We start from the raw sequence: 57,137 nt of genomic DNA, 5'->3' as shown, positions 1-57,137 counted from the left end.
TCGGAACGAAGATGGCCGACGGATCCACGTGCAGCGCACTGGCCGCACGGGCAGTCGGGCCACCCCATGGGGTCATGTTCATCACGCCGCCGGCGAGGATGATCAGACCGGCCATGATCCGCGGGCTCATGCCGATGCGGCTGTAGAGCGGCAGCATGGCCGCCACGCAGATCATGTAAGTGGTCGCGCCGTCACCATCAAGGGAAACGACCAGGGCCAGCACGGCGGTGCCGACCGACACTTTCAACGGGTCACCCTTGACCATTTTCAGGATCTTGCGCACGGCCGGGTCGAACAGGCCGGAGTCGATCATCAGGGCGAAGTAGAGAATGGCGAACATCAGCATCACGCCGGTCGGCGCGAGCTTGGTGATGCCTTCGAGCATCATCGGGCCGATTTTCGGGCCGAAACCACCGAACAGGGCGAAGACGATCGGGATGATGATCAGGGCGATCAGCGCGGACAGGCGCTTGGTCATGATCAAGAACATGAAGGTGATGACCATGGCGAAGCCAAGGAAAGTCAGCATGGGAATACTCCAGGCGTAGCGCAGCTAGGGAATGGGCGGACCGGGTCGGATCAGCGCAAAACGGGAAGCACGAGACGTACGGGTGGAGTTGTGGCGAAGCGGCGGGTAAAGGACATCAGGATCACCATTGTTGTTGTTAAATGGACCTGGCGAGCAATCGAACACTCGCATTGGCCAACCGGTCTGTTGCCGGCAGTGAGGGCGATCCTAATCGGGGAAGCTTTCAGCCAGCTTTCGCCAATGAAAGCGTTGACCGGAAGTACAACCGGTCGTCGGACCAGGGGCAGGGAGGTGGACCGGGTCGAGCCCTTCGCGAGCAGGCTCGCTCCCACCTTGAAATGCATACCCCCTGTGGGAGCGAGCCTGCTCGCGAAGGCGTCAGAGAGAACACATCGGAGGAAAAGGCATGGCCAACATCCACACCGGCGGTTGCCATTGCGGACAACTGCGCTACCAGATCAGCGGGCCCTTGCACGACATCGCCCACTGCCATTGCTCGATTTGCCGACGGGTCAGTGGCGGCATTGTCACCACCTGGATCACCGTGTCCGCGTCAGCCTTTCAATGGCTGGTCGGGAAACCGACGCGCTACAACTCCTCATCGACCTGCGCGCGTTACTTCTGCGGCCACTGCGGGGCGCAACTGGCATTGGTGACACACTTGAGCCCTGAGAGCATCGACGTGACCATCGCAACCCTCGACCACCCCGAGCTGGCGCCGGCCGAGCGGCACATCTGGACTGATAGCCGCTTGCCGTGGCTGCACCTGGACGAGCATTTGCCCGGCGAGCCGGAAGAAACCTTATAAACTTAGATTAAGCCTGATCAAAAAATAGACAGATCCAGCGGGCGAATCGCCCCCATCCAGATCGCGTGCTCGCTGTGGTCCAGCAGATCGTCGCCGGTGTCCGGGTGCAAGAACACCACCAACCCCTTGCGGTTGAGCGCAAGCCACGGCAGCACGTCGCCGATCAACTCCGGTCCGAAGGCCAGTTGGCAACTCCAGTCTGGATGCGGGCCCACCGGGCGCTCGTGCACGCGACCCATTTTCAGTGGGAACAACCGCGCGGCTTGCTCGCACAAGGCTCGGGCCTGGTCGATGGTGCTGGCGTCGAAATATACGTGGGCGTGGTAGCCCTTGATCCGTTGCATGGGAATTCCTCTAGAGCCGAGTCGAACCCTCACCGTTTCCCGCAGGTCACACGCCATATACCCCCGCAGACATCGGAGACCGGCCATGAAAAATGCAGAAACCCCGGTAGTGAAAGTGGTGCTCTATGGTGCCATGAGTAGCCTGGGCAGTGCGCTGATGGCCGAGATGCTGCGACGCCAGCATGAAGTGATCGCCATTCTCGATGAAATGACAGCACTCGCACCGCGTCCGGGTCTGCGCACCAAAACCGGCGATCTGTTCGAAGCTGAACGGGTCAAGCAAAGCGTGGCTGGCAGTTCGGCGGTCATCTGTCTACTGGACGCACCCGGATTGCCGTTCAACAGTGAACACGTTGAAAAAAATATCGTGCCCGGGCCGGTCGAGCAGGTGTTGGCGGCGGACGCGTTGATCGATGGCATGCAGGCGGCGGGCATTTCCCGATTGTTTCTGGTGGGAGATTTCGAGGTACTGGACGACCCGGACACATTCGAGCCTCTGCAACGTCACGCCGCCGAGGAAATCCGCGAGGCTCTGCAAAGCAGCTCCCTGCGGTGGACGCTGGTGAATGCGCCGCGAGGCGTGCCCGGATTGACCCTCGAGCATTTCAGTCGGGCCAGCAGCCATGCAGAGCCAGGCCTGGCCGAACCGATCGAACGCCTGGCCCGGACGGCCGTGGGGATCGCCGATGAGTTACATCTGAACCTGCATATTGGCGAGCACGTCAGTTTCGTCGCGACTGATAGTTAAACGGCGATAGACGGAAATTTCAGGCCATTGAGCGATTGTGCACTGCTGGCCTGCTCGGCCATCAACCAATCGACAAACCGCTGAATCAACGCACCGCGCCGTTTACGCTGGGGCAGCACCACGTAATACCCGAGCCTGGACATTACGGTTTCGGCTATCGGGCGGCACAACAATCCTTGCGCCAGCAAGTTATCCACAAGGTGCCGCCAACCGATGGCCACCCCCTGACCACCAATCGCGGCCTGAATCAGCAAGGTGTAATTATCGAAGCGCAGCTGCCCCGGGGCGGGAGGCGAGGTAATCCCCAGCTCGCGGAAAACGCCACTCCAGTCAAACCAATTGCTGCTGTGCTCGCCACGCAAATGCAGCAGTGGAAGTTCCAGCAGCGCCTGGGCAGGCAAGGGCAGGGGACGCTCATTCAGTAGTTGCGGGCTGCATACCGGGAACACTTCTTCGCTGAACAACCAATGACTTTCACCCTGTTTGAAGCGGCCATCGCCGAACAACACCGCCACATCGATATCGGTGCGCAGCATGTTGTGGCTACGCTCGCTGGTCACGAGGCTGACATCCACTTGTGGATTGGCCGCGTGAAACCGGTGCAAGCGCGGCATCAACCAGTAGGCGGCAAAGGCGAAGTCGGTGGCGACCTGGAGCACTTCGTGCTGTTGCTGTGCGCTGATCGCGCTTAACCCAGCGTCGATTTGCTGCAAACCGAGCTGAACCTGCTCGAAAAGGATTATTCCGGCCTCGGTCAGCTCAATGCCGCGATAGATGCGATCAAACAAACGGGTCGCGAGCTGCTCCTCCAGCCGTTTGATCTGCTGACTGATGGCCGGTTGCGTGGTACCCAGCTCAACCGCTGCTGCAGTGAAGCTGCGTTGCCGAGCCGCGGATTCGAAGGCGCGCAGCAAATCCAGGGACAGGTCACCGAGAGCGTCATACATAAGCTGTACTTATCCTAGTCATTGCCGTGCATGGGCTTTACCACAAAGTGCACGGGTTTCATCCTCGATCCCAGCACTCTCGCATAATCATCCACTATGGAATGCCGCGATCACATGAAGCGCAAGAACATTCTTTTCATCATGGCCGATCAAATGGCCGCGCCAATGTTGCCGTTCTACGGCCCTTCGCCTATCAAACTGCCGAATTTGAGCCGCCTCGCCGCCGAAGGCGTGGTGTTCGACGCTGCCTATTGCAACAGTCCGCTGTGCGCGCCGTCGCGTTTTACCCTGGTCAGCGGCCAGTTGCCGAGCAAGATCGGCGCCTACGACAACGCCGCGGATTTCCCTGCCGATGTACCGACCTATGCCCACTACCTGCGTCGTCTCGGTTATCGCACCGCACTCTCGGGCAAGATGCATTTCTGCGGCCCGGACCAGCTGCACGGCTACGAAGAACGCCTGACCAGCGATATCTATCCCGCCGACTACGGCTGGGCGGTGAACTGGGATGAGCCAGACGTGCGCCCAACCTGGTATCACAACATGTCGTCGGTGCTGCAAGCGGGGCCTTGCGTGCGCACCAACCAACTGGATTTCGATGAAGAAGTGGTGTTCAAGGCGCAGCAATACCTGTTCGATCACATTCGCGAGGATGGCGACCAGCCGTTTTGCCTGACGGTCTCGATGACCCACCCGCACGACCCGTACACCATTCCCAAGGCTTTTTGGGACCTGTACGACGATGCCGACATCCCGTTGCCGACAACCCCGGATCAGGATGATCTCGACCCGCATTCCCAACGTCTGCTCAAGGTCTATGACCTGTGGGATAAGCCGCTGCCTGTGGATAAGATTCGCGACGCACGCCACGCCTATTTCGGAGCCTGCAGCTATATCGACAGCAACGTCGGCAAACTCCTGCAAACGCTCGAAGATACCGGGCTGATCGATGACACCATCATCGTATTCTCCGGCGACCATGGCGATATGCTAGGCGAGCGTGGCCTCTGGTACAAAATGCACTGGTACGAAATGGCCGCGCGGGTGCCCCTGTTGATAAGTGCACCGGGACAGTTCGGAGCCGGTCGGGTCAGCGCCTCGGTATCCACAGCCGACCTGCTGCCGACCTTTGTCGAACTGGCCGGCGGCTCACTGGAACCGGGCCTGCCGCTGGATGGACGCTCGCTGGTCCCGCATCTGCAAGGGCAGGGCGGTCATGACGAAGTGTTTGGCGAATACATGGCCGAAGGCACCATCGGCCCTTTGATGATGATTCGCCGTGGCAACTACAAATTTATCTACAGCGAAGGCGACCCTTGCCTGCTCTTCGATGTGCGCAATGATCCGCGCGAACTGGAAGAACTCAGCCACTCGTCGCAACATCGCCATATTTTCGACGATTTTCTGGCCGAAGCACGAGCCAAATGGGACATTCCGGCGATCCACCACCAGGTGCTCGCGAGCCAGCGGCGTCGGCGTTTCGTCGCCGAAGCCCTGACCATCGGCAAGCTGAAGAGCTGGGATCACCAGCCGCTGGTGGACGCCAGTCAGCAGTACATGCGCAACCACATCGACCTTGATGATCTGGAGCGTAAAGCACGTTATCCACAACCCTGCCAAAACCAATAATGTTAAGGGGAAGTCCATGCAAAGGTTATCCACAGTACTGACGGTCGGGCTATTGGCGCTGGGCAGTGCATCGGTGTATGCCGATCAAGGCTGCGAGACAGTGAAGATGGCTGACCCTGGCTGGAGCGACATCGCCGCCACCAACGCCATCACCGGGTTTCTGCTGGATGGCATGGGCTACAAGGCCAAGGTCGACACCCTCGCGGTGCCGATCACCTTTGGCGGCCTCAAGGACGGTCAGGTCGATGTGTTCCTGGGCAACTGGATGCCGGCGCAACAGGGCTTCTACGACAAGTTCGTGGCCACCGGCGATGTCACGCAACTGGCGAAAAACCTCGACGGCACCGAATTCACCCTCGCGGTACCGGACTATGTCTGGGACGCGGGTGTGCATAACTTTGCCGACCTGAACAAGTACGCGGACAAATTCGACCACAAGATCTACGGCATCGGCTCCGGCGCACCGGCCAACCTTTCCCTGCAAGAGATCATCAAGAAAAACGATTTCGACATGGGCCAATGGAAGCTGATCGAGTCCAGTGAACAGGCGATGCTGGCCGAAGTGTCTCGCGCGGTGAAGAAACAGAAATTCGTCACCTTCCTCGGCTGGACCCCGCACCCGATGAACGTGCAGCTGAAAATGCACTACCTCAAAGGCGGCGAGCAGTACTTCGGCGACACTGGCAGCGTTCATACCCTGACCCGCAAAGGCTATGCACAGGCCTGTCCGAACGTCGGCAAGCTGCTGACCAACCTGAGTTTCACTCAGGAGATGGAGAACAGCATCATGGCTGAGGTGGTCAACAAGAAAGTCAGCAATGCCGACGCGGCCAAGGCGTGGATCAAGGCCAACCCGGCGGTGCTGGATAAATGGCTTGATGGCGTGAAAACCGTGGATGGCAAGGATGCGTTGCCAGTAGTAAAAGCCAAGCTGTAAACCTGCTCCTTATGGGAGGACACATTGTGGCGAGGGGATTTATCCCCGTTGGACTGCGCAGCAGTCCCATTTTTTGGGGCCGCTTCGCAACCCAACGGGGATAAATCCCCTCGCCACAGGATGCTCGCTTATCATCATGACCGCGCCGTCCTGATATTTATTGTGCAAAACCCCGACCGAGAGGCTTCATGGCCCTTCCCAGCCGCCATTCACTCTTCCCCTTCCTCAGCTGGTTGCCCCGGCAAACCCGCGCCAGCGTCGGTCGTGACCTGATCGTCGGCCTCAGCGGCGCGATTCTCGCCTTGCCGCAATCCATCGCTTACGCCCTGATCGCCGGTCTCCCGCCGGAATACGGTTTATACGCGGCAATCATCCCGGTACTGATCGCTTGTCTCTGGGGTTCATCGTGGCATTTGATCTGCGGTCCTACAGCCGCGATCTCCATTGTCCTGTATGCCAGCGTCAGTCCTCTCGCCGTACCGGCGACACAGGACTACGTGACCTTGATCCTGCTGCTGACGCTTTTGGCCGGTATCTTCCAGTGGTTGCTCGGGTTGCTGCGATTTGGCGCACTGGTGAATTTCGTCTCCCACTCGGTGGTGCTCGGATTCACCCTCGGCGCGGCGGTGGTCATTGCCATCGGCCAGTTGCCCAACCTGCTGGGACTGGATTTGCCTAGCCAGGCCACCGCGCTGGACAGTTTCATCACCCTGTTCAAACACCTCGCCGAAGTCGATCAACCCTCGCTGGCACTGGGGCTGGCGACTGTAATAGTGGGAATCATCCTCAAGCTATGGTTGCCACGCTGGCCGACGCTATTGATAACCCTGGTGCTCGGCGCGCTGCTGGTCTGGCTCTGGCCCTCGATGTTCGGCCATGTCGAGTTGGTCAGTGCCTTCACCGGCAAGTTGCCGCCCTTCAGCCCTTTACCGCTGGACCTGGACTTGATCCTGCGCCTGCTGCCGAGCGCAGTGGCGGTGGGCATGCTTGGGCTGGTCACCAGCCTGTCGATTGCCCGCTCACTGTCCGCACGCTCGCAGCAGTTGCTCGACGCCAATCAGGAAGTCCGCGCCCAGGGTTTGTCCAATATCGTCGGTGCGTTTTTTTCCGGATCGCTATCGGCCGGTTCTTTCACTCGCTCGGGCCTGAGTTATGAAGCAGGGGCTTGCTCGCCGCTGGCGGGGATTTTTTCGGCATTGTGGGTGGCACTGTTCGCGATCTTCGGGGCGCAGTTGATTGCGCACATTCCGATTCCGGCCATGGCCGGCAGCATTTTATTGATCGCCTGGGGCTTGGTGGACCACCGCGGCATTCGCGCATTGCTGCGAGTCAGCCGCGCCGAATTCGTGGTCATGGCGCTGACCTGTGTCGCCACGTTGCTGCTGGAACTGCAAACGGCCATTTATGCCGGGGTGCTGGCGTCGCTGTTCTTTTACCTCAAGCGCACCTCGCAACCACGGGTACAACACGTACGCGACGGCGAAGAGGATATTTTGCGGGTGGGCGGTTCGATCTTTTTCGGTGCCAGCCACTATCTGCAGGTCCGCCTGCAACGGATGCACGGTGCTCGCGTGGTGATCGAGGCGCAGCAGATCAACTTCATCGACTATTCAGGGGTGGAAATGCTGCATCAGGAGGCGCGACGGCTATTGCGCCAGGATCGCAGCCTGACCCTGCGCCGGGCACGTCCGCAGGTGGTGGAAGAGCTGAGGAAGCTTGAAGGGGCGGAGAAATGTCCGATCAGGTTTGAGGATTGAAATACCGATCCCTGTAGGAGCGAGCTCGCTCGCGATGGTCGCGAACGATAACGCGTGAAACCAGATGCCCAGCGGCGCCCGTGGGTTCATCGCGAGCGAGCTCGCTCCTACAGGGGATTACAGGGCCAACTGCCGGCGAAGCTCGGCCAATACTGGTGCCGTATCCGGCCGCACCCCGCGCCACAGGAAGAACGCCTCCGCCGCCTGTTCGGCGAGCATCCCCAAACCGTCCATCGATACCGCTGCGCCATGCTCGCTCGCCCAGCGACAGAACGAGGTCGGCTCCTTGCCGTACATCATGTCGTAGCACACTGTTTTACCCGGTTCGATCAGGCTGGCGGCAATCGGCGGCACATCGCCGGACAAACTCGCGGATGTCGCATTGATGATCAGGTCCACCGATTCCTGCAACCAGTCGTAACCGCTGGCCGATACAGGTCCCAGATCGCAGAACAGCTCCGCCAGCAACTCGGCCTTGTCCACCGTACGGTTGGCAATGATCACCGACGCCGGCTGCTCGGCCAGCAACGGTTCCAGCGCGCCGCGCACCGCGCCGCCGGCACCGAGCAGCAGGATGCGCTTGCCCTTGAGGCTGAACCCGGCGTTGACCGTCAGGTCCCGCACCAGACCGGCGCCGTCGGTATTGTCACCCAGCAGGCTGCCGTCGTCCTGCTTGCTCAGGGTATTTACCGCACCCGCCCGCTGTGCCCGCGCGGTCAGGTTGTCCGCCAGGCGATAGGCTTCTTCCTTGAACGGAACCGTTACATTCGCTCCGCGACCTTCGAGGAAAAATGCCCGGGCGCAGCCGGAAAAATCGTCGAGGGGGGCCAGCAAAGTGCTGTAGTCGAGTTTCTGCGCGGTCTGTTCGGCGAACAGGCGATGAATCAGTGGCGACTTGCTGTGGCCAATCGGGTTACCGAAAACGACATAACGGTCCATCAATAATCCTCGTTCAGGCCTCGGCCAACCAGTCGCGGTCTTGCAGGAAGTACTCAGTCAGGCGCGCCTCTTCGCTGCCGGGCTCGACTTTCCAATCGTAACCCCAGCGTACCTGCGGGGGCAGGGACATGAGAATCGACTCGGTACGCCCGCCCGATTGCAGGCCGAACAGGGTGCCACGGTCATAAACCAGGTTGAACTCGACGTAGCGCCCACGGCGATACTCCTGGAACTCCCGCTGTTGGGCTGTGAAGGCATCGTGCTTGCGACGCTGCACGATCGGCAGATAAGCATCGATATACGCATCACCAATGGCACGCATGAAAGCGAAACTGGTGTCGAAGTCCCACTCGTTCAGATCATCGAAAAACAGCCCGCCAATGCCTCGTGGCTCATGGCGATGCTTGATGTGGAAATAGCTGTCGCACCAGGCTTTGTAACGCGGGTAGACGTCCGGGCCAAACGGCGCGCAGGCCTGCTCGGCAATCCGGTGCCAGTGCACACAGTCATCGATGTTGCCGTAGTACGGCGTCAGGTCGAAACCACCGCCGAACCACCAGACCGGCTCTTCGCCTTCTTTTTCAGCGATGAAAAAACGCACGTTGGCGTGGGACGTCGGTACGTGCGGGTTGTGCGGATGGATCACCAGCGACACGCCCAGGGCTTCGAAGCCACGCCCGGCCAGTTCCGGCCGATGAGCACTGGCGGACGGTGGTAGGCCACTGCCGAAGACATGGGAAAAGTTGACGCCGCCTTTTTCGATGACCGCACCGTTTTCGATCACCCGCGTCCGCCCGCCACCGCCGGCAGGCCGGGTCCAGGCATCTTCGACAAAGCGCGTGCCGCCGTCTTCGGCTTCCAGTGCAGCGCAAATGCGGTCTTGCAGGTCGAGCAGATAGGCTTTTACGGCCTCGGTGCGGGTAGTCATGGCATCACCTTGGATCGGGCAAAGGCACGCGGCGCTCTAAAAGGCCGGTGGCAAATTGCTGCGTAGGATAACACTGCACCTTGGTCTGTCGCAGTTGACGAAGATCAACCTTAGGAGTCCGATAGGGCGCTTGGTAAATGACCTCAGGAGAGTGCAGATGGCAAAGCGTATCCAGTTCCGTGCCCATGGCGGCCCCCAAGTGCTCGAGTATGTGGATTACCAACCCGCCGAGCCTGGTCCGCAGCAGGTTCGCGTGAGCAACAAGGCCATCGGCCTGAACTTCATCGACACCTATTACCGCAGCGGCCTCTATCCGCCACCGTCCCTGCCATCGGGCGTGGGCTCGGAAGGCGCAGGTGTGGTGGAAGCGATTGGCAGCGAAGTCACCCGGTTCAAGGTCGGTGATCGCGTGGCGTATGGCAGCGGTCCCTTGGGTGCCTACAGCGATGTGCACGTCTTGCCCGAGGCCAATCTGGTCCACCTCCCGGACGCCATCAGCTTCGAACAGGCAGCCGGAGTCATGCTCAAAGGCCTGACCGTGCAATACCTGCTGCGTCAGACTTATGAACTCAAGGGTGGCGAAACCATCCTGTTCCACGCTGCGGCCGGTGGCGTTGGCTCTTTGGCCTGCCAGTGGGCCAAGGCGTTGGGCGTCAAGTTGATCGGCACCGTGAGCTCGCCAGAAAAAGCCGCACTGGCCAAGGAAAACGGTGCCTGGGCGACCATCGACTACAGCCATGAGAACGTCGCGCAACGCGTATTGGAATTGACCGACGGCAAAAAAGTCCCGGTGGTATACGACGGCGTGGGCAAGGACACCTGGCTGACTTCACTCGACAGCGTCGCTCCACGGGGATTGGTGGTGAGCTTCGGCAACGCATCTGGCGCAGTGGATGGCGTAAACCTGGGGATTTTGGCGGCGAAAGGCTCGCTGTACGTGACCCGGCCAACGTTGGGCACCTACGCCAACAATGCTGAAAACCTGCAGCGCATGGCCGATGAGCTGTTCGAGATGATCATCAGCGGCAAGTTGAAGGTGGACATCAGCCAGCGTTATCCACTGGCTGAAGCGGCGAAGGCACAGACCGAGTTGTCGGCACGGCGCACGACGGGCTCGGTTGTGTTATTGCCTTAAGGACGCTTTCGCAAGCAGGCTCGCTCCCACATGGGTTATGTGTCGATCACAAGTACCCTGTGGGAGCGAGCCTGCTCGCGAATGGCAGCGACACGGTCTCAATCCGGGCGCACAACGTGACCCGTCGCCAGATCACGAATCACGCTTGGGTTCTTGCGCCCACCCAGCATCCCACCCAGCACCATATCCACCTGCCCGCGGAAATACTGCTCGACGCGAATCCGCGTGCGCGCCGCCGGCCGGCCCTGCGGGTTGGCGGACGTCGACACCAGAGGCCCGGTCAACGCGCACAAATCCCGCACCTGCGGGTGGTCGCTGACCCGCAAAGCCACCGTGTCATGCACACCGGTAATCCACTGCGGCAACAGGTTCTGATGCGGCACCAGCCAGGTGTTCGGCCCCGGCCAGGTGCTGGACATACGATCCATCCACAGCTCGGGAAAGTCTTCGAACAGGAAGTCGAACTGGCGAATGTTATCGGCAACCAGAATCAGGCCCTTATCCACCGACCGGCCCTTGATCAGCAGCAAACGATCCACTGCTTCTTCGTCCCACGGGTCGCAACCCAGACCCCAGACGGCTTCGGTTGGGTAGGCAATCACCGCCCCTGCGCGAACGGCTCGTGCGGCTTGTTGCACACGCCAACTGTTGACCATGAAAAACGCTCCAGAATAAGGCTCTGTGCAGTTTACCGATCTTCCTTATAAAACCTAGCTCACCCGCGCAAACCAGCGCCCGTTTTCGCAGACCGCACGGCCCTCCATTTCCAGTTCGGTCAGCGCCACCAGCACCTTGGGCAAGGCCCAGCCGCTAGCATCGGCCAACGCTTCACTGGAGTGGGGGGCGGCGCGCAACAACGCCAGCAAAGGGTGAGGCCCATCAATTGCCAGCGACCCTGTGGATAAAGGCAGCTGTTGCCAGCCCCGCAAGGCCTCGAGGATGTGCTCGACGGTTTCGACCAGCACCGCGCCGTCGCGGATCAACTGGTGGCACCCCTTGGCGCCGGGGTGGTGGATAGATCCCGGAATGGCATACACCTCGCGCCCTTGCTCCGCCGCCAGCCTGGCGGTGATCAACGACCCGCTGGCGACACTGGCCTCGACCACCAGCACGCCGAGGGACAGCCCGCTGATGATCCGGTTGCGCCGTGGAAAATTGCTGGCCGTCGGGCCGGCGTCCAGCGGAAACTCGGAAAGCACCGCGCTGCCCGAGGCAATCATCGCGTCGGCCAGCCGTCGATTGCGCTGTGGATAAAACTTTTCAAGTCCTGTGCCAAGCACGCCGACCGTTTGCCCGCCAACGTCCAATGCTGCCTGGTGCGCGGCGGCGTCGATGCCCAGGGCCAGACCACTGGTGATGACAAAACCGGCGCTCGCCAGGCTGCGGGAAAAGGCGGCAGCGGTGTCCATGCCCGGCCTGGAAGCACGACGGCTGCCAACCATCGCCAGTTGCGGTTTTTCCAGAATGCCGGGGTTGCCAGCCACGAATAACAAAGGCGGGGCATCGCTGATTTCCGCCAGCAGCGCAGGGTAGTCAGGTTGGTCCCACATCAGTAAATGCTGGGCCGGACGCTCCAACCAGGCCAGTGCATGGCTGGCACCATCGCGAATTTCCGCACAACGCCGAGCCTCCGCGCAGGCCAGCGGCAAGCCCAGCGCACGCCAGGCACTGGCCGGGGCACTGATGGCTTTGGACGCCGAACCGAAGGCCTCCAGCAGCTTCTTGAATCGTGCCGGACCGAGTTCCGGCAAACGGTGCAGGCGTAAACGGGCTTCCAGTTCCGCAGGAGAAACCGGTGCAACGGTAGATTGAGACATGGATCATCCTTGATCGTTATAAGCACCCGTCCAAGCGGGAATAACCTGTGGATAACTCTGTTGGTAACTTGTGAAGCACGCTTACGGATTTCGCACTTTGTCCATCACCGCCAGCGAGCGCGAAGCGCTGAGCACCAGTCCGTAGCTGAGCTTGTCGTAGGTGCGGAAAACCATCAGCAGACCGGCGCGCTCATCGGGAATTTTCAGCGGCTGACCGGTGATCCGGTCGCGCACGGTTTCACCGGTCTTCATCACTACCAACACGTTGCCTTCGACCAGGCCATCGCGCTGGCCCTTGTTCAGCGTCACCACGTCCAATGCACCGATCTGCGTGACCCCACGCGGCACATCGATGATCAGGCCGTTGATATCGGTACCGGGAGCGCTGGGCATGAACGTCGAGTTGATCGAGCGTTCCTCGCCGCTGAACAAGCGGTCGCCGAGGCGCACTTCCTGGGTTGTGCGTTGCAGCGCCAGCGTGGCGACGTCACCTTCGGTGGCAACGATTTCGCCACCGCCGATGTCATCGGCGTTGATCCCCAGAAACTCCTGAGTCTGCGGATCGGTGTAGACCTTGCCCTGGCGGAAGATACCGTAGACCGGTTGCGCCGGGTCGAAGTGGCCGCGGGCGAAGATACGGTCCCCCATGCCGCTGAGCACGCGTTCGGCATCACCGGCCACGATGTAGGGGGCCTTGTCGAAATCTTCGGCCTTGTCGACGATGCGGTTGCTCAACAGAAAACTGTTGATCGATTTCAGCGGAATGCTCGGAATCGCATCCGCCACCGGACTGCTGCGTACCCGCGGCGAAAGCTTGATGGTACCTCGTGAAGCACCGCGATTGAGGGTCAGGCGTGGCTGACCGTTGATGTAGACCAGTGAAAGCGTATCGCCGGGATAGATGAGGCTAGGGTTTTCGATCTGCGGATTGGCTTGCCACAGTTGCGGCCACTGCCAGGGCTCACGCAGGAACCTGCCTGAAATGTCCCAGAGCGTATCTCCCGATACGACGTTGTATTGCTGTGGAAAACCTTCCTTGAGTTGCACTTGCCCGTGCGCCAATCCGGCAGAGGCCAGAAGGAGCAGGGCGAGTAGTGATTTCCTCATGCGGTGAATCCCTTTATTATGTACGTTCGCGTGAAACGCCAGAGCCATCAGTGGCTCGCTCCCGGCTTGCTTATGAGTAGAAGGGAGCTACGTTTTACAACGGTAGCCTGCCTCTTCGGACTCGCCAGGCGCCGATCCGACCTTACTTCACACGTGCAGTCATCAAGCTTATGGCCATTTTGAACATCCTCGAATTCCCTGACTCGCGCCTGCGTACCATCGCCAAACCGGTGGCCGTAGTGGACGACGAAGTACGTCAGTTGGTCGACGACATGTTTGAAACAATGTATGAGGCACCGGGCATCGGCCTCGCCGCGACTCAGGTAAACGTGCACAAACGTATCGTCGTGATGGACCTTTCCGAAGACCGCACCGAGCCGCGTGTGTTCATCAACCCCGAGCTCGAACCCCTGACCGACGAAATGGGCCAGTATCAGGAAGGTTGCCTTTCGGTACCGGGCTTCTACGAAAACGTCGATCGCCCGCAACGGGTCAAGGTCAAGGCCCTGGATCGCGACGGCCAGCCTTACGAACTGATCGCCGAAGATTTGCTCGCCGTGTGCATCCAGCACGAATGCGACCACCTCAACGGCAAATTGTTCGTCGATTACCTGTCCACGCTCAAACGCGACCGCATCAAGAAGAAACTGGAAAAGCTTCATCGCCAGAACGCCTGATGCCCCTCTTCAAAGGCTTGCCGCGGCAAGCCTTTTTCTTTTCAAGAAGCTTTGCAATAGAGAGCCACCCATGACTGAGCCATTGCGCATTGTCTTTGCCGGCACCCCGGAATTCGCCGCCGAACACCTCAAGGCCCTGCTCGACAGCCCTTATGAGATCGTCGCGGTCTACACCCAACCGGACCGACCGGCAGGTCGTGGGCAAAAACTGATGCCGAGCCCGGTCAAGCAGCTTGCGCTGGAGCACAACATCCCGGTGCTGCAACCGCCGACACTGCGTAACGAAGATGCTCAGGCCGAGCTGGCCGCGCTGAAACCGGACTTGATGGTGGTAGTCGCTTACGGCCTGATCCTGCCGCAGGTGGTGCTGGATATTCCGCGTCTGGGCTGCATCAACAGCCATGCCTCCCTGCTGCCACGCTGGCGCGGTGCGGCACCGATCCAGCGCGCCGTCGAAGCGGGTGATCGCGAAAGTGGCGTGACCGTCATGCGCATGGAAGCAGGCCTGGACACCGGGCCCATGCTGCTGAAAGTCACCACACCGATCAGCGCCGAAGACACCGGCGGCAGTCTCCACGACCGACTGGCCGAAATGGGTCCGCCGGCCGTGGTGCAAGCGATCGCCGGCCTCGCTGCCGGAACGCTGGGGGGTGAAGTGCAGGACGACAGCCTCGCCACCTACGCCCACAAACTGAACAAGGACGAAGCCCGCATTGACTGGTCCCGTCCAGCGATTGAGCTCGAACGCTTGGTGCGCGCCTTCAACCCGTGGCCAATTACCCACAGCACGCTCAACGGCGAGGCCCTGAAGGTCCTGGCCGCGAATCTGGCTGAAGGCAAGGGTGCCCCGGGCGAAATCCTCGGCGCCAGCAAGGACGGCCTGATGGTCGCGTGCGGTCAACAGGCCCTGTGCCTGACCCGCCTGCAATTGCCCGGTGGCAAGGCGCTGAACTTCAGCGACTTGTTCAACAGCCGCCGTGAGAAATTCACCATCGGTACCGTACTGGGCCAAGCGGCGGACGCTCAATGAATCCTCGTCTGGCTGCCGCCAAGGCTCTGGCTGCTGTTCTTAACGGAAAAGCCTCGCTCAACAGCTCACTGCCGACGCAACTGGACAAAGTGGAGGACCGTGACCGCGGCTTCACCCAAGACCTGGCGTTCGGCACCGCCCGTTGGCAACCACGGTTGTCGGCGCTGGCGGCCAAGCTGCTGCAAAAGCCCTTCAAGGCCGCCGATGCCGATGTCGAAGCGCTGCTGCTGGTTGGTCTCTACCAATTGCTCTACACCCGCGTTCCAGCCCATGCCGCCATCGGTGAAACCGTCGGTTGCGCCGACAAATTGAAGAAGCCTTGGGCCAAAGCACTGCTCAATGCCGTGCTGCGTCGCGCCCAACGGGAAAGCGAGGCGTTGCTGGCCGAGCTGGAACACGACCCCGTGGTGCGCACTGCCCACCCGCGCTGGCTGCAAAAATCCCTGAAAGCCTTCTGGCCCGAACAATGGGAAGCCATTTGCACGGCGAACAACGCACATCCGCCGATGATTCTGCGGGTCAACCGTCGCCATCAAACACGTGATGCTTACCTGCAGCTGCTGAGTGAAGCCGGTATCGCCGCCAACCCATGCGTTTATAGCCGCGATGGCATCATCCTCGACTCAGCCACCGACGTCCGCAGCCTGCCGGGTTTTGCCGAAGGCTGGATCAGCGTGCAGGACGAAGCGGCGCAATTGGCCGCGGATCTGCTCGACCTTGCGCCGGGCCAGCGCGTACTGGATGCCTGCTGCGCACCGGGTGGCAAAACCTGTCACATCCTCGAAGCCGAGCCTGCATTGGCCGGCGTGGTGGCGGTGGACCTGGAAGCCAAGCGTCTGGTGCGGGTGCGGGAAAACCTCGAACGCCTGGGCCTGAGCGCCGAACTGATCGCCGCCGACGGCCGCGATACCCAAGTTTGGTGGGACGGCAAGCCATTCCAGCGCATCCTGCTGGACGCACCGTGCTCGGCCACCGGCGTGATTCGTCGTCATCCGGACATCAAGCTCACCCGCCAGGCGGACGACATTACCGCACTGGCAATACTGCAAGGCGAGCTGCTCGACGCCATGTGGAAAACCCTGGAGGTCGGCGGCATCCTGCTGTATGCCACCTGCTCCACATTGCCGACCGAGAACACCGAAGTCATCGAGGCGTTCCTCGCTCGCACGCCGGGAGCCCGAGAACTGGACCTGGCCACCGCGGCCGGCATCAAGCAGCCCCATGGTCGCCAGTTGCTAGCACAAGAAGGCGGCCATGACGGTTTCTATTACGCCAAGCTGATCAAGATCGCCGCCGCGCGCGGTTAAACGGATTCAATGGAGTGACTGGATGAAAATCATCATCCTTGGTGCGGGGCAGGTAGGTGGATCGCTGGCGGAACATCTGGCCAGCGAGGCCAATGACATCACGGTGGTCGACACCGATGGCGAACGCCTGCGCGATCTTGGCGATCGCCTGGATATCCGCACGGTGGCAGGACGCGGCTCGCTGCCGACCATCCTGCGCCAGGCTGGCGCAGACGATGCCGACATGTTGGTTGCCGTGACCAACAGTGACGAAACCAACATGGTGGCCTGCCAGGTCGCCCACACGCTGTTCCATACGCCGACAAAAATCGCCCGGGTCCGCGAAGCCGCGTACCTTACCCGTGCCGAACTGTTCGACAACGAAGCGATTCCGGTAGACGTGCTGATCAGTCCGGAGCAGGTGGTCACCAACTACATCAAGCGCCTGATCCAGCATCCCGGCGCGTTGCAGGTGATCGACTTCGCCGAAGGCAAGGCGCAGCTCGTCGCGGTACGGGCCTATTACGGTGGGCCACTGGTGGGTCAACAGCTGCGGCAATTGCGTGAGCACATGCCGAACGTCGAAACCCGCGTCGCGGCGATCTTCCGCCGGGACCGGCCAATCCTGCCCCAGGGCGATACGGTGATCGAAGCAGACGATGAAGTGTTTTTCATCGCGGCGAAGGCCAACATTCGCGCGGTCATGAGTGAAATGCGCCGCCTCGACGAGACCTACAAGCGCATCGTCATCGCTGGCGGCGGGCAGATTGGTGAACGCCTGGCCGAAGCCATCGAAAGCCGTTACCAGGTGAAGATCATCGAGATGAGTCCGGCGCGTTGCCGCCACCTCTCGGACACCCTCGACAGCACCGTGGTGTTGCAAGGCAGCGCCTCGGACCGCGATCTGCTGCTGGAAGAAAACATCGCCGACGCGGATATCTTCCTGGCCCTGACCAACGACGACGAGGCCAACATCATGTCGTCGCTGCTGGCCAAGCGCCTGGGAGCGAAGAAGGTGATGACCATCATCAACAACCCGGCCTACGTGGATCTGATCCAGGGCGGCGATATCGACATCGCCATCAGCCCGCAACTGGCCACCATCGGCACCTTGCTGGCCCACGTGCGACGCGGCGACATCGTCAGCGTGCACTCACTGCGCCGAGGCGCGGCGGAAGCCATCGAGGCGATTGCCCACGGCGATGCGAAATCGAGCAAGGTCATCGGCAAGGCCATCGAAAACATCGGCCTGCCGCCGGGCACCACCATTGGCGCGATCATCCGCGACGAAGAAGTGATCATCGCCCACGATGACACGGTGATCGAAGCGGGGGACCATGTGATTCTGTTCCTTGTGGATAAAAAGCATATTCGCGATGTGGAAAAACTGTTCCATGTGGGGTTGAGCTTCTTCTAACTGACCTGCTTCTGTAGGAGCCAGCCCTGCTCGCAATGGTCGTTAACGATAACGTTGGATGCCTGACACCCCGTGTCGCTCTCCGGTTCATCGCGAGCAGGGCTCGCTCCTACAAAAAGAAGGAATCCACCATGATCGAATCCCTGGAAAAAATGCTCGCCAAGGGTGTGGATAACTCATTGCTGCGCTTCGGCCTGGGCAAGGGTTATCTGGATCTGGGTGAGAACGCCAAGGCTGTGGAGCATTTTCAGCGCTGCGTCGTGATCGATCCGAAGTATTCGGCTGCCTGGAAGCTATTGGGCAAGGCGCATCTGGCGCTGGCGGACTATGCCGCCGCGCGTCAGGCGTGGGAGAGGGGATTGGAAGCCGCCCGAAACCATGGCGACAAGCAGGCCGAAAAGGAAATGACGGTGTTCCTGAAGAAACTCGACCGTCAGGCACTCTGATCAGAGGTAACGCAGGCCGATGCCTTCGGCGTCCACTTGCACCACTTCCATGCTCACCCGCGGCGCGCCTGTGGGTAAGTCCTGAACCTGCCCGTAAACCACTGCACCTCTAGGCAACGACGATAATGCTGGATGCTTGACGTAAACGCCTGTGGTCGACAGGTTGCGCGTCTGGCCCAGGCATTCGCCGAAGCTTTCGTGACTGATCTTGATGCGAAATGATTTGCGGTGTTCGGACATCTGCAGCGCCCTTGAATGAACGGTTGTGGATAACCCGGAGACCCAGGTTATCCACAGACCATGCCAATTGCCTCAGTACCAGCGCTCCTCACCCGGAGGACGCTTCTTGAAGCGCTTCATGCTCCACATGTATTGGCTCGGATACGCACGCACATAGCGCTCGACGACCTGGCTCATGGCGGCGCAGGAGGTCTCGGTATCGGTGCTGTACATGGCCTCGGGCGCAGCTTCCAGGATGACCTTGTAGCCCGAACCGTCCGGCAGCCGCAGCGCATGCAGGAACACGCCGACCGCTTTGCCACCGGCGAGCATGTTCGGCACGAATTTGCTGGTCAGCGCCTGAGTGGCGAAGAACGGCACGAAGATCCCGGCGGATTCGGCCGGTTCCGGGTCGGCAGGAATACCCACCGCACCACCTTTGCGCACTTCCTTGATGACGCTGAGGATGCCTTCCTTGGTGGATGCGGCCACCTTGTTGCCCAGTTGCACCCGCTGTTTTTGCAATAGTTCATCCACCGCCTTCAATTTTGGCGGGCGGTAGAAAATGATCGGTTTGCACTGGCTGCAATAGAAGTGATTGAGCACTTCCCAGTTGCCCAAGTGACTGGTGATACCCACTACGCCTTTGCCGGAGGCGAGTGCATCTTTCAACACGTCGAGGCCTTCGACTTCCCGCACCAGGTCGATGGAACGCTGGGCAGGCCAGATCCAGGCGCAGGCACTTTCGGTCAGGGACTTGCCGATGTCTTTCAGGCTTTGGCCCACCAGGCGCTCGCGCTCGGCGGGGTCCATCTCCGGAAAACATTTGGACAGATTGATCCTTACCACGTCGCGGGAGCGATTCGGGGTTTTCCACATCACCCAGCCAATCGCCGAGCCCACGGCTTGCACGGCCCACCACGGGAGCAGGGCAAACAGCCGCAGAGCGCCTACCAGCAAGGCGCCTTTAAACTTATCCACAGGTCACTCCTGATCTTGTGCTGTGCGCGAGGCGGGTATTCTAACCGCCGTTCGCCAGCATCGCGTAGCGATCGCAATCCTGCGTGTGATCCATGACCATGCCCGAAGCCTGCATCAGCGCATAGCAGATGGTCGGGCCAACGAAGGTGAAACCCGCTTTTTTCAAGCCTTTGCTCATCTCTACCGCCTCCGGCGTGATGGCCGGTACTTCGCTGCGATCCTTGAAATGATTGATTTTCGGCACATCCCCGACAAAGGACCAGAGAAATGCCACCGGATCCTCCAGCGCCAGCCAGGCCTGGGCGTTACGCCGGGCGGCATTGAGCTTGAGGCGATTGCGGATGATGCCCGGGTCGAGCATCAGATCATCGATTTCCGCATCGCTCATCTGCGCCACACGCTGGACGTCGAAGCCATACATCACCTGGCGATAATGCTCGCGCTTGCGCAACACGGTGATCCAGGAAAGCCCGGCCTGGAACCCTTCGAGCAAAAGCAACTCGAACAATCCCTGCGCATCGCGTAGCGGCGTGCCCCACTCCTGATCGTGATAAGCCATGTACAGCGGATCTTCGGAACACCAAAAGCAGCGTGGCATAAGGCTCCAGGGGGCGTGCGCAGCATTGAATCGGGTATACTCCCGCTCTTTAAATCGCAGCCCAAGAAACAGGTGAATTTCGTGAGCCAGCCTACGCCAGCCGTGCGTACCTTCCAAGACTTGATCCTCGCGCTCCAGCAATACTGGGCCGAGCAAGGTTGTGTGGTACTTCAGCCCTACGATATGGAAGTAGGCGCCGGCACTTTCCACACCGCTACATTCCTGCGCGCCATCGGCCCGGAAACCTGGAACGCCGCCTACGTGCAGCCAAGCCGCCGTCCGACTGACGGCCGTTACGGTGAAAACCCGAACCGTCTGCAGCACTACTATCAATTCCAGGTTGTCCTGAAGCCAAACCCGGACAACTTCCAGGAACTGTACCTGGGCTCACTCAAGCACGTGGGCCTGGACCCTCTGGTGCATGACATCCGCTTCGTCGAAGACAACTGGGAATCGCCGACCCTCGGCGCCTGGGGTCTGGGCTGGGAAGTCTGGCTCAATGGCATGGAAGTGACGCAGTTCACTTACTTCCAGCAAGCGGGCGGCATCGAATGCTACCCGGTGACCGGCGAGATCACTTACGGCTTGGAACGCCTGGCCATGTACCTGCAAGGCGTGGATTCGGTCTATGACCTGGTCTGGGCTGACGGTCCATTCGGCAAGGTGACGTACGGCGATGTGTTCCACCAGAACGAAGTGGAGCAATCGACCTACAACTTCGAGCACGCCAACGTCGAGAAGCTGTTCGAACTGTTCGATTTCTATGAAAGCGAAGCCAAGCGCCTGATCGAACTCGATGAGCCGCTGCCGTTGCCAAGCTACGAAATGGTGTTGAAGGCCTCCCATACCTTCAACCTGCTGGATGCGCGCCGGGCGATCTCCGTGACTGCGCGTCAGCAATACATCCTGCGTGTTCGCACCCTGGCGCGTTCCGTTGCGCAAGCCTACCTGCTGGCTCGCGCCAAGCTGGGCTTCCCGATGGCGACCCCGGACCTGCGTGACGAAGTACTGGCCAAGCTGGAGGCTGCACAATGAGTGCTCTGGATTTTCTGGTTGAACTGGGCACTGAAGAACTGCCACCCAAAGCCCTGAACACCCTGGCCGAGGCGTTCCTCGCCGGTATCGACAAGGGCCTGCAAGCTGCCGGCCTGAACTACGAGACCAAAACCGTTTACGCGGCGCCACGTCGCCTGGCCGTGCTGATCACCTCGCTGGCCACCCAGCAGCCGGATCGCAGCATCAACCTCGACGGCCCGCCACGTCAGGCCGCGTTCGATGCCGAAGGCAATCCGACTCAGGCGGCACTGGGCTTTGCCAAGAAGTGCGGCGTCGAGCTGAGCGAGATCGATCAGAGCGGCCCGAAACTGCGCTACAGCCAAAGCATCGCCGGCAAGCCGACCGCGAGCCTGCTGCCGACCATCGTCGAAGATTCGTTGAACGACCTGCCGATTCCCAAGCGCATGCGCTGGGGCGCGCGCAAGGAAGAATTCGTTCGCCCAACCCAATGGCTGGTCATGCTGCTCGGTGACCAGGTCATCGATTGCACCATCCTCGCCCAGAAGGCTGGCCGCGATTCCCGAGGCCACCGCTTCCACCACCCGGAAAGCGTGCGAATCGGTTCGCCATCCAGCTACCTGGCCGACCTGCGTGCCGCTTACGTGCTGGCCGATGCCAACGAGCGTCGCGAAATCATCAGCAAGCGCACCGAAGAGCTCGCCACCCGTCAGGAAGGCACCGCCATCGTGCCGCCGGACCTGCTCGACGAAGTGACCGCACTGGTCGAGTGGCCGGTACCGCTGGTGTGCTCGTTCGAAGAGCGCTTCCTTGATGTGCCGCAAGAAGCCCTGATCACCACCATGCAGGACAACCAGAAGTACTTCTGCCTGCTGGATGCCGACGGCAAGTTGCTGCCACGCTTCATTACCGTAGCCAACATCGAAAGCAAAGACCCACAGCAGATCATCGCCGGTAACGAGAAAGTGGTTCGCCCACGCCTGACCGACGCCGAGTTCTTCTTCAAGCAAGACAAGAAGCAGAAACTCGAAGACTTCAACCAGCGTCTGCAAAACGTGGTGTTCCAGGAAAAACTTGGCAGCGTCTATGACAAGGCCGAGCGCGTCTCCAAACTCGCCGCTTACATCGCTGCGCGCATTGGCGGCAACGCTTCCTGGGCTGCGCGTGCAGGCTTGCTGTCCAAATGCGACCTGGCGACCGAAATGGTCGGCGAGTTCCCGGAAATGCAAGGTGTCGCTGGCTACTACTACGCCCTCAATGATGGCGAGCCGGAAGATGTCGCACTGGCCCTGAACGAGCAGTACATGCCGCGCGGTGCTGGCGCTGAACTGCCATCCACCTTGACCGGTGCGGCCGTGGCCATCGCCGACAAGCTCGACACCCTGGTCGGCATTTTCGGCATCGGCATGTTGCCTACCGGCAGCAAAGACCCGTATGCCCTGCGCCGCGCTGCACTGGGCGTACTGCGCATCCTGATCGAGAAACAACTGGATCTGGACCTGAACGACGCCGTGGCTTTCGCCGTCAATGCATTCGGCGCCAAGGTCAAGGCGGCCGGTCTGAACGACGCGGTGCTGGAGTTCATCTTCGATCGTCTGCGTGCGCGTTATGAAGACGAAGGCGTCGACGTCGCGACTTACCTGTCGGTACGCGCCCTGAAGCCGGGTTCTGCACTGGACTTCGACCAGCGCGTGCAAGCGGTGCAAGCGTTCCGCAAGTTGCCGGAAGCCGCTGCTCTGGCGGCAGTGAACAAACGTGTATCGAACCTGCTGAGCAAGATCGAAGGCTCCGTGCCGACCGTCGTGGAAGCCAAATACTTCGACAACGCCAACGAGTTCTCCCTGTACTCGGCGATCCAGCAGGCAGACCAGGCTGTTCAACCGATGGCTGCGGCACGCCAGTACAGCGAATCCTTGGCACGCTTGGCTGCACTGCGCGAGCCGGTGGATGCGTTCTTCGAAGCAGTGATGGTCAACGCTGAAGACGCCAAGGTCCGCGCCAACCGTTATGCACTGCTGGCGCGTCTGCGTGGCTTGTTCCTCGGCGTCGCCGATATTTCGTTGCTGGGGTAAATCTGTTTGAAACTGCTGATTCTCGATCGGGACGGAGTGATCAATTACGACTCCGACGCGTACATCAAGTCGGTAGAGGAGTGGATTCCACTTCCCGGTTCGATCGAAGCCATCGCGCAGTTGAGCAAAGCCGGCTGGACGGTAGCGGTTGCTACCAACCAGTCGGGCATCGCTCGCGGCTATTACGACCTCGCCACGCTGGAAGCCATGCACGCGCGCTTGCGCTCGCTGGTGGCGGAGCAGGGTGGTGAAGTCGGGCTGATCGTCTACTGCCCGCACGGGCCGGACGACGGCTGCGATTGCCGAAAACCAAAACCCGGGATGTTGAAAAACATCGCCGCACATTACAACGTATCGCTGACTGATCTATGGTTTGTCGGCGATAGTCTCGGTGACCTGGAAGCCGCCAAAGCCGTCGATTCTCAGCCAGTTTTAGTTAAGACCGGGAAAGGCGAAAAGACTTTGGGCAAAACCCTACCGGCAGGCACTTTGATTTTCGACGATCTCGCGGCGATTGCCGCAGAACTTATCCACAATTAGAGCGCTTTCGACAGATCGGGAGTGCGCTTGAACAGTCGGGCAGTGCCCGTAACGGTAAACGTCGCCATGTCGATACTGCAGGCCATCAGAACCTTCCTCTTTTACCTGCTGCTGGGCACCAGCTCCTTGCTGTGGTGCAGCCTGAGCTTTTTTATCGCGCCTTTTCTGCCATTCAAGGCACGCTATCGCTTCATCAACGTTTACTGGTGCCGTTGCGCCTTGTGGTTGAGCAAGGTGTTCCTCGGTATCCGTTATGAAGTGAAGGGCGCCGAGAATGTGCCCGACCGCCCCTGTGTGATTGTGTCAAATCACCAGAGCACCTGGGAGACGTTCTTCCTGTCGGCCTACTTCTCCCCGCTGAGCCAGGTGCTCAAGCGCGAACTGCTCTATGTGCCTTTCTTCGGCTGGGCCATGGCGATGCTGCGACCGATCGCCATCGATCGTGACAACCCGAAAGCTGCACTCAAGCAAGTCGCATCCAAGGGCGACGAGTTGCTCAAGGACAACGTCTGGGTGCTGATTTTCCCTGAAGGCACTCGCGTTCCTTACGGTACCGTTGGCAAATTCTCCCGCAGTGGCGCCGCGCTGGCGGTCAATGCCGAGCTTCCGGTGCTGCCGATCGCGCATAACGCCGGCAAGTTTTGGCCAAAACTGGGTTGGGGCAAGAAGCAGGGCGTGATTACCGTGATCATCGGCGCACCGATGCATGCCGAAGGCAGCGGGCCACGCGCCATCGCCGATTTGAACGATCGGGTCCAGGCCTGGAACGAGCAGATGCAACGGGAAATGGGCTCCCTGCCGCCGGCGCCGCAAGCACCGGCTTCGAACGATCAGGTCGCCGTCTGAGATTCTGTGGATAACCTGTGTACCGTTTGTTCAAAAATTGCCGCCGAATGATCTTAAATCAATGATTTATATAGATATTTCATAAGCGGATAAAAAAACTGAAAACGTGCATAAGTTTTTTTTTGGCGCAAAAAAACCGGCTGATATAGCCGGTTTTTTTATGCTCGCGAATTAGAAAATTGGACTTAGCCGCTATTCGGAGCGCGCCAGTCGTCTGAACCGGTGGTGCCGCATACTTCATGGGTCCAGGTGATTTTTCGGTAGGTGAAATACACATCTTCGAGGTGCGTAAAATGCGCCATGTTCGGATCCTGGCAGCTGGGCATTCTTGACTGCACATCAACGATCACAGCGTCTTCCAGCTTGATGGTGAAGTAATGTTCTTGTTTTCCAGCTGACGAGGTTCGGTACCAAGAGATTTCGCAGCTATCCAGCACTTCCCCACTCGTCAATGCGTTAAAAATTAGTGGGGATGATTTATCAAATACCTTCGAGATCATCAGCGGTTGATGCACTCGCTGACCTGTCGGCTGGCCTGATTGGGGATCTCTAGGGATGATTATTTGATGTTGAAATGCCTGTACCAGGATTTGGTCTTCATGCCCCTCTTGATAAACGTTACCAACCGAATCCTGAGTAAAGGTTCCGGCAGTAATCATCCCCTGCTTTTTACCTTTTATGACTAAATACGCGGGTGTTGGCATAAAAGCGTTCCCTGTTTGATATCCCAAAAATGATAGCTTTCGCAAGTCGTACAACTTGGCGGGAGGTAGGATAAAGAGCACAAGAGAGGGCGTATGTAGGAAGTTTCTGGGAGGTGCCGAGGTATAGCGCCTGTGTTCTATACGACTTGGCACAGGTACTGAGGGACGGGACAGACGTAACAAAAAAGCCAGCGCATTGCGCTGGCCTTTTTATTGGCGAATCTGCTGGATCAGAAGTCCAGGTTGGAAACCGCCAGGGCGTTGCTTTCGATGAAGTCACGGCGAGGTTCGACCGCATCACCCATCAGGGTGTTGAAGATCTGGTCTGCGCCAATGGCGTCTTCGATGGTCACTTTGAGCATCCGGCGCACGCTTGGGTCCATTGTGGTTTCCCACAACTGATCCGGGTTCATCTCACCCAGACCTTTGTATCGCTGGATGGTATGACGCTTGGTGCTTTCCGCCATCAGCCAGTCCAGAGCTTCCTTGAACTCGGTGACCGCTTTCTTGCGTTCGCCACGCTGGATGTACGCGCCTTCGTCAAGCAGGGTGCTCAGTTGTGCGCCCAAGGAAACGACGGTCTTGTAGTCATTGCTGCCGAAGAAGTCGCGGTTGAACGTGACGTAGTTCGACAGGCCGTGGGAGATCAGTTCGACCTCTGGCAACCAGACGTTACGTTCACGGTCTTCGCGCAGGCTGGCCTTGTAGACCAGGCCCGACTTCTCGACGGTACGCAGGCGCACTTCGTACTGGGCCAGCCAATCTTGCATCGCTGCGTGATCACTGAGCATTTCCAGGCTGACGGCCGGCAGGTAAATGAAGTGCTCGGTCAGTTCCTGCGGGTACAGGCGCGACAGACGCTTGAGGGTCTTCATTACCAGACGGAAGTCATTTACCAGACGCTCAAGAGCTTCACCGGAAATACCCGGTGCATCTTCGTTCAGGTGCAGGCTCGCATCTTCCAGGGCCGACTGCGTCATGTACTCTTCCATGGCGTCGTCGTCCTTGATGTATTGCTCCTGCTTGCCTTTCTTGACCTTGTACAGCGGTGGCTGGGCAATATAGATGTAGCCACGCTCGATCAGCTCAGGCAACTGACGGAAGAAGAAAGTCAGCAGCAGCGTACGGATGTGCGAACCGTCGACGTCAGCATCAGTCATGATGATGATGTTGTGATAACGCAGCTTGTCGATGTTGTACTCTTCGCGACCGATGCCGCAGCCCAACGCGGTGATCAAGGTACCCACTTCCTGGGAAGAGATCATCTTGTCGAAACGCGCTTTCTCGACGTTCAGGATTTTACCCTTGAGCGGCAGAATCGCTTGAGTCTTGCGGTTACGGCCCTGCTTGGCGGAACCGCCAGCAGAGTCACCTTCCACGAGGTAGAGTTCGGAAAGGGCAGGGTCCTTTTCCTGGCAGTCTGCCAGTTTGCCCGGCAGGCCGGCGATGTCCAAAGCACCTTTGCGGCGGGTCATCTCACGGGCCTTGCGCGCTGCTTCACGAGCACGAGCTGCGTCGATCATCTTGCCGACAACCAGCTTGGCTTCGTTCGGATTTTCCAGCAGGAAGTCGGAGAAGTACTTGCCCATTTCCTGCTCGACAGCGGTCTTCACTTCGGAAGACACCAGCTTGTCTTTGGTCTGGGAGCTGAACTTCGGATCCGGTACTTTTACCGAGATGATCGCTGTCAGGCCTTCACGAGCGTCGTCACCGGTGGTGGCGACCTTGTGCTTCTTCGCCAAGCCTTCCTGTTCGATGTAGTTGTTCAGGTTACGCGTCAGGGCAGAACGGAACCCTACCAGGTGAGTACCGCCATCGCGCTGAGGAATGTTGTTGGTGAAGCACAACAGGTTCTCGTTGAAGCTGTCGTTCCACTGCAGGGCGATTTCTACGCCGATGCCGTCTTCACGCTGAATGTTGAAGTGGAATACCTGGTTGACCGCAGTCTTGTTGGTGTTCAGGTATTCAACAAATGCACGCAGGCCGCCTTCGTACTTGAACAGCTCTTCCTTGCCCGTACGCTCATCTTTGAGGACGATACCGACGCCGGAGTTGAGGAAGGACAGCTCACGAATGCGCTTGGCCAGGATGTCCCAACTGAAGTGAATGTTCTTGAAGGTTTCCTTGGAAGCCTTGAAGTGGATCTGAGTACCGGTGGTTTCGCTGTCGCCAACGATGGCCATCGGAGCCTGTGGAACACCATGGACGTAGGTCTGTTCCCAGATTTTGCCGCTGCGGCGAACGGTCAGGACCAGTTCTTCGGAAAGGGCGTTTACTACCGAAACACCTACACCGTGCAGACCGCCGGATACTTTGTAGGAGTTGTCGTCGAACTTACCGCCAGCGTGGAGGACGGTCATGATGACTTCGGCAGCGGAAACGCCTTCCTCTTTATGCACGTCTACCGGAATGCCACGGCCGTTGTCGCGAACGGTGATGGATTCATCCGGATGAATGATGATGCTGATGTCGTCGCAATAGCCGGCGAGTGCTTCGTCGATCGAGTTGTCGACCACCTCGAACACCATGTGGTGCAGACCGCTGCCATCATCGGTGTCACCAATGTACATACCGGGACGTTTGCGCACGGCATCCAGGCCTTTCAGCACTTTAATGCTCGATGAGTCGTACGTATTTTCTTCGCTCAATGCCTTCACTCCCGATGGTCGTGGGTCTGGGTGATACGGCCCTGTTCCACGTGGAACAGAGCGACTGGCGTTTCCGTCTGCCAGCCTTCCCTCAATAATTCGTGATCTACACAGGTGATAAATACCTGGCAGCGTAAGTCTTCCAACAAGCGGCAAAGCGCGCGACGGTGGTGCTCGTCCAGTTCTGACGGCAGGTCATCCACCAGATAAATACACTGACCGCGTCGGGCCTGGCTGACCAGATGCCCCTGGGCAATCCGCAATGCACACACCACCAACTTCTGCTGACCGCGGGACAAGATGTCCGCTGCGTTGTGTGCGCCGAGTCTGAGACGCAAATCAGCACGTTGTGGTCCGGCCTGGGTATGACCCATCTGCTGATCCCGTTGCAGGGATCCGGCGAGTACTGCACTTAATTCACGGTCTTTGTCCCAACCACGGTAATAGCTGAGCGTTAAGCCCTTGAGCTCAACCAATTCACTCAGGGTCTCTTCAAAGACTGGCTTCAAGGCTTTGATATAAGCGCGGCGGTATTCATCGATTTCAGCGCTGGCCTGGCACAGTTCCCTGTCCCAAACCGCTTGCGAAACGGCGTCAAGTGTACCATGCCGCAGCCAAGAGTTTCTCTGGCGCAGGGCCTTCTGCAACCGCTGCCAGGTAGACATGAACCGCGGTTCCACGTGGAACACCCCCCAGTCGAGAAACTGTCGCCGAATCTTCGGCGCACCTTCCAGCAACCGAAAACTGTCGGGGTTGATCAGCTGTAGCGGCAGCATCTCCGCCAATTGCGCAGCGCTCCGAGCGTTTTGCCCGTCAATGCGAATCTGAAACTCTCCCTGGCGGTCGCGTGAAATGCCAAGCGCACTGTGCCCACCTTCAGCCAACTCGACCTGGCCGAACACCGTGCACGCCAGTTGCTCGTACTGGATCACCGGCAATAGACGGGCACTGCGAAACGAACGGGCAAGCCCGAGCAGGTGAATGGCCTCCAGAACACTGGTTTTGCCGCTGCCGTTGGCGCCGTAAAGGATATTGATTCGGAGGGAGGGGGAGAAGGTCACCGGGTGCAGATTGCGCACCGCGGTGACCGAGACGCGACTTAAGGACATCTAGCTTCTGCTAAGCATGATTACAGACGCATCGGCATGACAACGTAGGCCGAGTCGTCGTTATCCGACTCCTGCACCAGCGCACTGCTGTTGGAGTCGGAGAGAATCAGGCGAACCTGCTCGGTGGTCATCACGCCCAGCACATCGAGCAAGTAGCTCACGTTGAACCCGATTTCCAGGGAGCCGCCGTTGTATTCGACGCCCACTTCTTCTTCCGCTTCCTCTTGCTCCGGGTTGTTCGCCTGAATCTTCAGTTGACCATTGGCCAGTTGCAGGCGGATACCACGGTACTTCTCGTTCGACAGAATCGCGGTACGGCTGAAGGCTTCGCGCAGTGCCTGACGGTCACCGAGGACCAACTTGTCACCGCCTTTTGGCAGCACTCGCTCGTAATCCGGGAACTTGCCGTCAACCAGTTTCGAAGTGAAGGTAAATTCACCTGTGGTGGCGCGAATGTGGTGTTGACCCAGAACGATGCTTACATTGCCGTCCGGTTCGGTCAGAAGGCGAGCCAACTCGAGAATGCCCTTGCGCGGCACGATGACCTGATGGCGATCTGGCTGGCCGATATCGGCCTGCATCGAACACATGGCCAGACGATGACCGTCGGTGGCCACGGCGCGAATCACGCCAGCCGACACTTCCAGAAGCATACCGTTGAGGTAGTAACGCACATCCTGTTGGGCCATGGCGAAGCTGGTCCGCTCGATCAGACGACGCAGCTTGCTTTGCTCGAGGCTGCAGGTCAGCGAACCCGGGCCTTCCTCTACCGTCGGGAAGTCGTTGGCCGGCAGTGTCGATAGCGTAAAGCGGCTACGACCTGCCTTTACCACCAGCTTCTGCTCGTCGACCTTGATGTCGATAAGCGCATCGTTCGGCAAGCTTTTGCAGATGTCCATCAACTTTCGTGCAGGCACGGTGATGGAACCTGTCTCAGCAGGCTCTTCGAGTTGAACACGACCGACCAGTTCGACTTCAAGGTCGGTACCGGTCAGCGACAGTTGCTGGCCTTCGACAACCAGCAGCACGTTGGAAAGCACCGGCAAGGTCTGTCGGCGCTCGACGACGCCTGCGACCAGTTGCAGGGGTTTCAACAGGGCTTCGCGTTGAATGGTGAAATGCATGGTCTAGTCCCTTGCCTTAAATAGCTGCGCTGGTGTTCATCAAGTGGTCAATGTACGCAGCAGGTTCTTGTAGTCCTCGCGGATGTCCGCGTCGGATTCCTTAAGTTCGTTGATCTTGCGGCAGGCGTGCAAAACCGTAGTGTGGTCACGTCCGCCAAACACATCGCCGATTTCCGGCAGGCTGTGGTTGGTCAGTTCCTTGGACAATGCCATGGCGACCTGACGAGGGCGGGCGACCGAACGCGAACGGCGTTTGGACAGCAAATCGGAGATCTTGATCTTGTAGTACTCGGCGACTGTACGCTGAATGTTATCCACAGAGACCAGTTTGTCTTGCAGCGCCAACAGATCCTTCAAGGATTCGCGAATCAACTCGATCGTGATATCGCGGCCCATGAAGTGCGAGTGGGCGATCACGCGCTTGAGCGCACCTTCCAGTTCACGGACGTTGGAGCGAATGCGCTGGGCGATGAAGAACGCCGCATCGTGGGGCAGCTCGACTTTAGCCTGATCAGCCTTTTTCATCAGGATCGCTACACGGGTTTCCAGCTCCGGCGGCTCGACGGCTACCGTCAATCCCCAACCGAAGCGGGATTTGAGGCGCTCTTCAAGACCTTCGATTTCTTTCGGGTAGCGGTCACTGGTGAGAATGACTTGCTGACCACCTTCAAGCAGGGCGTTGAAGGTGTGGAAAAACTCTTCCTGAGAACGCTCTTTGCGGGCAAAGAACTGAATATCGTCGATCAGCAAAGCATCCACCGAACGGTAGAAACGCTTGAACTCGTTGATCGCGTTCAGTTGCAGTGCCTTGACCATGTCGGCCACGAAACGCTCGGAATGCAGGTACACGACCTTGGCATTCGGGTTCTTCTTTAATAGGTGGTTACCCACCGCGTGCATCAAGTGGGTTTTACCCAGACCCACGCCACCATAAAGGAACAGTGGGTTGTAGCCATGCTTGGGATTGTCCGCCACTTGCCAGGCTGCGGCCCGGGCCAGTTGGTTGGACTTGCCCTCAACGAAGTTTTCGAAGGTAAAGGTACGGTTCAGGTAACTGGTGTGCTTGAGCGCGCCTTCAACTTGCACGGTGCGTTGTTCGGCACGAACCGGGGCCTGCTGCGAGCTGGCACCGGCCATTGGATCGAAGCTATCGCGTGACGGCTCTTCTTCAACGACCTCGTCGATTTTTTGCGTCGCCCGCTTGGTTGGTGTTGCTGCCGGCTGCGGAGTATTGACCGGTGCGGGAGCAGCCTGAACCTGAGAAGCCGCGACCGCGGCTGCCAGCGGAGCATTCGGCGCGGCACGCGGTGCCGAGCTGCGCTTGCTACCTATTAATAAGGAGAGCGCAGGCGCCATCCCGTTGCCGTGTTCATCCAGCAACTCCAGGACGCGGCTCAGGTACTTTTCATTGACCCAGTCCAGGACAAAACGATTGGGCGCGTAGACACGTAACTCGTCGCCTTCGGCTTCGACCTGTAGTGGACGGATCCAAGTGTTGAATTGTTGGGCAGGCAGCTCCTCGCGCAAAAGCTCCACGCACTGCTGCCAAAGTTCCACTGACACGGATATCCCCTAAGTTGAAAGCCGGTGAGGCAAAAACAAGCGGCCATTGTAACGATCAGAAGCCGACTTATCCACACGTAGGTGGGTCATCGAACAAGAAGAATTAGCGTTTTATACGCAAAAAAGACGACCAATGGTCTGTGCATAAGCTCTGTGGATAACAGGGGCTGAGCTCATTGCACAACTGGGGGTGAAAATCAGTGGATAACCTGCCTGTGGATAAGCTACCGTTTCGCACACAGGTTTTCCGACAGTGCAGCACAGGCTGAACACGGTTTTCCACTGTAGTTGTCATTCTCTCTACAGCTTGTTTAATAAGGCCTTGAGGCAGTTATCCACAGATAACGACATCCCTAGGCTTTATAAGCTTCACAGAAAAGCTTTAAATACTTTCCTTCTTTATTTTTATGTCTACCGTTGATCCGTGTGCCGACTAAACGACTGGCGATCTATTTATAAGGAAACGTTGGTTGGAAATTGACCTAGAGGCTTGCTTTCTCTAGAATCCCCGGTCTCTTAAAACGGGGGCCATTCCGGCCCGTTGTGGACGAACCAGGTAACACGACATGAAACGTACTTTCCAACCAAGCACTATCAAACGCGCTCGTACCCACGGTTTCCGTGCTCGCATGGCTACCAAGAACGGTCGTGCCGTCCTGTCGCGTCGTCGCGCCAAAGGTCGTGCGCGTCTGGCAGTTTGATAATCCGGCACTGGAGGTGAGTCAGGACTTCAGTCGGGAAAAGCGTCTGCTTACTCCCCGGCATTTCAAGGCGGTCTTTGACTCCCCTACCGGCAAGGTTCCGGGGAAAAATCTCCTGCTCCTTGCGCGCAACAACGATCTTGATCACCCCCGTCTCGGGCTGGTTATCGGGAAAAAGAGCGTAAAGCTCTCCGTCGAGCGCAATAGACTCAAACGTTTGATGCGTGAATCGTTTCGCCTGAACCAGGATTTACTGGTCGGTTGGGACATCGTTATCGTCGCGCGCAAAGGTTTGGGTGACGTAGAAAACCCCGAATTGATTCAGCATTTCGGCAAACTCTGGAAACGTCTGGCACGCAGCGCGCCGGTACCAGCGGTCAAAACCGAAACTGTAGGGGTAGACAGTCCAGATGCGTAAACTGGCACTCGTTCCGATCCAGTTTTACCGCTATGCCATTAGTCCCCTGATGGCCAGTCACTGTCGTTTCTACCCCAGTTGTTCCTGCTACGCGTTGGAAGCCATCGAAAATCATGGCCTTCTGCGCGGTGGCTGGCTGACCTTTCGTCGTTTAGGTCGCTGTCATCCGTGGAATCCCGGTGGTTATGACCCGGTTCCACCTATCCCTACCTCCCGTTCTTCTTCGATGGCCGAGTAATCATGGATATCAAACGCACGATCCTGATCGTCGCCCTGGCAATCGTGTCCTACGTCATGGTTCTTAAATGGAACCAGGACTATGGCCAGGCTGCCTTGCCGACTCAGAATGTTGCTTCCAGTACGACCGCGCCGGGTCTCCCGGATACGGCAACTGGCAATAAAGCGTCCGTCAGTGACGACATTCCACACGCCGCAAACGATACCAGTGCTCCTGCCGAAACTCCGGTAGCTGCAAGCACCGACCTCATCCAGATCAAAACGGATGTGCTCGACCTGGCCATCGATCCACAAGGTGGTGATGTTGCCCAACTGAAACTGCCGCTGTATCCACGTCGCCAAGACCATCCGGAAATCCCATTCCAGTTGTTCGACAATGGCAACGAGCGCACTTACCTGGCTCAAAGTGGCCTGATCGGTAGCAATGGCCCGGACGCAAGTCCTGCCGGTCGTCCGGTTTACTCTTCGGAGAAGAAGGTTTATCAACTGGCTGACGGTCAGGACCAATTGGTCGTGGACCTGAAGTTCAGCAAGGACGGCGTCAATTACATCAAGCGTTTCACCTTGAAACGCGGTCTGTATGACGTAACTGTTTCCTACCTGATCGACAACCAGAGCGCCCAGCCCTGGTCGGGTGCGATGTTCGCGCAACTGAAGCGTGACGCCAGTTCCGATCCGTCTTCCAGCACTGCCACCGGCACCGCGACTTACCTGGGCGCGGCCCTGTGGACAAGTTCCGAGCCGTACAAGAAAGTGTCCATGAAAGATATGGACAAGGCTGCTCTGAAAGAAACCGTCACTGGTGGTTGGGTAGCCTGGCTGCAACACTACTTCGTGACCGCCTGGATTCCGGCGAAGGGCGAAAACAACGTCGTCCAGACCCGTAAAGACAGCAAAGGCAACTACATCATCGGCTACACCGGTCCTGCTCTGACTGTTGCGCCAGGTGCCAAGGCTGAAACCAGCGCCATTCTGTATGCTGGTCCGAAAAGCCAGGCCGTGCTGAAAGAGTTGTCCCCAGGTCTGGAACTGACTGTCGACTACGGCATTCTGTGGTTCATCGCTCAACCTATCTTCTGGTTGCTGCAACATATCCACGCCATTGTGGGTAACTGGGGCTGGTCGATTATCTTCCTGACCATGCTGATCAAAGGGATCTTCTTCCCATTGTCGGCCGCCAGCTACAAATCCATGGCTCGCATGCGTGCAGTGGCCCCGAAACTGGCCGCGCTGAAAGAACAACATGGCGATGACCGGCAGAAAATGTCGCAGGCCATGATGGAGCTGTACAAGAAAGAAAAGATCAATCCGCTGGGTGGTTGCTTGCCAATCCTCGTGCAGATGCCGGTATTCCTTTCGTTGTACTGGGTTCTGCTGGAAAGCGTTGAAATGCGCCAAGCGCCGTTCATGCTGTGGATTACTGACCTGTCGATCAAGGATCCGTTCTTCATTCTGCCGATCATCATGGGTGCAACCATGTTCATCCAGCAGCAGTTGAACCCAACGCCACCGGATCCGATGCAGGCCAAGGTGATGAAGCTGATGCCAATCATCTTCACCTTCTTCTTCCTGTGGTTCCCGGCTGGTCTGGTGCTGTACTGGGTAGTGAACAACTGCCTGTCGATCGCACAACAGTGGTACATCACCCGTAAGATCGAAGCCGCAACTAAAGCGACTGCCTGATTTACACTGTGGATAACCACTCAAAACGCCCCCTAGTGGGGCGTTTTGCTATCTGTCACTTTTGTCTGGATACCGGTTTATGAGCGCTCCTCGTGAAACCATCGCCGCCGTCGCCACCGCCCAGGGTCGTGGCGGCGTAGGCATCGTTCGTATTTCCGGGCCTTTGGCCAGCGTTGCCGCCAAAGCCTTCAGCGGCCGCGAACTCAAGGCGCGATTTGCCCACTACGGTCCGTTTCTCGGTGAACACGACGAAGTGCTCGATCAGGGCATTGCACTGTATTTTCCGGGGCCGAACTCCTTCACCGGCGAGGACGTACTTGAGTTACAGGGACATGGGGGCCCGATTGTTCTGGATATGTTGCTCAAACGCTGTCTTGAACTGGGTTGTCGTCTTGCCAGGCCGGGAGAATTCAGCGAGCGTGCATTCCTCAACGACAAGCTGGACCTGGCCCAGGCCGAAGCAATCGCCGACTTGATCGAAGCCAGCTCTGCACAGGCTGCGCGCAATGCACTGCGTTCGCTGCAGGGCGCCTTTTCGTCACGTGTGCATAATCTCACCGAGCAACTCATCGGCCTGCGGATTTACGTCGAAGCAGCAATCGACTTCCCGGAGGAAGAAATCGACTTTCTTGCCGATGGCCATGTATTGAGCATGCTCGATAAAGTCCGCGAAGAGTTATCCACCGTCATGCGTGAGGCAGGCCAAGGGGCCTTGCTGCGCGATGGCATGACAGTGGTGATTGCCGGCCGGCCAAATGCCGGGAAATCCAGCTTGCTCAATGCTCTGGCCGGTCGTGAAGCGGCTATTGTGACCGAGATTGCCGGTACCACCCGCGATGTATTGCGCGAACATATCCACATCGACGGCATGCCACTGCATGTGGTCGATACCGCTGGTCTGCGCGACACCGATGATCATGTGGAAAAAATCGGCGTCGAGCGGGCGTTGAAAGCCATCGGCGAAGCAGATCGTGTGCTGTTGGTTGTTGATGCCACCGCTCCTGAAGCGCTTGATCCCTTTGCCCTATGGCCAGAATTCCTTGAAACCCGTCCTGATCCGGCGAAAGTCACGCTGATCCGCAACAAGGCTGATCTAACGGGTGAAGCGATTGCCCTGGATGTCAGCGACGATGGCCATGTCACCATTAGCCTGAGTGCCAAGTCTGCCGGTGCAGGTCTGGAGTTACTGCGCGATCACCTCAAGGCCTGCATGGGTTATGAACAGACTTCGGAAAGCAGCTTCAGCGCACGCCGCCGCCACCTCGAGGCCTTGCGCCATGCCAGTGTGTCCCTGGAACACGGTCGTTCTCAACTGACCCTGGCCGGTGCCGGCGAATTGCTGGCAGAGGACCTACGTCAGGCTCAGCAATTCTTGGGGGAAATCACCGGGGCTTTCAGCTCTGATGACCTTCTGGGGCGGATCTTCTCCAGCTTCTGCATCGGTAAATAGTCCTACCGTTGTCCACAGACAGGCCATTCGAGCCTGTCTGTTTTCTCCTTTCGAAAAAAACCTTCCGTGTCGAACGAATTCTCTCAGGCTGAGCGGATTCGTCGTGTCCAATTTTTGCCCTCGCATGGCTGTTTCTGTGGATTAAGCTCTGTGAATAACTACCACTGAGGGCAGTTGATAACAGGGTCTCAAAACTGAAGATAACCCCACTTGTGGATAACAGCCCCATTCATCCACAGGCTTAAACCGGTTATCCAAGGAGCTCATTGGCACATGAACACAGGGTTATGAATCTCTGTACATATGGAAAATAAAGGCCTGCATCAATCTATCCACAGAAAGGCAGCTCACTAGAAATAAACATAAAAACAAAGATTTAATAAATTTCTCTCTTTTTTAATTTCTATAACCGTGACTTCTCCACAGCTGGTTAAATTTTGTGCAAAGGGTTCTTTAGGAAGGGCGAAGTCCCTATACTTGTCGACCAGGTCCAAAAACCTGAGCTCAAACTATTCCTGAATTACCTACTTAAGCAGGCACGAGGTGCGTGGTGGATTTCCCTTCCCGTTTTGAAGTGATCGTCATCGGCGGCGGTCATGCCGGTACCGAGGCAGCACTGGCCTCAGCACGTATGGGGGTAAAAACCCTGTTGCTGACGCACAACGTGGAAACCCTCGGTGCCATGAGCTGCAACCCCGCTATCGGTGGGATTGGCAAAAGCCACCTGGTCAAGGAAATCGATGCCTTGGGCGGCGCGATGGCCATGGCCACCGATAAAGGTGGTATTCAATTTCGCGTATTGAACAGCCGCAAAGGACCTGCCGTACGCGCCACCCGCGCTCAAGCCGATCGGGTTCTGTACAAGGCAGCTGTCCGCGAAATCCTGGAAAACCAGCCGAACCTGTGGATATTTCAACAGGCAGCAGATGACCTGATCGTTGAGCAGGACCAGGTGCGTGGTGTGGTCACTCAAATGGGTCTGCGCTTCCTCGCCGACTCCGTGGTTTTGACCACAGGTACCTTCCTCGGTGGACTTATCCACATCGGTTTACAGAATTTTTCCGGCGGCCGCGCCGGTGATCCACCATCGATCGCGCTGGCTCACCGTCTCCGTGAACTGCCATTGCGCGTGGGTCGTTTGAAAACCGGTACTCCGCCGCGTATCGACAGCCGATCTGTGGATTTCTCGGCGATGACCGAACAACCTGGCGATACGCCGATCCCGGTGATGTCGTTCATGGGCAACAAGGAACAACATCCGCAGCAGGTCAGTTGCTGGATTACCCACACGAATGCGCGCACCCACGAAATCATTGCGGCGAACCTCGACCGTTCGCCGATGTATTCCGCTGCTGGTGAGATCGAAGGCATCGGCCCGCGTTATTGCCCGTCAATCGAAGACAAGATCCATCGCTTTGCCGACAAGGCAAGCCACCAGGTCTTCATCGAACCGGAAGGTCTGACGACAAACGAGCTGTATCCGAACGGGATATCCACATCGCTTCCGTTCGATGTGCAATTGCAGATCGTGCAATCGATCCGCGGTATGGAGAATGCACACATTGTGCGTCCGGGGTATGCCATCGAATATGACTACTTCGATCCGCGAGACCTGAAATACAGCCTGGAAACCAAAGTCATTGGCGGTCTGTTCTTCGCCGGACAAATCAACGGCACCACCGGTTACGAAGAAGCCGGCGCCCAGGGTTTGCTCGCCGGCACCAACGCCGCTTTACGTGCACAAGGCAAAGACGCCTGGTGTCCGCGCCGCGACGAGGCGTACATCGGCGTGTTGGTTGACGACCTGATTACCCTCGGAACCCAAGAGCCGTACCGGATGTTCACGTCCCGCGCCGAATATCGCCTGATTTTGCGTGAAGACAACGCGGACCTGCGTTTAACCGAAAAAGGGCGCGAATTGGGTCTGGTGGATGACGTGCGCTGGGCTGCGTTCTGCAAAAAACGCGAAGATATCGCGCTGGAAGAACAGCGCCTGAAAAGTACCTGGGTTCGTCCGGGTACCGTGCAGGGCGACGCGATTGCCGAAAAATTCGGCACGCCGCTGACTCACGAATACAACTTGCTGAACCTCTTGAGCCGTCCGGAAATCGACTACGCTGGCTTGATCGCCGTGACCGGTGAAGGTGCGGAAGACCCACAGGTCGCCGAACAGGTCGAAATCAAGACCAAGTACGCGGGCTACATCGATCGTCAACAGGAAGAAATTGCCCGGCTGCGCGCCAGTGAGGACACGAAACTACCTGTGGATATTGATTACACGAACATTTCCGGTCTCTCAAAAGAGATCCAGAGCAAACTCGGTGCGACCCGTCCGGAAACTTTGGGCCAGGCGTCGCGCATCCCGGGCGTTACGCCGGCAGCGATTTCGCTGTTGATGATTCATTTGAAAAAACGCGGCGCGGGCCGTCAGTTGGAGCAAAGCGCTTGAGTTCGTTGGTCACCTCGCAACATGCCGAAGAGTTATCCACAGGCGCCCGCCAGCTCGGTGTTACGCTGACAGAAACCCAGCACGCAAAACTGCTGGGTTATCTGGCCCTGTTGATCAAATGGAACAAGGCCTACAACCTGACCGCCGTGCGCGACCCGGATGAAATGGTGTCCCGCCATTTGCTCGACAGTCTGAGTGTGATGTCGTTCATCGAAAATGGTCGCTGGCTGGACGTCGGCAGCGGTGGGGGCATGCCGGGTATTCCGCTGGCCATCCTGTTTCCAGAGTCTCAAGTCACCTGCCTGGACAGCAACGGAAAGAAAACCCGCTTCCTGACCCAGGTCAAACTCGAACTCAAACTGGATAACCTTCAAGTTATCCACAGTCGCGTCGAAGCCTTACAGCCTGCCCAGCCGTTCAACGGGATTATTTCCCGTGCGTTCAGCAGCATGGAAAATTTCACGAACTGGACGCGCCACCTCGGTGACACCCATACACGCTGGCTGGCAATGAAGGGCGTTCATCCCGCCGATGAGCTGGTAGCATTGCCGACTGACTTCCACCTCGATAGCGAACACGCCCTGGCCGTACCCGGTTGCCAAGGCCAACGCCATCTGCTGATACTGCGCCGCACGGCATGATTGGGAACACAAGCAAGAATGGCTAAGGTATTCGCGATTGCGAACCAAAAGGGTGGTGTGGGCAAGACCACCACCTGCATCAACCTCGCAGCATCCCTCGTCGCGACCAAGCGTCGGGTGTTGTTGATCGATCTCGATCCACAGGGCAACGCCACCATGGGTAGCGGTGTGGATAAACACGGCCTCGAAAACTCGGTCTATGACCTGTTGATCGGCGAGTGCGATCTGGCCCAGGCCATGCACTTTTCCGAGCACGGCGGTTACCAACTGTTACCGGCCAACCGCGATCTGACCGCTGCCGAAGTGGTTTTGCTGGAAATGCAGATGAAGGAAAGCCGTCTGCGCAGCGCGTTGGCGCCGATCCGCGAAAACTACGATTACATTTTGATCGATTGCCCGCCGTCGCTTTCGATGCTGACGTTGAACGCTTTGGTTGCCGCGGACGGGGTGATCATTCCCATGCAGTGCGAGTACTTTGCACTCGAGGGATTGAGCGACCTTGTGGATAACATCAAGCGTATCGCCGAATTGCTGAACCCGAATCTCAAGGTCGAAGGGCTGTTACGTACAATGTACGATCCACGCCTCAGCCTGATGAACGATGTGTCGGCTCAGCTCAAGGAACACTTTGGTGACCAGCTCTACGACACCGTGATTCCGCGCAACATTCGATTGGCTGAAGCGCCAAGCTACGGCATGCCGGCACTGGCGTATGACAAAGCATCCCGTGGAGCCGTTGCCTATCTGGCCCTGGCGGGTGAAATGGTTCGTCGTCAGCGCAAAAACTCACGAATCGCCGCTGCTCAGGCAACTTAAGGAATCCCCATGGCCGTTAAGAAACGAGGTCTCGGACGTGGACTGGATGCACTACTGAGTGGTCCGACTGTCAGCGCACTGGAAGAACAAGCTGTTCAAGCCGATCAGCGCGAACTGCAACATCTGCCGCTGGATCTGCTCCAGCGTGGCAAGTACCAGCCACGACGCGATATGGATGTTCAGGCGCTCGAAGAGCTGGCGCAGTCGATCAAGGCCCAGGGCGTCATGCAACCGATCGTGGTTCGCCCGATTGCTGGCGGTCGCTTCGAAATCATCGCCGGCGAACGCCGCTGGCGGGCCAGTCAGCAGGCCGGTCAGGAAACGATTCCGGCGATGGTCCGTGATGTGCCTGATGAAACCGCGATTGCGATGGCGCTGATCGAGAACATCCAGCGTGAAGACCTGAATCCCATCGAAGAAGCGTTGGCCTTGCAACGTCTGCAGCAGGAATTTCAGCTGACTCAGCAACAAGTGGCCGAGGCTGTGGGTAAGTCCCGCGTAACAGTGGCCAACCTATTGCGTTTGATTTCCCTGCCCGAAGTCATCAAGACCATGTTGTCCCACGGTGACCTGGAAATGGGTCATGCTCGTGCGTTGCTCGGTTTGCCTGATAATCAGCAGGTCGAAGGGGCGCGACATGTTGTCGCACGTGGGCTGACCGTGCGCCAAACCGAAGCACTGGTTCGCCAGTGGTTGAGTGGCAAACCGGAGCCTGTCGAACCTGCAAAACCTGACCCGGATATCGCACGGTTGGAGCAGCGCCTGGCCGAGCGCCTAGGCTCTGCGGTGCAGATTCGCCACGGGAAAAAGGGAAAAGGTCAGTTGGTGATTGGTTACAACTCCCTGGATGAGCTTCAAGGCGTGCTCGCACATATCCGCTGAAACATTTCCACATGTAGCGCGCAGTCGGAAATCACTACCTGACAGTTGAATAGGGGCAGAACCGCCCCTATACTCTGCGCGCATTTTGTCGGCACAAATTATGCCAAGTTATTGAATTTCGGCAGCCGACCATTGGAGAGCAATAGTGATGGAAACCCGCACGCCAAACCGCTTGCCGTTCCATCGCCTGGCAGTTTTTCCGGTGTTGATGGCCCAACTTATCGTTTTGCTAATCGCCGCTTTGGCGCTTTGGAAATGGTACGGAGTCGTCGCCGGATACTCAGGTCTTTGTGGAGGCCTGATAGCTTTGCTGCCCAATGTTTATTTCGCTCATAAGGCATTTCGGTTTTCCGGCGCCCGAGCAGCCCAGTCCATCGTCCGGTCGTTTTATGCCGGCGAGGCAGGGAAACTGATTTTGACGGCAGTGCTGTTTGCACTGGTGTTTGCAGGTGTGAAGCCATTGGCGCCGATAGCTGTATTCGGTGCCTTCGTGCTGACTCAGTCGGTCAGCTGGTTCGCTCCCCTGCTGATGAGAACAAGACTTTCGAGACCTTAGGGCGTTTGAGGCAACCATGGCAGAAACAACCGCTTCGGGCTATATCCAGCACCACTTGCAGAACCTGACTTTCGGTCAGCACCCTACCGGCGGCTGGGGCTTTGCCCACACCGCAGCAGAAGCCAAGGAAATGGGCTTCTGGGCTTTCCACGTCGATACCCTCGGCTGGTCGATCGCATTGGGTCTGATCTTCGTTTTCCTTTTCCGCATGGCGGCGAAGAAAGCGACTTCCGGTCAGCCAGGTGCTTTGCAGAACTTCGTTGAAGTATTGGTCGAATTCGTCGATGGCAGCGTGAAAGACAGCTTCCATGGCCGTAGCCCGGTGATTGCGCCGTTGGCACTGACCATCTTCGTCTGGGTGTTCCTGATGAACGCCGTCGACCTGATACCGGTCGATTGGATTCCTCAGCTGGCCATCCTGATCTCCGGCGACCATCACATCCCGTTCCGCGCCGTGTCGACCACCGACCCGAACGCGACCCTGGGCATGGCGTTCTCGGTTTTCGCACTGATCATTTTCTATAGCATCAAGGTCAAGGGCCTCGGCGGTTTCATCGGCGAGCTGACCCTGCACCCGTTCGGCAGCAAGAACATCTTCGTTCAGATCCTGCTGATCCCGGTGAACTTCCTGCTGGAATTCGTGACCCTGATCGCCAAGCCAATCTCTCTGGCTCTGCGTCTCTTCGGCAACATGTATGCCGGTGAGCTGGTGTTCATTCTGATCGCTGTGATGTTCGGCAGCGGTCTGCTCTGGCTCAGCGGCCTGGGCGTTGTTCTGCAGTGGGCGTGGGCAGTGTTCCACATCCTGATCATCACCCTGCAGGCGTTCATCTTCATGATGCTGACCATCGTCTACCTGTCGATGGCGCACGAAGAAAACCATTAAGACCAGTCTCGACTAGTCTGATGTCCCTCCCGGTCAAACGGGAGGGGAGTCCTTTCGGGGACTCTGAAACGATTTGTTTTACCGCTTTAAATTAAAAAAACCTAAACCATACGACGTAAAAGTCGGGAGGAAAGATGGAAACTGTAGTTGGTCTAACCGCTATCGCTGTTGCACTGTTGATCGGCCTGGGCGCACTGGGTACCGCAATTGGTTTCGGCCTGCTGGGCGGCAAGTTCCTGGAAGGCGCAGCGCGTCAGCCAGAAATGGTTCCAATGCTGCAAGTTAAAATGTTCATCGTTGCCGGTCTGCTCGACGCCGTAACCATGATCGGTGTTGGTATCGCTCTGTTCTTCACCTTTGCGAACCCGTTCGTTGGTCAGATCGCTGGCTAATTACTCGGATCTTCCGAGTAATTTGATGTGATGGACAACGTAACTGCGAGGTGTTGGCGTGAACATTAATGCGACCCTGATTGGCCAGTCCGTTGCGTTCCTCATTTTTGTACTGTTCTGCATGAAGTTCGTATGGCCTCCGGTCATTACGGCATTGCACGAACGTCAAAAGAAGATCGCGGATGGACTGGACGCTGCCAGCCGAGCAGCTCGCGACCTGGAGTTGGCCCAAGAGAAAGCGGGTCAACAACTGCGCGAAGCGAAAGCTCAGGCAGCTGAAATCATCGAGCAAGCCAAGAAGCGCGGTTCTCAGATCGTCGACGAAGCCCGTGAACAGGCTCGCGTCGAAGCTGACCGTGTGAAGGCTCAGGCTCAGGCCGAGATCGAACAGGAACTGAACAGCGTCAAAGACGCGCTGCGCGCCCAAGTGGGTAGCCTGGCCGTTGGCGGTGCCGCGAAGATCCTGGGTGCCACAATCGATCAAAACGCGCACGCAGAGCTGGTTAACCAACTGGCTGCTGAAATCTAAGCGAGGGCGATCATGGCAGAACTGACCACGTTGGCCCGACCTTACGCTAAGGCGGCCTTCGAGCACGCTCAGGCCCACCAGCAACTGGCCAATTGGTCAGCCATGCTCGGCCTGGCAGCAGCGGTGTCGGAAGACGACACCATGCAGCGCGTGCTCAAGGCCCCGCGACTGACGAGCGCAGAAAAGGCCGCCACGTTCATTGACGTGTGCGGCGACAAGTTTGATGCCAAGGCACAGAACTTCATTCACGTCGTTGCTGAAAACGAGCGTCTCCTGCTTTTGCCGGAGATCGCCGCTCTGTTCGACCTGTACAAGGCCGAGCAAGAGAAATCGGTAGACGTAGAAGTGACCAGTGCTTTCGCATTGAACCAAGAACAGCAAGACAAACTCGCCAAGGTTCTCAGTGCACGACTCAACCGGGAAGTGCGCCTGCAAGTCGAGGAAGACAGTTCCCTTATTGGGGGCGTTGTCATCCGCGCCGGCGACCTGGTTATCGATGGCTCGATTCGCGGAAAAATCGCGAAACTGGCCGAAGCATTGAAATCTTGAGTTTGAAGGGGCAGCAGAGCAATGCAGCAACTCAATCCTTCCGAAATAAGTGAAATTATCAAGGGCCGCATCGAAAAACTCGATGTGACCTCCCAAGCCCGTAACGAAGGCACTATCGTCAGCGTATCTGACGGTATCGTGCGGATTCACGGTCTGGCCGACGTAATGTCCGGCGAGATGATCGAGTTTCCGGGCGGCGTCTACGGTATGGCCCTCAACCTGGAGCAAGACTCCGTAGGTGCCGTTATTCTGGGCGCATACCAAGGTCTGGCTGAAGGCATGAGCGCCAAGTGCACTGGCCGCATCCTGGAAGTTCCGGTTGGTAAGGAACTGCTGGGTCGTGTAGTCGACGCACTGGGTAACCCTGTTGATGGCAAAGGTCCGCTGAACAACACTCAGACCGACGCGGTCGAGAAAGTTGCTCCAGGCGTGATCTGGCGTAAGTCGGTAGACCAGCCTGTACAGACTGGCTACAAGGCCGTCGATGCCATGATCCCTGTCGGCCGTGGCCAGCGTGAGCTGATCATCGGTGACCGTCAGATCGGTAAAACCGCTCTGGCGATCGACGCGATCATCAACCAGAAAGACAGCGGCATTTTCTGCGTCTACGTAGCCATCGGTCAGAAACAATCGACCATCGCCAACGTGGTTCGCAAGCTGGAAGAAAACGGCGCACTGAAAAACACGATCATCGTGGCTGCCAGTGCTTCGGAATCTCCTGCACTGCAATACCTGGCTCCGTACGCCGGTTGCACCATGGGCGAATTCTTCCGTGACCGCGGTGAAGACGCGCTGATCGTTTATGACGATCTGTCCAAGCAAGCAGTGGCTTACCGCCAGATCTCCCTGCTGCTGCGCCGTCCACCAGGCCGTGAAGCTTATCCAGGCGACGTGTTCTATCTCCACTCCCGTCTGCTGGAGCGCGCATCCCGCGTTTCGGAAGAGTACGTAGAGAAGTTCACCAACGGCGCAGTGACCGGCAAAACCGGTTCCCTGACCGCACTGCCGATCATCGAAACCCAGGCTGGCGACGTTTCCGCGTTCGTTCCGACCAACGTGATTTCCATCACCGACGGTCAGATCTTCCTGGAATCGGCCATGTTCAACTCGGGCATCCGTCCTGCAGTGAACGCCGGTGTTTCGGTATCCCGTGTGGGTGGTGCCGCTCAGACCAAGATCATCAAGAAGCTGTCCGGTGGTATCCGTACCGCTCTGGCTCAGTACCGTGAACTGGCGGCATTCGCCCAGTTTGCTTCTGACCTGGACGAAGCGACCCGTAAGCAACTTGAGCATGGTCAGCGCGTTACCGAGCTGATGAAGCAGAAGCAATATGCGCCAATGTCGATCGCCGACATGTCGCTGTCGCTGTATGCCGCTGAGCGTGGGTTCCTGACTGACATCGAAATCGCCAAAGTCGGCAGCTTCGAGCAAGCGCTGATTGCTTACTTCAACCGCGATCACGCCGAATTGATGGCGAAGATCAACGTGAAGGGTGACTTCAATGACGAAATCGACGCTGGCCTGAAAGCCGGTATCGAGAAGTTCAAGGCCACCCAAACCTGGTAAGCCGCAGCGGGAGCCGCAAGGCTCCCGCTTGCTAACCTGATAGGTGTTACATGGCAGGCGCAAAAGAGATTCGCAGTAAGATTGCGAGCATCAAAAGCACGCAAAAAATTACCAGCGCCATGGAAAAAGTGGCGGTCAGCAAAATGCGCAGGGCACAAATGCGCATGTCTGCTACCCGCCCTTATGCGGAGCGCATCCGCCAGGTTATTGGCCATCTGGCCAACGCTAACCCGGAATATCGCCACCCGTTCATGATCGACCGTGAAGTAAAGCGTGTCGGTTATGTCGTTGTGAGCAGTGACCGTGGTCTGTGTGGTGGCTTGAACACCAACCTGTTCAAGGCTTTGGTCAAGGACATGGCGGTAAACCGCGAAAACGGTGTCGAGATCGATCTGTGTGTGATTGGTAGCAAGGGTGCGGCTTTCTTCCGCAACTTCGGCGGTAACGTCGTCGCCGCTATCAGCCACTTGGGTGAAGAGCCGTCGATCAATGACCTGATCGGCAGCGTCAAGGTGATGCTGGATGCTTATCTGGACGGTCGTATCGACCGTTTGTCCGTGGTATCCAACAAGTTCATCAACACCATGACGCAACAGCCTACCGTGGAGCAATTGGTTCCGCTGGTGGCAACCCCGGATCAGGATCTCAAGCACCACTGGGACTATCTGTACGAACCCGACGCCAAAGAGCTGCTTGACGGCCTGATGGTGCGTTACGTGGAGGCGCAGGTGTACCAGGCGGTGGTCGAGAACAACGCGGCTGAACAAGCTGCGCGGATGATCGCGATGAAGAACGCTACCGACAACGCCGGTGATTTGATCAGCGAATTGCAGCTGGTCTACAACAAGGCGCGTCAGGCTGCGATCACCCAAGAGATCTCGGAAATCGTCGGCGGCGCTGCCGCGGTTTAACGGTTCAAATTTTCAGAGGATCCAGCTATGAGTAGCGGACGTATCGTTCAAATCATCGGCGCCGTTATCGACGTGGAATTTCCACGCGACAGCGTACCGAGCATCTACAGCGCGCTGAAAGTACAAGGCGCGGAAACTACCCTGGAAGTCCAGCAACAACTGGGCGACGGCGTAGTTCGTACCATTGCGATGGGTTCCACCGAAGGCTTGAAGCGCGGTCTGGATGTCAACAACACTGGCGCAGCCATCTCCGTACCGGTCGGTAAAGCGACCCTGGGCCGGATCATGGACGTACTGGGTAACCCGATTGACGAAGCTGGCCCGATCGACACCGAAGAGCGCTGGGGCATTCACCGTCCTGCACCTTCGTTCGCCGAACAAGCGGGCGGCAACGACCTGCTGGAAACCGGCATCAAGGTTATCGACCTGGTTTGCCCGTTCGCCAAGGGCGGTAAAGTTGGTCTGTTCGGTGGTGCCGGTGTAGGCAAAACCGTAAACATGATGGAACTGATCCGTAACATCGCCATCGAGCACAGCGGTTATTCCGTGTTCGCCGGTGTGGGTGAGCGTACTCGTGAGGGTAACGACTTCTACCACGAGATGAAGGACTCCAACGTTCTGGACAAAGTGGCACTGGTTTACGGTCAGATGAACGAGCCGCCGGGAAACCGTCTGCGCGTAGCACTGACTGGCCTGACCATGGCCGAGAAGTTCCGTGACGAAGGTAACGACGTTCTGCTGTTCGTCGACAACATCTATCGTTACACCCTGGCCGGTACCGAAGTATCCGCACTGCTGGGCCGTATGCCTTCCGCAGTAGGTTACCAGCCGACCCTGGCTGAAGAGATGGGCGTTCTGCAAGAGCGCATCACTTCGACCAAGCAAGGTTCGATTACGTCGATCCAGGCCGTATACGTACCTGCGGACGACTTGACTGACCCGTCGCCAGCGACCACCTTCGCCCACTTGGACGCCACTGTCGTTCTGTCCCGTGACATCGCTTCCCTGGGTATCTACCCAGCGGTAGACCCACTGGATTCGACTTCGCGTCAGCTGGACCCGAACGTGATCGGCAACGACCACTACGAAACCGCTCGCGGTGTTCAGTACGTGCTGCAACGTTACAAAGAACTGAAGGACATCATCGCGATTCTGGGTATGGACGAGCTGTCGGAAGCCGACAAGCAGTTGGTAAACCGTGCTCGTAAGATCCAGCGTTTCTTGTCGCAGCCGTTCTTCGTGGCTGAAGTCTTCACTGGTTCCCCAGGTAAATACGTTTCCCTGAAAGACACCATTGCTGGCTTCAAAGGCATCCTCAACGGTGACTACGACCACCTGCCAGAACAAGCGTTCTACATGGTCGGCGGCATCGAAGAAGCGATCGAGAAAGCCAAGAAACTGTAATCCCGGCGCCCGGAAACGGGCGCTAATTTAGGGTGAGGCAATCAGATGGCTATGACAGTCCATTGCGATATCGTCAGCGCGGAAGGAGAAATCTTTTCCGGTCTGGTCGAGATGGTGATTGCGCACGGTGCACTGGGTGATCTTGGTATCGCTCTGGGTCACGCGCCGCTGATCACTAACCTGAAGCCAGGCCCGATCCGCCTGGTCAAGCAGGGCGGGGAAGAGGAGGTGTATTACATCTCCGGTGGTTTCCTCGAGGTTCAGCCGAACATGGTCAAGGTACTTGCAGACACTGTCCAACGTGCTGCCGACCTGGACGAAGCCTCCGCTCAGGAAGCCGTTAAGGCTGCCGAGAAGGCGTTGCATGACCGGGGCGCAGAATTCGATTACGGTTCTGCTTCCGCACGTCTGGCCGAAGCTGCAGCTCAACTGCGCACCGTCCAGCAGATCCGCAAGAAGTTCGGCCACTAAGGCGCGCTTGTTGTGTGATTGATTAAAAAGGGTAGCCTCGGCTACCCTTTTTTCTTTTCCGACGTTCATCATTTTGGTCGCAGCCGCTGACCACCCAGGATTGGTAGCCAGTCATGTCTCTCGAAATCGTTATCCTCGCTGCTGGCCAAGGCACGCGCATGCGTTCGGCCTTGCCGAAAGTTTTGCATCCGATTGCCGGCAACTCGATGCTTGGCCATGTTATCCACAGCGCCCGACAACTTGATCCACAACGCATCCACGTGGTGATTGGCCATGGTGCCGACGCTGTGCGTGAACGCCTGGCCGCTGACGACCTGAATTTCGTCCTTCAGGACAAACAATTGGGCACCGGCCATGCCGTGGCTCAAGCCGTGCCCTTTATCAAATCCGATACGGTGCTGATTCTGTACGGGGACGTGCCGCTGATTGAAGTGGAAACCCTGCAACGTCTACTCAAGAAAGTGGCTCCCAAGCAATTGGGTCTGCTCACTGTCGAACTGGACGACCCGACCGGCTATGGCCGTATCGTTCGTGATGCAGATGGCCAGGTAACTGCCATCGTCGAGCAAAAAGACGCCAATGAAGCAGAGCGTGCGATCACAGAAGGCAACACTGGCATTCTGGCGTTGCCATTCGAAAGTCTGGGCGGGTGGATGAGCCGTCTCTCCAACAACAACGCCCAGGGCGAGTACTACCTGACCGACGTGATTGCCATGGCGGTCAGTGATGGTCTGGTGGTGGCCACCGAGCAGCCCCACGATGCGATGGAAGTGCAGGGCGCCAATGACCGCAAGCAGCTTTCCGAGCTTGAGCGTCACTATCAGTTGCGCGCCGCTCGCCGTTTGATGGCGCAGGGCGTGACCTTGCGCGACCCGGCACGTTTCGACGTACGGGGTGAAGTGGCCGTTGGCCGTGATGTGCTGATCGATATCAACGTGATCCTCGAGGGCAAGGTTGTCATCGAAGACGATGTCGTGATCGGTCCTAACTGCGTAATCAAGGACAGCACCCTGCGCAAGGGTGTGGTGATCAAGGCGAACAGCCATATTGAAGGCGCCATTCTGGGTGAAGGCAGCGATGCCGGTCCGTTTGCGCGTTTGCGTCCAGGTTCGGTGCTGGAAGCAAAGGCGCATGTGGGTAACTTCGTCGAGCTGAAAAACGCGCACCTGGGCGAAGGCGCCAAAGCCGGTCATCTGGCCTACCTGGGCGATGCCGAAATTGGCGCGCGCACCAACATCGGTGCCGGTACGATCACCTGCAACTACGATGGCGCCAACAAGTGGAAAACCGTGCTGGGTGAAGATGTCTTCATCGGTTCCAATAACTCGCTGGTGGCGCCTGTGGATATCTCTTCTGGCGCAACCACCGCGGCCGGTTCGACCATTACGCAGAATGTGGATAACGCGCAATTGGCCGTTGGACGTGCTCGACAGAAGAACATCGATGGCTGGAAGCGGCCGGAGAAGCTCAAGAAGAGCTGAGTTATCCACATATCGATGATCGGCTGAAGTTACTCACAGGTGATCCATCGTATTCGCGGGCAAGCCCGCTCCCACAGGGTTATCAACAAACCTTGGGAGAGCGGTCTTGCCCGTGATGCTTTTATCCACAGCACTTTTTATCTATTTGCGCTTGACGAAGTTTCAGTGATAGGTTTTGATTGCTTCCGTTATCTTTCGAAACGAAACTTTTAAGTCATGTCGAAACGCAACACGCCCCAGCGCCGCCATAACATCCTGGCCTTGCTCAACGAGCAGGGTGAAGTCAGTGTGGATGAACTGGCCAAGCGTTTCGAAACTTCTGAAGTTACGATTCGCAAGGACTTGGCCGCACTTGAAAGCAATGGTCTGCTGCTACGTCGTTATGGCGGTGCGATCACCATGCCTCAAGAACTGGTGGCCGATCTTGGTCAACCTGTCTCCAAATACAAACAAGCCATCGCCCGTGCTGCTGTGACGCGGATTCGCGAACATGCACGCATCATCATCGACAGTGGCAGCACCACTGCGGCGATGATTCCGGAACTCGGTCAACAACCGGGGCTGGTGGTGATGACCAATTCCCTGCATGTCGCCAATGCCTTGAGCGAACTTGAGCACGAACCGGTGCTGCTGATGACCGGCGGTACTTGGGATCCGCATTCCGAGTCCTTTCAAGGGCAGGTCGCCGAGCAGGTACTACGCTCTTACGACTTTGACCAGTTGTTCATCGGTGCCGACGGCATCGATCTGGTACGCGGTACCACCACCTTCAACGAGCTGCTGGGTTTGAGCCGGGTCATGGCCGAAGTCGCCCGCGAAGTGGTGGTGATGGTCGAGGCCGACAAGATCGGCCGCAAGATTCCCAACCTGGAACTGCCTTGGAGCAGTGTCCATACCCTTATTACCGATGATCGCCTGTCACAAGAGGCACGGGATCAGATTCAGGCCCGCGGCATCACGTTGATTTGCGCGGCTGTCAGTCAGGAGAAATAGCATGTGTGGAATTGTTGGCGCAGTCGCAGAACGTAACATCACCGCCATCCTGGTCGAAGGCCTGAAGCGTCTGGAATACCGTGGGTATGACAGTGCGGGTGTTGCTGTTTATACCGATGAAGGAAAGCTTGATCGGGCACGTCGTCCAGGCAAAGTCAGCGAACTGGAGCAAGCGCTTGCGCAATCGCCGCTGAGCGGGCGCCTGGGGATTGCCCACACTCGTTGGGCCACTCACGGTGCTCCTTGCGAGCGCAACGCGCACCCGCATTTCTCTGAAGGTGTGGCCGTTGTGCACAACGGCATCATCGAAAACCACGAAGCGCTGCGTGAACAACTCAAGGCGCTGGGCTACGTCTTTACCTCGGACACCGATACCGAAGTCATCGCTCACCTGCTGAACCACAAACTCAAGGACCAGCCTGATCTGACCGAAGCCCTCAAGGCAACCGTCAAGGAATTGCATGGTGCATATGGCCTGGCAGTCATCAGTGCCAATCAGCCTGATCGCCTGGTAGCTGCCCGTAGCGGCAGCCCACTGGTTATCGGTTTGGGCCTGGGGGAAAACTTCCTTGCATCCGACCAGTTGGCCCTGCGTCAGGTCACCGACCGTTTCATGTATCTGGAAGAGGGCGATATCGCCGAGATTCGTCGCCACAGCGTGCAAATCTGGGACGTGACCGGCAAAGCGGTTGAACGCAAGATGGTGCAATACAGCGACGGTGCCGAAGCCGCCGACAAAGGTGAATTCCGCCACTACATGCTCAAGGAAATCCATGAGCAACCGTCCGTGGTGCAACGCACCCTTGAAGGTCGCTTGAGCCAGAATCAGGTGCTGGTACAGGCGTTCGGTCCACAGGCGGCCGAACTGTTCGCCAAAGTACGCAACGTACAGATCGTCGCTTGCGGCACCAGCTACCACGCCGGCATGGTCGCGCGTTATTGGCTCGAAGAGTTGGCAGGTATTCCGTGCCAGGTCGAAGTTGCCAGCGAGTTCCGCTACCGCAAGGTGGTGGTGCAACCAGATACCCTGTTCGTCACCATCTCCCAGTCTGGCGAAACCGCCGACACCCTGGCTGCTCTGCGTAACGCCAAAGAGTTGGGTTTCCTCGCCAGCCTGGCGATCTGCAACGTTGGTATCAGCTCGTTGGTGCGTGAATCGGATCTGACGCTGCTGACCCAGGCCGGTCGCGAAATCGGTGTAGCGTCGACCAAAGCGTTCACCACCCAGCTGGTCGGTCTGCTGATGCTGACCCTGTCTCTAGGTCAGGTTCGCGGTACTTTGGCCGCGGGCGTTGAAGCCACGTTGGTCGAAGAATTGCGTCGCTTGCCAACTCGCCTGGGCGAAGCGCTGGCGATGGACAGCACTGTGGAAAAAGTCGCCGAGCTGTTCGCCGAGAAGAACCACACGCTGTTCCTCGGCCGTGGTGCTCAGTTCCCCGTGGCGATGGAAGGGGCGCTCAAGCTCAAGGAAATCTCCTATATTCACGCCGAAGCCTACCCGGCCGGCGAACTGAAACATGGTCCATTAGCGCTTGTGGATAACGACATGCCAGTCGTCACCGTTGCGCCTAACAACGAGCTGCTGGAGAAACTGAAGTCCAACCTTCAGGAAGTCCGCGCCCGTGGTGGTGAGCTGATCGTCTTCGCTGACGAGAAGGCCGGCATGACCAACGGCGAAGGCACGCACGTTGTGCACATGCCGCACATCCACGACATCCTGTCGCCTATCCTCTACACCATCCCGCTGCAGTTGCTGTCGTACTACGTCGCCGTGCTGAAAGGCACCGACGTTGATCAGCCACGCAATCTGGCGAAGTCGGTGACTGTGGAATAAGTTATCCACAGCTGATCCAACCTTGAAAATCGCAGCCAATGGCTGCGATTTTTTTATCTGAATCGAGGACACGCTCATGGACCGCTTCCAGGAAATGCAGGTCTTCGCTGCCGTCGCCCAGGAGCAGGGTTTTTCCGCGGCGGCGCGGCGCATGGGCATGTCGGCGGCTAGCGTTACCCGGGCGGTGGCAGCGCTGGAGAAACGCATCGGTACGCATTTGCTGACGCGTACCACGCGCAGTGTGCATTTGAGCGAGGCGGGTCTGCGGTTCCTTGAAGACTGTCGGAGAATTCTCGCCGAGGTGCAGGAAGCCGAGGATTCGGCGGCGGGAAGCCATGCCCAACCCCGTGGGCAACTGACGATCACCGCGCCGGTGTTATTTGGTGAGTTGTTCGTCACTCCGCTGATGGTGAATTTCCTCACGCAATTCCCGGACGTGACGATCAATGCACTGTTGGTGGACCGAGTGGTCAGTGTGGTCGAGGAGGGCGTTGATGTAGCGGTGCGCATCGGTGAGTTGCCCGACAGCAATCAACATGCAATCCGGGTGGGGGAAGTGCGACGAGTGATTGTGGCATCGCCGCAGTTTCTGGCAAGCCATGGTCGGCCAACACACCCCCAGGATTTGGCTCAGTCGCCGATTATTGCGACGTCCGCGATCGGGCAATTAAAGAGTTGGCCATTCCTGGAGGGCGGTGAGCCTCTCAGTGTCCGGGCTGATGCGCGACTTGTGGTGACAGCGAACCAGGCAGCCATTACTGCAGCGTCCCTCGGTTTGGGCTTTACACGGGTTCTGTCTTACCAGGTCGCGAGCAAAGTGGCGGCCGGAGAGCTGGAAATCATCCTGGCGGATTTCGAGATGCCGCCACTGCCTATCCATGTGGTCTATCAAGGTGGGCGCAAGGCCCCAGCGCGGGTTCGCAGTTTTGTCGACTTTACGGTGAAGGCGCTCAGGGAGCATCCAGCCTTGCAGGATTAGTGCTTTATTTCACTGGATGAAATAATGGATTGCGTTTGCTGGTTATTCTGTTGTTTTTGTGAGTGGTAGAAGATGGCTGCCATCGGTGCTGATCTATCCCGGACAGCACCACTCACCCGCGGAGTCGACCATGCAAGCCATCAAGCTCTACAACTTCCCACGTTCCGGCCACGCTCACCGTGTGGAACTGATGCTCTCGCTGTTGAACCTGCCGACCGAGCTGATTTTCGTCGACCTGGCCAAGGGGGAGCACAAAAAACCAGAGTATCTGGCGCTCAATGCCTTTGGCCAGGTACCCGTGCTGGATGATCAAGGTGTGGTACTGGCGGATTCCAACGCTATCCTGGTTTACCTGGCGCAGAAATACGGCAACGGTCGCTGGCTGCCTGCCGATCCGGTCGGAGCGGCAAAAGTGCAACGCTGGTTGTCCGCTGCTGCGGGTCCTATCGCCTTTGGGCCGGCGCGCGCCCGACTGATCACCGTGTTTGGAGCACCTTATGACGCTGAAGAAGTGATTGCTTACGCCCATACCGTGCTCAAAGTCATTGATCACGAATTGGCCAATACGCCTTACCTGGCCGGAAATGAACCGACGATTGCCGACGTGGCCGGCTACAGTTACATCGCCCATGCACCGGAAGGTAATGTCTCGCTGGACGACTACGCCAACATCCGCGCCTGGTTGGCACGGGTCGAAGCCTTGCCCGGTTTTGTCGGCATGCCGCGCACTGTCGCCGGACTGCAAAAAACTGCCTGATGCTTGTCTTGTGGCCCGACTTTTTCGGGCCTTTCACGCTGCGCCGTGGGTGCAGGGGAGAAGCCGTAATGGACCGTTCACCGTGGCATGCCGGCGAGAAACAGTTGCAGGCACATGTAGGCGTTGTTGAGCGCATGGAGACGCTGGGTCGTCGGGTGATTCGCAGCGAGATGCCGGATCAGCACCGAACCTTCTACGAGCAATTGCCGTTCATGCTATACGGCGCGGTCGATGGCGACGGTCTTCCGTGGGCCAGTGTGCTGGAAGGCGAGCCGGGCTTTGCCCATTCGCCTGAACCGGGGCTGTTGCACTTCAGCAGCCTGCCTGCGGCGGACGATCCCGCGCAACTGAACGAGGGTGCGGCTGTTGGTTTGCTGGGGATTGAACTGCACACCCGCCGGCGCAACCGGATCAATGGGCGAGTGGGCGGTGTATCGGCCAGCGGCTTTGGGGTGACGGTGCAACAGTCGTTCGGCAATTGCCCGCAGTACATTCAATTGCGTCAGTTCCGTACGGTGCCGTTGGCGGACCCGGCCACACGTATCGCCCAACACCTCAACGAATTGGATGACGCAGCCAAAGCCGTGATTGCCGAGGCAGACACCTTCTTTGTCGCCAGTTACGTGGATGTCGATGGCGAGCGCTCTGTGGATGTTTCCCATCGCGGAGGACAGGCCGGATTCGTTCAAGTGGAAGGCAATCGCCTGACCATTCCGGATTTCGCCGGCAATCTTTTTTTCAACACGCTGGGCAACCTGCTGGTTAATCCTCGGGCCGGTTTGTTGTTTATCGATTTCAATTCGGGTGATCTGCTGCAACTGAGCGGTCATACCGAAATCATTCTCGAAGGTCCGGAAGTCGAGGCGTTTCAAGGTGCTGAACGCCTATGGATGTTCCACGTGGAACACGTCGTGCGTCGTCCTGCTGCGCTTGCGCTGCGTTGGCGATTTGATGGCGTTTCACCTACCAGTTTGCTGACTGGCACCTGGGCGCAAGCCAAGGCCCGTCTGCAAGCACAGGCTCTGGGTGATCGGTGGCGGCCATTGCGTGTGGTGCGCATCGAAGCGGAAAGCCACAACATCCGTTCGATTTATCTTGAGCCTGCCGATGGCGCCGGGTTGCCATTGTTTCAGGCCGGGCAGCATTTACCGCTGCGATTCAACATCGACGGAGAGGTACATATCCGCACGTACAGCCTGTCGAGCGCTCCGTCCGACGACTTTTTCCGTATCAGCGTGAAGCGCGACGGACGAGTATCTTCACACTTGCATGAGCAGGTTAGTGTTGGCGATCTTTTGGAAGCGCGTGCCCCTCAAGGGCACTTCACCGTGGCGCCCCACGAGCGTCGCCCCTTGGTGCTGCTGGCTGCCGGTGTTGGCATTACGCCGCTGTTGTCCATGCTTCGCGAGGTGGTTTATCAGGGACTGCGCACGCGCCGTATTCGGCCAACCTTGTTCTTGCAGAGTTCGCGCAGCTTGGCAGATCAGGTATTTCGCCCCGAACTGAATCGCTTGCTTGATGATGCCGGTGACGCGGTCCGGGTGGTACGCCTGCTCAGCCAACCGGAACCCGAGGCGCAGGAGGGTGAAGATTTCGATTTGAGCGGGCGGATAGACGTCGCCGTACTCAAAGACCTGATTGAGGCCGAAGATTACGATCAGGTGGATTTTGTCCTCTGCGGTCCGGGCAGTTTTACCCAGGGGTTGTACGACAGTCTGCGGGAACTGGATATTCGCGATGTGCGAATTCACGCCGAAACCTTTGGCCCATCAACGTTGCGTCGGCGCTTGGACCCCGATGCGGTGGTCATCGAGCAACCGCCCGCCGCGACGACTTCGGTGCCGGTGGTGTTCGAGCGTTCGGCAAAGGAGGCCCGCTGGCAACCTGACGGCGGGAGTTTGCTGGAACTCGCGGAAAGCCGTGGCTTGCATCCGGAATTCAGTTGCCGTGGCGGCTCCTGCGGAACCTGCAAGACGCGCCTTATCAGCGGCCAGGTGAATTATCCACAACCGCCAGCGGAGATACCGGATGAAGGGCACGTGCTGATTTGCTGTGCCGTTCCGGCTCAGAGCGCGCAGCCTTTGGTCCTGGATCTCTGAAAATGCACCGAGCTGAACATTGCTCGCCAGCCGCAGGGTGAGTAGGGTAATGAGCAGAACGAAGAAGGGCCGTAATAGGCCCTTTGTGCATTTCAGGGACAGGCGTTTTCATGGTTTCTCTTACTCGCTGGATAATCGGGTTGATGGCGCTGGCGCTGCTCAACGGTTGCGAACGACAAGATGCACCACCGCTCGATCAGCAGCTTTACGTCTGGCAACGGCAATGGACACCGGCCCATGAGGCGGCCTTGAGAGACAGTCGTGCAGACTTCTCGACCTTGCGCGTGCTGGCGTTGCAGGCTTTCCCACAAGCAGGCTGGAGTCGGACGCGGATTGATCCGGTCATGCTCAAGCAGGACGGTCGACCAGTGATTGCGGTGATTCGTCTTGATGGACAACTGAAGTCGCTGAATCAGGACGAGGTCACGACGCAGATTCAGCTGGTGATCGGTGATTGGCAGGCACAGGGGCTAAGCCTCGCCGGTGTGGAGATCGATCATGATGCGGGTAGCGCGCGGCTACCGGCCTACCGTGAGTTTCTGACGCACCTGCGC

General features: G+C 58.0%; 56 protein-coding genes (2 of these 56 only partly in view). 40 read left to right on the top strand and 16 right to left on the bottom strand.

All coding sequences use genetic code 11. The features are described 5' to 3' along the window. Positions 1 to 529: the beginning of a CitMHS family transporter gene (locus tag ACSFE6_RS02975; RefSeq protein WP_435426190.1), read on the bottom strand. The gene continues 779 nt to the left of window position 1, outside the view; only the first 529 of its 1,308 coding nucleotides appear in the window; it begins with the start codon at positions 527 to 529; its stop codon lies beyond the left edge, outside the window. Between the two features lie 406 nt (positions 530 to 935). Between ACSFE6_RS02975 and ACSFE6_RS02970 the strand changes: the two genes are divergently transcribed. Further along, positions 936 to 1,337 (top strand): GFA family protein, encoded by a 402-nt coding sequence (locus ACSFE6_RS02970; RefSeq protein ID WP_435426189.1) that lies wholly within the window; start codon positions 936 to 938, stop codon positions 1,335 to 1,337. A gap of 17 nt (positions 1,338 to 1,354) precedes the next feature. Here the strand turns inward: ACSFE6_RS02970 and ACSFE6_RS02965 are convergent, their stop codons facing one another. Beyond that, positions 1,355 to 1,681: a DOPA 4,5-dioxygenase family protein gene (locus ACSFE6_RS02965; RefSeq protein ID WP_435426188.1), complete on the bottom strand. Its 327-nt coding sequence runs from the start codon at positions 1,679 to 1,681 to the stop codon at positions 1,355 to 1,357. A gap of 85 nt (positions 1,682 to 1,766) precedes the next feature. Between ACSFE6_RS02965 and ACSFE6_RS02960 the strand changes: the two genes are divergently transcribed. Beyond that, entirely contained in the window at positions 1,767 to 2,429 is a 663-nt protein-coding gene (locus ACSFE6_RS02960; RefSeq protein ID WP_435426187.1) for an NAD(P)-dependent oxidoreductase, read from the top strand. Here the strand turns inward: ACSFE6_RS02960 and ACSFE6_RS02955 are convergent. Beyond that, entirely contained in the window at positions 2,426 to 3,376 is a 951-nt protein-coding gene (locus ACSFE6_RS02955) for a choline sulfate utilization transcriptional regulator (protein ID WP_435426186.1), read from the bottom strand. The two genes, ACSFE6_RS02960 and ACSFE6_RS02955, sit on opposite strands and share 4 nt — an antisense overlap. Before the next feature lie 114 nt (positions 3,377 to 3,490). Here ACSFE6_RS02955 and betC point away from each other — a divergent pair, with 114 nt between their 5' ends. The 3 genes from betC (at position 3,491) to ACSFE6_RS02940 (ending at position 7,699) form a co-directional block, all read left to right on the top strand. Continuing rightward, positions 3,491 to 5,005, top strand: coding sequence for a choline-sulfatase (gene betC, locus ACSFE6_RS02950; RefSeq protein WP_435426185.1), 1,515 nt, complete (start codon positions 3,491 to 3,493; stop codon positions 5,003 to 5,005). Between the two features lie 16 nt (positions 5,006 to 5,021). Next, positions 5,022 to 5,942, top strand: a complete 921-nt coding sequence (choX, locus tag ACSFE6_RS02945; RefSeq protein ID WP_435426184.1) for a choline ABC transporter substrate-binding protein — start codon at positions 5,022 to 5,024, stop codon at positions 5,940 to 5,942. Between the two features lie 188 nt (positions 5,943 to 6,130). Beyond that, positions 6,131 to 7,699, top strand: a complete 1,569-nt coding sequence (locus ACSFE6_RS02940; RefSeq protein WP_435426183.1) for a SulP family inorganic anion transporter — start codon at positions 6,131 to 6,133, stop codon at positions 7,697 to 7,699. Positions 7,700 to 7,816: 117 nt separating this feature from the next. Here ACSFE6_RS02940 and aroE read toward each other — a convergent pair whose 3' ends face one another. Both aroE and hemF read right to left on the bottom strand, forming a co-directional pair. Beyond that, entirely contained in the window at positions 7,817 to 8,638 is an 822-nt protein-coding gene (aroE, locus tag ACSFE6_RS02935) for a shikimate dehydrogenase (protein WP_435426182.1), read from the bottom strand. Between the two features lie 13 nt (positions 8,639 to 8,651). Next, positions 8,652 to 9,566: an oxygen-dependent coproporphyrinogen oxidase gene (gene hemF / locus ACSFE6_RS02930; protein ID WP_435426181.1), complete on the bottom strand. Its 915-nt coding sequence runs from the start codon at positions 9,564 to 9,566 to the stop codon at positions 8,652 to 8,654. Positions 9,567 to 9,723: 157 nt separating this feature from the next. Between hemF and ACSFE6_RS02925 the strand changes: the two genes are divergently transcribed. After that, positions 9,724 to 10,701, top strand: coding sequence for an NADPH:quinone reductase (locus ACSFE6_RS02925; protein ID WP_435426180.1), 978 nt, complete (start codon positions 9,724 to 9,726; stop codon positions 10,699 to 10,701). A gap of 98 nt (positions 10,702 to 10,799) precedes the next feature. On the opposite strand, the gene ACSFE6_RS02920 is transcribed toward ACSFE6_RS02925, so the two are convergent. From ACSFE6_RS02920 to ACSFE6_RS02910, 3 genes are all read right to left on the bottom strand, one after another. Further along, positions 10,800 to 11,357 carry an L-threonylcarbamoyladenylate synthase gene (locus tag ACSFE6_RS02920; protein WP_435426179.1) on the bottom strand — a complete coding sequence of 186 codons (558 nt, stop codon included), beginning with the start codon at positions 11,355 to 11,357 and terminating at the stop codon, positions 10,800 to 10,802. A gap of 54 nt (positions 11,358 to 11,411) precedes the next feature. Next, a complete protein-coding gene (gene dprA, locus ACSFE6_RS02915) occupies positions 11,412 to 12,518 on the bottom strand; it encodes a DNA-processing protein DprA (RefSeq protein ID WP_435426178.1) in 1,107 nt (368 codons plus the stop codon). An 81-nt stretch (positions 12,519 to 12,599) separates the two neighbouring features. Beyond that, positions 12,600 to 13,625, bottom strand: coding sequence for a LysM peptidoglycan-binding domain-containing protein (locus ACSFE6_RS02910; RefSeq protein ID WP_435426177.1), 1,026 nt, complete (start codon positions 13,623 to 13,625; stop codon positions 12,600 to 12,602). Positions 13,626 to 13,795: 170 nt separating this feature from the next. Between ACSFE6_RS02910 and def the strand changes: the two genes are divergently transcribed. The 5 genes from def to ACSFE6_RS02885 all read left to right on the top strand — a co-directional run bounded on the left by def (position 13,796) and on the right by ACSFE6_RS02885 (position 18,481). Next, the gene (gene def, locus ACSFE6_RS02905) at positions 13,796 to 14,302 is read left to right on the top strand and encodes a peptide deformylase (protein ID WP_435426176.1); all 507 of its coding nucleotides are present in this window, start codon (positions 13,796 to 13,798) and stop codon (positions 14,300 to 14,302) included. Between the two features lie 70 nt (positions 14,303 to 14,372). Then, positions 14,373 to 15,332 (top strand): methionyl-tRNA formyltransferase, encoded by a 960-nt coding sequence (gene fmt, locus ACSFE6_RS02900; RefSeq protein ID WP_435426175.1) that lies wholly within the window; start codon positions 14,373 to 14,375, stop codon positions 15,330 to 15,332. After that, positions 15,329 to 16,639, top strand: coding sequence for a 16S rRNA (cytosine(967)-C(5))-methyltransferase RsmB (gene rsmB / locus ACSFE6_RS02895; protein ID WP_435426174.1), 1,311 nt, complete (start codon positions 15,329 to 15,331; stop codon positions 16,637 to 16,639). Before fmt ends, rsmB begins: the two co-directional genes overlap by 4 nt. A 22-nt stretch (positions 16,640 to 16,661) precedes the next feature. Then, positions 16,662 to 18,035 carry a Trk system potassium transporter TrkA gene (gene trkA, locus ACSFE6_RS02890; RefSeq protein WP_435426173.1) on the top strand — a complete coding sequence of 458 codons (1,374 nt, stop codon included), beginning with the start codon at positions 16,662 to 16,664 and terminating at the stop codon, positions 18,033 to 18,035. 131 nt (positions 18,036 to 18,166) lie between these two features. Next, positions 18,167 to 18,481, top strand: coding sequence for a tetratricopeptide repeat protein (locus ACSFE6_RS02885; RefSeq protein WP_435426172.1), 315 nt, complete (start codon positions 18,167 to 18,169; stop codon positions 18,479 to 18,481). Here ACSFE6_RS02885 and ACSFE6_RS02880 read toward each other — a convergent pair whose 3' ends face one another. The 3 genes from ACSFE6_RS02880 to tag form a co-directional block, all read right to left on the bottom strand. Then, complete coding sequence (locus tag ACSFE6_RS02880; protein WP_435426171.1) at positions 18,482 to 18,721, bottom strand: PilZ domain-containing protein; 240 nt, start codon at positions 18,719 to 18,721, stop codon at positions 18,482 to 18,484. Between the two features lie 72 nt (positions 18,722 to 18,793). After that, on the bottom strand, positions 18,794 to 19,681 hold the full coding sequence (locus ACSFE6_RS02875) for a lysophospholipid acyltransferase (protein ID WP_435426170.1): 888 nt from the start codon (positions 19,679 to 19,681) through the stop codon (positions 18,794 to 18,796). Positions 19,682 to 19,721: 40 nt separating this feature from the next. After that, on the bottom strand, positions 19,722 to 20,279 hold the full coding sequence (gene tag / locus ACSFE6_RS02870; protein WP_435426169.1) for a DNA-3-methyladenine glycosylase I: 558 nt from the start codon (positions 20,277 to 20,279) through the stop codon (positions 19,722 to 19,724). 81 nt (positions 20,280 to 20,360) lie between these two features. Here tag and glyQ point away from each other — a divergent pair, with 81 nt between their 5' ends. The 4 genes from glyQ (at position 20,361) to ACSFE6_RS02850 (ending at position 24,751) form a co-directional block, all read left to right on the top strand. Beyond that, on the top strand, positions 20,361 to 21,314 hold the full coding sequence (gene glyQ, locus ACSFE6_RS02865; RefSeq protein WP_110967948.1) for a glycine--tRNA ligase subunit alpha: 954 nt from the start codon (positions 20,361 to 20,363) through the stop codon (positions 21,312 to 21,314). Beyond that, positions 21,311 to 23,365, top strand: a complete 2,055-nt coding sequence (gene glyS / locus ACSFE6_RS02860; protein ID WP_435426168.1) for a glycine--tRNA ligase subunit beta — start codon at positions 21,311 to 21,313, stop codon at positions 23,363 to 23,365. The genes glyQ and glyS overlap by 4 nt, the downstream gene beginning before the upstream one ends. Beyond that, positions 23,366 to 23,905 (top strand): D-glycero-beta-D-manno-heptose 1,7-bisphosphate 7-phosphatase, encoded by a 540-nt coding sequence (gene gmhB, locus ACSFE6_RS02855; RefSeq protein ID WP_435426203.1) that lies wholly within the window; start codon positions 23,366 to 23,368, stop codon positions 23,903 to 23,905. A 66-nt stretch (positions 23,906 to 23,971) separates the two neighbouring features. Next, positions 23,972 to 24,751, top strand: coding sequence for a lysophospholipid acyltransferase family protein (locus ACSFE6_RS02850; RefSeq protein ID WP_435426167.1), 780 nt, complete (start codon positions 23,972 to 23,974; stop codon positions 24,749 to 24,751). A gap of 185 nt (positions 24,752 to 24,936) precedes the next feature. On the opposite strand, the gene ACSFE6_RS02845 is transcribed toward ACSFE6_RS02850, so the two are convergent. The 5 genes from ACSFE6_RS02845 to dnaA all read right to left on the bottom strand — a co-directional run bounded on the left by ACSFE6_RS02845 (position 24,937) and on the right by dnaA (position 31,899). Next, a complete protein-coding gene (locus tag ACSFE6_RS02845; RefSeq protein ID WP_435426166.1) occupies positions 24,937 to 25,455 on the bottom strand; it encodes an Hcp family type VI secretion system effector in 519 nt (172 codons plus the stop codon). 230 nt (positions 25,456 to 25,685) lie between these two features. Further along, positions 25,686 to 28,103: a DNA topoisomerase (ATP-hydrolyzing) subunit B gene (gene gyrB, locus ACSFE6_RS02840; RefSeq protein WP_435426165.1), complete on the bottom strand. Its 2,418-nt coding sequence runs from the start codon at positions 28,101 to 28,103 to the stop codon at positions 25,686 to 25,688. 5 nt (positions 28,104 to 28,108) lie between these two features. Beyond that, complete coding sequence (recF, locus tag ACSFE6_RS02835) at positions 28,109 to 29,212, bottom strand: DNA replication/repair protein RecF (RefSeq protein ID WP_435426164.1); 1,104 nt, start codon at positions 29,210 to 29,212, stop codon at positions 28,109 to 28,111. 20 nt (positions 29,213 to 29,232) lie between these two features. Continuing rightward, positions 29,233 to 30,336 carry a DNA polymerase III subunit beta gene (gene dnaN / locus ACSFE6_RS02830; RefSeq protein WP_071173918.1) on the bottom strand — a complete coding sequence of 368 codons (1,104 nt, stop codon included), beginning with the start codon at positions 30,334 to 30,336 and terminating at the stop codon, positions 29,233 to 29,235. Positions 30,337 to 30,375: 39 nt separating this feature from the next. Continuing rightward, complete coding sequence (gene dnaA / locus ACSFE6_RS02825) at positions 30,376 to 31,899, bottom strand: chromosomal replication initiator protein DnaA (RefSeq protein ID WP_435426163.1); 1,524 nt, start codon at positions 31,897 to 31,899, stop codon at positions 30,376 to 30,378. Positions 31,900 to 32,465: 566 nt separating this feature from the next. Between dnaA and rpmH the strand changes: the two genes are divergently transcribed. From rpmH to ACSFE6_RS02700, 25 genes are all read left to right on the top strand, one after another. Further along, positions 32,466 to 32,600, top strand: coding sequence for a 50S ribosomal protein L34 (gene rpmH / locus ACSFE6_RS02820; protein WP_003213577.1), 135 nt, complete (start codon positions 32,466 to 32,468; stop codon positions 32,598 to 32,600). Positions 32,601 to 32,616: 16 nt separating this feature from the next. After that, positions 32,617 to 33,018 (top strand): ribonuclease P protein component, encoded by a 402-nt coding sequence (gene rnpA, locus ACSFE6_RS02815; RefSeq protein WP_435426202.1) that lies wholly within the window; start codon positions 32,617 to 32,619, stop codon positions 33,016 to 33,018. Beyond that, complete coding sequence (gene yidD, locus ACSFE6_RS02810; RefSeq protein ID WP_010207715.1) at positions 33,011 to 33,256, top strand: membrane protein insertion efficiency factor YidD; 246 nt, start codon at positions 33,011 to 33,013, stop codon at positions 33,254 to 33,256. Before rnpA ends, yidD begins: the two co-directional genes overlap by 8 nt. Before the next feature lie 2 nt (positions 33,257 to 33,258). Next, positions 33,259 to 34,938 (top strand): membrane protein insertase YidC, encoded by a 1,680-nt coding sequence (yidC, locus tag ACSFE6_RS02805; protein ID WP_435426162.1) that lies wholly within the window; start codon positions 33,259 to 33,261, stop codon positions 34,936 to 34,938. 79 nt (positions 34,939 to 35,017) lie between these two features. Next, positions 35,018 to 36,388 carry a tRNA uridine-5-carboxymethylaminomethyl(34) synthesis GTPase MnmE gene (gene mnmE / locus ACSFE6_RS02800; RefSeq protein ID WP_435426161.1) on the top strand — a complete coding sequence of 457 codons (1,371 nt, stop codon included), beginning with the start codon at positions 35,018 to 35,020 and terminating at the stop codon, positions 36,386 to 36,388. Positions 36,389 to 36,938: 550 nt separating this feature from the next. Beyond that, the gene (gene mnmG / locus ACSFE6_RS02795) at positions 36,939 to 38,837 is read left to right on the top strand and encodes a tRNA uridine-5-carboxymethylaminomethyl(34) synthesis enzyme MnmG (protein WP_435426160.1); all 1,899 of its coding nucleotides are present in this window, start codon (positions 36,939 to 36,941) and stop codon (positions 38,835 to 38,837) included. Next, positions 38,834 to 39,478 carry a 16S rRNA (guanine(527)-N(7))-methyltransferase RsmG gene (gene rsmG, locus ACSFE6_RS02790; RefSeq protein WP_435426159.1) on the top strand — a complete coding sequence of 215 codons (645 nt, stop codon included), beginning with the start codon at positions 38,834 to 38,836 and terminating at the stop codon, positions 39,476 to 39,478. Before mnmG ends, rsmG begins: the two co-directional genes overlap by 4 nt. A gap of 18 nt (positions 39,479 to 39,496) precedes the next feature. Beyond that, complete coding sequence (locus ACSFE6_RS02785) at positions 39,497 to 40,294, top strand: ParA family protein (protein ID WP_060540279.1); 798 nt, start codon at positions 39,497 to 39,499, stop codon at positions 40,292 to 40,294. Between the two features lie 9 nt (positions 40,295 to 40,303). Next, a complete protein-coding gene (locus ACSFE6_RS02780; protein ID WP_435426158.1) occupies positions 40,304 to 41,176 on the top strand; it encodes a ParB/RepB/Spo0J family partition protein in 873 nt (290 codons plus the stop codon). A gap of 148 nt (positions 41,177 to 41,324) precedes the next feature. Continuing rightward, positions 41,325 to 41,732: a F0F1 ATP synthase subunit I gene (locus ACSFE6_RS02775; RefSeq protein WP_435426157.1), complete on the top strand. Its 408-nt coding sequence runs from the start codon at positions 41,325 to 41,327 to the stop codon at positions 41,730 to 41,732. A 16-nt stretch (positions 41,733 to 41,748) separates the two neighbouring features. Next, complete coding sequence (atpB, locus tag ACSFE6_RS02770; RefSeq protein WP_435426156.1) at positions 41,749 to 42,618, top strand: F0F1 ATP synthase subunit A; 870 nt, start codon at positions 41,749 to 41,751, stop codon at positions 42,616 to 42,618. Between the two features lie 134 nt (positions 42,619 to 42,752). Continuing rightward, complete coding sequence (atpE, locus tag ACSFE6_RS02765; RefSeq protein ID WP_003097235.1) at positions 42,753 to 43,010, top strand: F0F1 ATP synthase subunit C; 258 nt, start codon at positions 42,753 to 42,755, stop codon at positions 43,008 to 43,010. A 58-nt stretch (positions 43,011 to 43,068) separates the two neighbouring features. Beyond that, positions 43,069 to 43,539: a F0F1 ATP synthase subunit B gene (locus ACSFE6_RS02760; RefSeq protein ID WP_090326939.1), complete on the top strand. Its 471-nt coding sequence runs from the start codon at positions 43,069 to 43,071 to the stop codon at positions 43,537 to 43,539. Positions 43,540 to 43,551: 12 nt separating this feature from the next. Next, positions 43,552 to 44,088: a F0F1 ATP synthase subunit delta gene (locus tag ACSFE6_RS02755; RefSeq protein ID WP_085716114.1), complete on the top strand. Its 537-nt coding sequence runs from the start codon at positions 43,552 to 43,554 to the stop codon at positions 44,086 to 44,088. Between the two features lie 21 nt (positions 44,089 to 44,109). After that, on the top strand, positions 44,110 to 45,654 hold the full coding sequence (gene atpA / locus ACSFE6_RS02750; protein WP_435426155.1) for a F0F1 ATP synthase subunit alpha: 1,545 nt from the start codon (positions 44,110 to 44,112) through the stop codon (positions 45,652 to 45,654). A 50-nt stretch (positions 45,655 to 45,704) separates the two neighbouring features. Next, positions 45,705 to 46,565 (top strand): F0F1 ATP synthase subunit gamma, encoded by an 861-nt coding sequence (gene atpG / locus ACSFE6_RS02745; protein ID WP_435426154.1) that lies wholly within the window; start codon positions 45,705 to 45,707, stop codon positions 46,563 to 46,565. Between the two features lie 27 nt (positions 46,566 to 46,592). Continuing rightward, positions 46,593 to 47,969, top strand: coding sequence for a F0F1 ATP synthase subunit beta (gene atpD, locus ACSFE6_RS02740; protein WP_435426153.1), 1,377 nt, complete (start codon positions 46,593 to 46,595; stop codon positions 47,967 to 47,969). A gap of 45 nt (positions 47,970 to 48,014) precedes the next feature. Next, positions 48,015 to 48,440 (top strand): F0F1 ATP synthase subunit epsilon, encoded by a 426-nt coding sequence (locus ACSFE6_RS02735; RefSeq protein WP_110965655.1) that lies wholly within the window; start codon positions 48,015 to 48,017, stop codon positions 48,438 to 48,440. 113 nt (positions 48,441 to 48,553) lie between these two features. Further along, complete coding sequence (gene glmU / locus ACSFE6_RS02730; RefSeq protein WP_435426152.1) at positions 48,554 to 49,921, top strand: bifunctional UDP-N-acetylglucosamine diphosphorylase/glucosamine-1-phosphate N-acetyltransferase GlmU; 1,368 nt, start codon at positions 48,554 to 48,556, stop codon at positions 49,919 to 49,921. Between the two features lie 216 nt (positions 49,922 to 50,137). Continuing rightward, positions 50,138 to 50,914 carry a DeoR/GlpR family DNA-binding transcription regulator gene (locus ACSFE6_RS02725; protein ID WP_435426151.1) on the top strand — a complete coding sequence of 259 codons (777 nt, stop codon included), beginning with the start codon at positions 50,138 to 50,140 and terminating at the stop codon, positions 50,912 to 50,914. 1 nt (position 50,915) lies between these two features. Beyond that, a complete protein-coding gene (gene glmS, locus ACSFE6_RS02720; RefSeq protein ID WP_435426150.1) occupies positions 50,916 to 52,748 on the top strand; it encodes a glutamine--fructose-6-phosphate transaminase (isomerizing) in 1,833 nt (610 codons plus the stop codon). A 76-nt stretch (positions 52,749 to 52,824) separates the two neighbouring features. Continuing rightward, positions 52,825 to 53,727, top strand: a complete 903-nt coding sequence (locus tag ACSFE6_RS02715; protein WP_435426149.1) for a LysR family transcriptional regulator — start codon at positions 52,825 to 52,827, stop codon at positions 53,725 to 53,727. 130 nt (positions 53,728 to 53,857) lie between these two features. Next, complete coding sequence (locus ACSFE6_RS02710; RefSeq protein ID WP_435426148.1) at positions 53,858 to 54,484, top strand: glutathione S-transferase family protein; 627 nt, start codon at positions 53,858 to 53,860, stop codon at positions 54,482 to 54,484. Positions 54,485 to 54,552: 68 nt separating this feature from the next. Further along, positions 54,553 to 56,583 (top strand): pyridoxamine 5'-phosphate oxidase family protein, encoded by a 2,031-nt coding sequence (locus ACSFE6_RS02705; protein ID WP_435426147.1) that lies wholly within the window; start codon positions 54,553 to 54,555, stop codon positions 56,581 to 56,583. A gap of 110 nt (positions 56,584 to 56,693) precedes the next feature. Next, positions 56,694 to 57,137, top strand: partial view of a DUF3142 domain-containing protein gene (locus ACSFE6_RS02700; protein WP_435426146.1) — the 5' end (the start) only. The gene runs 753 nt beyond the window's last position; the window shows 444 of its 1,197 coding nt (coding positions 1-444); the start codon lies at positions 56,694 to 56,696; the stop codon falls past the right edge of the window.

This window comes from Pseudomonas baetica, assembly GCF_051216495.1.
Lineage (GTDB): Bacteria > Pseudomonadota > Gammaproteobacteria > Pseudomonadales > Pseudomonadaceae > Aquipseudomonas > Aquipseudomonas baetica_B.
Note: the sequence above shows the minus strand (reverse complement) of the source record. Positions and strands in the feature narration are given on the sequence as shown.

Coding starts and splice junctions, on each gene's coding strand:
- hemF (WP_435426181.1), bottom strand. CDS start 9,566: ATGACTACCCGCACCGAGGCCGTAAAAGCCTATCTGCTCGACCTGCAA.
- ACSFE6_RS02725 (WP_435426151.1), top strand. CDS start 50,138: ATGTCGAAACGCAACACGCCCCAGCGCCGCCATAACATCCTGGCCTTG.
- ACSFE6_RS02885 (WP_435426172.1), top strand. CDS start 18,167: ATGATCGAATCCCTGGAAAAAATGCTCGCCAAGGGTGTGGATAACTCA.
- ACSFE6_RS02960 (WP_435426187.1), top strand. CDS start 1,767: ATGAAAAATGCAGAAACCCCGGTAGTGAAAGTGGTGCTCTATGGTGCC.
- ACSFE6_RS02715 (WP_435426149.1), top strand. CDS start 52,825: ATGGACCGCTTCCAGGAAATGCAGGTCTTCGCTGCCGTCGCCCAGGAG.
- tag (WP_435426169.1), bottom strand. CDS start 20,279: ATGCCACGCTGCTTTTGGTGTTCCGAAGATCCGCTGTACATGGCTTAT.
- atpG (WP_435426154.1), top strand. CDS start 45,705: ATGGCAGGCGCAAAAGAGATTCGCAGTAAGATTGCGAGCATCAAAAGC.
- ACSFE6_RS02710 (WP_435426148.1), top strand. CDS start 53,858: ATGCAAGCCATCAAGCTCTACAACTTCCCACGTTCCGGCCACGCTCAC.
- fmt (WP_435426175.1), top strand. CDS start 14,373: ATGACTGAGCCATTGCGCATTGTCTTTGCCGGCACCCCGGAATTCGCC.
- ACSFE6_RS02845 (WP_435426166.1), bottom strand. CDS start 25,455: ATGCCAACACCCGCGTATTTAGTCATAAAAGGTAAAAAGCAGGGGATG.
- dnaN (WP_071173918.1), bottom strand. CDS start 30,336: ATGCATTTCACCATTCAACGCGAAGCCCTGTTGAAACCCCTGCAACTG.
- ACSFE6_RS02965 (WP_435426188.1), bottom strand. CDS start 1,681: ATGCAACGGATCAAGGGCTACCACGCCCACGTATATTTCGACGCCAGC.
- ACSFE6_RS02705 (WP_435426147.1), top strand. CDS start 54,553: ATGGACCGTTCACCGTGGCATGCCGGCGAGAAACAGTTGCAGGCACAT.
- ACSFE6_RS02780 (WP_435426158.1), top strand. CDS start 40,304: ATGGCCGTTAAGAAACGAGGTCTCGGACGTGGACTGGATGCACTACTG.
- ACSFE6_RS02785 (WP_060540279.1), top strand. CDS start 39,497: ATGGCTAAGGTATTCGCGATTGCGAACCAAAAGGGTGGTGTGGGCAAG.
- glmS (WP_435426150.1), top strand. CDS start 50,916: ATGTGTGGAATTGTTGGCGCAGTCGCAGAACGTAACATCACCGCCATC.
- mnmE (WP_435426161.1), top strand. CDS start 35,018: ATGAGCGCTCCTCGTGAAACCATCGCCGCCGTCGCCACCGCCCAGGGT.
- ACSFE6_RS02940 (WP_435426183.1), top strand. CDS start 6,131: ATGGCCCTTCCCAGCCGCCATTCACTCTTCCCCTTCCTCAGCTGGTTG.
- recF (WP_435426164.1), bottom strand. CDS start 29,212: ATGTCCTTAAGTCGCGTCTCGGTCACCGCGGTGCGCAATCTGCACCCG.
- ACSFE6_RS02735 (WP_110965655.1), top strand. CDS start 48,015: ATGGCTATGACAGTCCATTGCGATATCGTCAGCGCGGAAGGAGAAATC.
- atpA (WP_435426155.1), top strand. CDS start 44,110: ATGCAGCAACTCAATCCTTCCGAAATAAGTGAAATTATCAAGGGCCGC.
- rpmH (WP_003213577.1), top strand. CDS start 32,466: ATGAAACGTACTTTCCAACCAAGCACTATCAAACGCGCTCGTACCCAC.
- ACSFE6_RS02850 (WP_435426167.1), top strand. CDS start 23,972: ATGTCGATACTGCAGGCCATCAGAACCTTCCTCTTTTACCTGCTGCTG.
- ACSFE6_RS02910 (WP_435426177.1), bottom strand. CDS start 13,625: ATGAGGAAATCACTACTCGCCCTGCTCCTTCTGGCCTCTGCCGGATTG.
- dprA (WP_435426178.1), bottom strand. CDS start 12,518: ATGTCTCAATCTACCGTTGCACCGGTTTCTCCTGCGGAACTGGAAGCC.
- ACSFE6_RS02925 (WP_435426180.1), top strand. CDS start 9,724: ATGGCAAAGCGTATCCAGTTCCGTGCCCATGGCGGCCCCCAAGTGCTC.
- yidD (WP_010207715.1), top strand. CDS start 33,011: ATGCGTAAACTGGCACTCGTTCCGATCCAGTTTTACCGCTATGCCATT.
- yidC (WP_435426162.1), top strand. CDS start 33,259: ATGGATATCAAACGCACGATCCTGATCGTCGCCCTGGCAATCGTGTCC.
- ACSFE6_RS02775 (WP_435426157.1), top strand. CDS start 41,325: ATGGAAACCCGCACGCCAAACCGCTTGCCGTTCCATCGCCTGGCAGTT.
- atpB (WP_435426156.1), top strand. CDS start 41,749: ATGGCAGAAACAACCGCTTCGGGCTATATCCAGCACCACTTGCAGAAC.
- glyS (WP_435426168.1), top strand. CDS start 21,311: ATGAGTGCTCTGGATTTTCTGGTTGAACTGGGCACTGAAGAACTGCCA.
- ACSFE6_RS02880 (WP_435426171.1), bottom strand. CDS start 18,721: ATGTCCGAACACCGCAAATCATTTCGCATCAAGATCAGTCACGAAAGC.
- atpE (WP_003097235.1), top strand. CDS start 42,753: ATGGAAACTGTAGTTGGTCTAACCGCTATCGCTGTTGCACTGTTGATC.
- aroE (WP_435426182.1), bottom strand. CDS start 8,638: ATGGACCGTTATGTCGTTTTCGGTAACCCGATTGGCCACAGCAAGTCG.
- rsmB (WP_435426174.1), top strand. CDS start 15,329: ATGAATCCTCGTCTGGCTGCCGCCAAGGCTCTGGCTGCTGTTCTTAAC.
- atpD (WP_435426153.1), top strand. CDS start 46,593: ATGAGTAGCGGACGTATCGTTCAAATCATCGGCGCCGTTATCGACGTG.
- ACSFE6_RS02755 (WP_085716114.1), top strand. CDS start 43,552: ATGGCAGAACTGACCACGTTGGCCCGACCTTACGCTAAGGCGGCCTTC.
- glmU (WP_435426152.1), top strand. CDS start 48,554: ATGTCTCTCGAAATCGTTATCCTCGCTGCTGGCCAAGGCACGCGCATG.
- trkA (WP_435426173.1), top strand. CDS start 16,662: ATGAAAATCATCATCCTTGGTGCGGGGCAGGTAGGTGGATCGCTGGCG.
- choX (WP_435426184.1), top strand. CDS start 5,022: ATGCAAAGGTTATCCACAGTACTGACGGTCGGGCTATTGGCGCTGGGC.
- betC (WP_435426185.1), top strand. CDS start 3,491: ATGAAGCGCAAGAACATTCTTTTCATCATGGCCGATCAAATGGCCGCG.
- ACSFE6_RS02970 (WP_435426189.1), top strand. CDS start 936: ATGGCCAACATCCACACCGGCGGTTGCCATTGCGGACAACTGCGCTAC.
- ACSFE6_RS02955 (WP_435426186.1), bottom strand. CDS start 3,376: ATGTATGACGCTCTCGGTGACCTGTCCCTGGATTTGCTGCGCGCCTTC.
- def (WP_435426176.1), top strand. CDS start 13,796: ATGGCCATTTTGAACATCCTCGAATTCCCTGACTCGCGCCTGCGTACC.
- ACSFE6_RS02920 (WP_435426179.1), bottom strand. CDS start 11,357: ATGGTCAACAGTTGGCGTGTGCAACAAGCCGCACGAGCCGTTCGCGCA.